Here is a 57671-nt window from a genome sequence, read left to right on the forward strand (position 1 = left end):
TTGTACCGAAGTAGTTTTCATCTAGTAATGCTTTTCTTGCTTGCTCTTCGGTTGCTTTGCCTTTACGTCTTTCTACGAAAGCTTGTACAAGCTCTTCAAAACCTTCATATGTATGAGGATCATACACGTCAACACCATCAAGTGTAAGACCTAATTCTTTTGCTTTTGCTTCAACATCTTGTTTTTTACCTACAACAATTGGCTGCAATACTTTGCCGTCTGCTAGTTTTTGAACGGCTGTTAGAATGCGTTCGTCCATTCCCTCAGGAAAAACGATCTTTACTCCTTTACCTGCAACCTTTTCCTGAACTGTTGAAAAAATATCTGCCACTACAATACCCTCCTTGATTTTACAAAAAAAGCGTTCTCTTTTAAGCATACTCTTCTTCTACCTAAATTCAAACTACCAACTTATATTATAGCGCTTACAAATTAAATTCTTATTTTTCAAACTAATTTAATCAATTTTCATAAAAGCTGTTTTCTTCGTTCAAGTTTTGATCACATCTCCATTTGGACAAACTATGTTATAGTTGGAACAGATGGAAAACTGTTAATAGGAGTGAAAGAAATGAGCGAACAACATACAACAAATGAAGCAGCTCAAACACTAGATGGCTGGTATGCGCTGCATGATTTTAGAACAATCGACTGGACAGCTTGGAAGCTGCTGACAAGTGATGAGCGCCAAGCGATTATTCATGAGTTCACAGGTCTATTGGAAAAATGGAAAACAGCTGAGCAAGATAAAGCTGGAAGCCAAACAATCTATAGTATTGTCGGCCAAAAAGCAGATATTATGCTCATGATTTTACGTCCGACAATGGAAGAACTAGGTGAAATTGAACTTGAATTCAACAAAACACGACTAGCAGAATTTACGATTCCAGCTTATTCGTATGTTTCAGTTGTTGAGCTCAGCAACTACTTAGCAGGAGGCGGCGATGGCGGAGATCCTTACGAGAACCCGCATGTACGTGCGCGCCTATATCCAGAGCTTCCTTCTTCTCAATACGTGTGCTTCTATCCAATGGATAAAAGACGTTCTGGCAATGACAACTGGTACATGCTTTCCATGGATGAGCGTAAATCTCTTATGAGAAGCCATGGCTTAATTGGCCGAAGCTATGCTGGAAAAGTAAAACAGATCATTACAGGTTCTGTTGGTTTTGATGATTATGAGTGGGGCGTTACCCTTTTCTCTGATGATGTGCTTCAATTTAAAAAATTGGTTTATGAAATGCGCTTTGATGAAGTCAGTGCACGCTACGGCGAATTCGGTTCCTTCTTTGTTGGAAACCGTTTAGCAAACGAGCAGCTGGCGTCTTATTTCCATGTATGATAAACTCTTAAGGCTTCGGATCTTTCCGAAGCTTTTTTATGTATTTGTTTAGAAAGGTGATCACATCATGAGAAACTTCCCCATCGCTATTTTTGCATTAACACTCGGTGCGTTTTCGATTGGCATGACTGAATTTGTCATCATGGGCCTTTTGCCAAATGTCGCAAACGATCTTCATGTATCAATTTCTGCTTCAGGACAGCTGATTACTGGATACGCACTTGGTGTCGCAGTTGGCGGACCTATATTAACGTTATCGACTGGGAAAATGTCGAGAAAACGTCTCCTCATTCTGTTAATGATTCTTTTCGTGGCGGGAAATGCTGCTGCCGCTGTCTCGACCTCTTATGGTCTATTAATGGCCGCCCGTATTTTAACGTCATTTGCTCATGGAACGTTCTTTGGCGTCGGAGCCATTATGGCTGCACGGCTTGTGCCTAAAGAGAAAAGTGCAAGTGCGATCAGCTTCATGTTTACAGGACTGACGGTAGCCAATGTACTCGGTGTGCCGTTCGGTACCTTTATAGGAAATCAATTCGGCTGGCGTATGTCTTTTCTAGTCATTGCCGTCATTGGTCTCATTTCCTTAATCGGTATCATCAGCTTAGTTCCGAATCAATCAAAGGAAGAAGTATTGGACATTCGAAATGAAGTATCCGTCTTGAAAAAACCACAGGTACTCGTTTCCTTTGCGATGACCATCTTTGGTTTTGCTGGTGTTTTTACAGCATTTACGTATATCAGCCCAATCCTGCTGCAAGTCACTGGCTTTCAGGAAAATGGGGTAACGCTCATCCTTGTCCTATTTGGACTTGGGGTCACCATCGGGAATTTAGTTGGCGGAAAGCTTGCTGACTGGAAGCTGATGCCGAGTATTATGATGACACTGATCCTACTCATTGCTGTCCTGTTATTGTTTACAGTCACTTCCGAATTCAAAGTGCCTGCCGTGCTGACCATTTTTGTTTGGGGAATCATTTCATTTATTCTTGTTCCTACCTTGCAATACCGCACGATGAACATGGCACATGAAGCACCGACACTCGCATCGACGCTCAGCCATTCTGCCTTTAATATTGGGAATGCCGGCGGTGCAGCGCTTGGCGGTCTTGCTATCGACATCACACATTTACAGCTTGTTCCGTTATTTGCTGCAGCTGTGACATTTATTGGCCTTATCATTACGTTTATGAGTTATCAGTCAGATAAACGAATAAAAAGGACCTGACATAGGTCCTTTTTTATTTCATCACAGTCATTTCTGGCTCTTCTATTTGTTTCAAGCGTTCCTGAATAGGATGAGAAAAAGAGTGCTCTGACAAGACAATATGGGAGACGGTTTTTGTAAATCCAGACACTTCTTGAATAAAGGCTTCAATTTCTTCAAGAGACGAAACTGACAGCTTAATGAAAAAGCAAGACTGTCCTGCCACTCGATAAGCAAAAAAAGCGCGTGGGTGCTCGTTCATAAAAGCCACAAAACGCTGATACTCCCCATTTAACACCGTAACTTCCAGCAGGCAGTCAATCAGAAGCCCTAATTTTTTATAATTGACCTGAACAGAATACCCTTCGATAATCCCTGCGTCCTCTAATTTACGCACTCTTTCTGCTACCGCAGGTGCTGATAAATTCACTCGTTTGGACAATTCCCTCATGGATAAGCGGGCATCTTCTCTCAATTCATTTAAAATATGCACATCTACATCGGTGATTTTCATTCGTACCTCTCCTATCCAAAAATCGTTCCATTTGAAAAGTATTTGATGATAATACTTATGATGCGAAATGTAAAATAAAACTAAATAATGGTAGAATTTATTTTAACGGAATTGAATGAAAAAGCAAGTATGGAGGGATCACTTGATGAAAGAATCTTTAGACAGCCAGGCTTCTAAAACATTTCCCATCACACTTGCCATCGCACTCACACTTGGCGTTTTTGCGGCGGGATCGGAGGAACTGGTGATTTCACCACTGCTGCCTGATTTATCAAACTCCTTTCAGCACTCTCTTGATGTTCTCGCTCTTTCCATCAGCATTTATGGGTTAGCTGTGCTGGTTGGAGCTCCGCTTCTCGTTCCTTTAGGGGACCGATATTCAAGAGAGCTGTGTTTGATAATTGGGCTGTCTTTCTTTTTGATTGGAACAGTGATGTGTGCTGCTGCCCCAAATTTGGCCGTGTTTTTTGCCGGCCGTGCTATTTCTGGGCTGGCGACTGGTGTATTTGTGCCAACAGCCTATGCTCTTGTGGGGGACCGGGTTCCATATGAATATCGCGGCAAAGTGATGGGACTCATTGTATCGAGCTGGTCTCTTTCTCTTGTCCTTGGTGTGCCCATTGGCGCTTTTATCGGTCAAAGTTTGAACTGGCGCTGGACATTTTGGATTTTCGCCATGATGAGTCTCGTTGTCCTGCTGCTCGTCATCCTTGAATCTCGAAAACAAGTCGCCACAGCTCATCCGAAGGCACCTCAAGCTAGGGAGAAATCAGGCTCTTTATGGGGGGCTTTGAAAATCGACCGTGTCCCTGCCTATTTGACCGTGACATTTTGTAACATGCTTGGATTTTATGGCATGTACTCATTTTTAGGAGCTTACCTGCAAAGTTTGTTTTCCGGAGGGCAATCAACAGCTGGACTTCTGATCATGGCTTATGGCGTTGGTTTTTCCATGAGTATATTTACCGGGAAATTAGCAGATTGGTTTGGCAAAACACGGTCTCTTTTCTTTGTGCTGGGCGGCATTACGCTCGTTCTTGCCTTACTTCCTTATGCCCCGTTCTCATGGACATTGCTCATTTTCGCTTTATTTATTTGGGGTGCCATGCAAAGTTTATCCGTCACGCTTTTGAGCACCGTCCTGAGCGACTGCTCCCAAACTCACCGAGGCAAAGTGATGGCTTTTTATAGCCTTGCTTCCAATCTAGCCGTTATGCTTGGGTCCGCTTTAATGGGACCTGTTTATGTCCATTTCGGCTATCACACGGTAGGACTTGTATGTGCACTCATTACGCTTGTTGGTTTTCTCATCAGCTTCATCAGCTATAAACGTGAAAAAACCTTACAGCAGAAACATAAAAACACATTTGAAACGTGAGCTCATTTCACTGCACATCTCGATATGTGCAGTTTTTTAGATCAATTTTTAATATCATCATAAAATACATTTTTTATAATTTTTGTTGACAATTACCAATTTTATTTTTTATAATCTAGTAAAAATTTGAAAAAGATTGGATGGTAAACATGATCTTAAAGAATGATGTTTTTCATTTCAAAGAAGAGCCCATCGTTTCACCTAAGATGTTTACAGTCAATACATTAGGCCCTAAGGGGACAAGCAGTGAATATGCAGCAAAACATTTCATCTCTCATTCCACCACTACACTCGGCACTCATACGAAACTATCCCTTTACGACACATTCGAAACTTGCATTGAACATACTCTCTCTAACGCACTCCAATACACTCTCGTTCCACACGCATACGAAGGAATTAAACACTTCTACATGAGGCCTGACCTGCAGCTTTTACAAATATTCAGATGTGACACGCCCATGTATGGTTTGGCTGTCAGACCAGATTTCCCCTTTCAAGAACAAATGCTTCACCATTTAAAAATTGTTTCTCATCCTGCACCTGTGAATTTGATTCAATATTTTATTCATCAAAATGCTGAATTTGAGCTTGTCAATTCCACAAGTACAGCCGCACAAAAAGTAAGAGACGGCGAATTTGATTTCGCTTTAACCAATGAGGTGGCTAGAGCTACATACGGCCTCACCTTCATTCGAACATTTAAAAGCATTCCTATGAGCTGGTCTATATTCGGAAAAGGAGAGATGTAAACATGACAACTGAACAAAAGGTGCAAGAATTATATTTTCCTCAAGCGAAAAAACGAGAATGGGATAATGGTGTCATCCAATATTCTACTGTCAGAGGCGATACGGAAGTGTTAATTTCATACGTCCCTCCTCACACGATCATCGAACCTCACGAGCATCCGGAAGCACAAATCGGCATCGTATTAAAAGGCGAGCTTCAAATGACGGTCGGCCAATCGACACAAGTGCTCACCCCATTAGAATCAGCCTATATTGCACCACCATTCGTTCCTCACGGCGCATCGAATTTGACAGATGAAGAAGTGATCGCCATTGATATTAAGAGATTAAAAGATGGCGAGGAATATACGGCTCCTCCTACTTATTTCTTAGACATTTTCAAAACGCGTGATTTGCTTCCTGGCATGGAAGTGACTTTTTTTGTTGAGGACTGGATGGAGCTTATGATTGCTAACATTCCGGGAAATGGCGGGGAAATGCCTTTTCATAAGCACCGTAATGAACAAATTGGGATTTGCATTAGCGGTGGATACGATATGACGATTGAAGGCTTTACAGAGAAGATGGAATTTGGCACGACCTACTTCTGTGATCCAAAAGAAGATCACGGCGCCATTAATCCAAAGCCAGAAGCATCAAAGTCTATTAATCTCTTCTTCCCTCCACGCTATAACCGCTTAAAGCCAAAAGCGTCTAAGGTGAAGAAATGAACATTGCCGGAAAAGTCGTCCTGATTACAGGAGGTGCGTCTGGGATTGGGCTTGCTGCCGTCAAGCTTTTCCTTGAACACGGAGCAAAAGTAGCTGTGGCTGATATCAATGAAGATAGCGGTAAACAACTTGTTGAATCATTGCCTCATGAACATGCTGCGTTTTTCAAAACAGATATTACAAATGAGGCTGACTGTCAAAAAACCGTTCAATCCGTGCTGAACCAATTCGGGACAATTGATGTGTTGATTAACAATGCAGGCATCGAAATTGTCTCACCTATTCACGAGATGACATTGGAGGATTGGAACCACATTCTACAGGTCAATCTGACTGGTGTATTTCTTATGAGTAAGCATACATTGCCGCATATGCTTGAGAAGAAAAGCGGAAGTATTATTAATACTGGATCTGTCGGAGGTCTCGTTGGCTGGCCTGACATTCCTGCATACAACGCAACAAAGGGCGGTGTCATCCAGCTCACCAAATCGATGGCGATTGACTATGCCGCTCATCAAATCAGGGTGAATTGTATCGCCCCAGGCATCATTGATACGCCATTAAATGAAAAATCCTTTTTAGACAATCATTCAGAAAGTCTTGAGGTTGTCAAAAAGGAAAAAGCAAAGGTGAATCCCTTGCTTCGTCTCGGAAAACCTGAAGAAATTGCGGGCGTGATGCTGTTTCTCGCCTCTGATCTATCCAGCTATATGACTGGAAGTGTTGTCACAGCAGATGGCGGATACACCGCTAGATAAAAAGGAGTGCTTTCATTGAGTAAAAAAACCGTACTTGTCATTGCTGACTTAGGAGGGTGCCCGCCCCATATGTTTTATGAAAGCGTGGCGGCATCTTATCATATCGTTTCTTATATCCCGAGACCCTTTGCCATTACAAAGGGACACGCTGAGCTAATAGAAAAATACTCCATTGCCGTCATCAAAGATCGCGATTATTTTGAGACACACCCTTCTTTTGAACACCCTGATTCTATTTACTGGGCACATGATGATTATTTGAAATCAGAGGAAGAGGTGGTGGATGACCTAGTCCGTGTGGCTTCCTTTTTCAAAGCTGATGCCATCACCACCAATAATGAATTATTCATTGCACCAATGGCAAAAGCCGCCGAGCGGCTGGGGCTGCGCGGCGCTGGGGTAAAGGCAGCTGAAATGGCGCGTGATAAAAGCCAAATGAGAGCTGCATTCAACGCTGCGGGTGTCAAAGCGGTGAAAACTCAGCCTGTCACTACTTTAGCTGATTTCCAGCAAGCTATTGAACATATCGGAACACCGCTTATTTTAAAGCCTACATATTTAGCAAGCTCGATTGGCGTGACCCTTTTTCATGACAGAGCGGGCAGTGATGATCTCTTTTTAAACGTAAAATCCTATTTGCAAACGATTCCCGTCCCAAACGCTGTGACATATGAAGCACCATTTGTCGCAGAAACGTACTTAGAGGGGGCTTACGAGGATTGGTATCAAGAGGATGGCTATTCTGATTATGTCAGTGTAGAAGGGTTCGTCGTGGAGGGAGAATATATCCCTTTTGTCATACATGACAAGACCCCTCAAATCGGTTTTACAGAAACGGCTCATATTACTCCCTCGATCTTAGACAATGAAGCCCAGCAAATCATCATTGAGGCAGCTAAGAAGGCAAATGAAGGGCTGGGCCTTGAAAACTGTGCGACCCATACAGAGATCAAGCTCATGAAAAATCGAGAAACAGGACTGATCGAATCCGCAGCTAGATTTGCTGGCTGGAATATGATTCCGAATATCAAAAAAGTGTTTGGTGTGGATATGGCCAAGCTGCTGATCGATGTATTAGTCGATGGAAAAAAAGCGGATCTGCCAAAAGAGCTGCTTTCTGGACATACGCATTATATAGCAGACTGCCATTTATACCCTCAGCATTTCAAAGAAAGCGGACAAATACCGGCAGAGGCTACACATATCACCATTGATCATGTCCATATTCCGCAGGATGCTTTAGTTGGAGATACTGTGATCGTCAGTGAATCCGTCCCATCTAAAGGCACCTTTGTGGATCTCTCTTTATTTGAAGCCTTTAACGGCATCGTGTCGCTTGAATTAAAAGGATCATCCTCACAGGATGTTGCCGCATCCATCCGCAACTTACAGAAGCAAGCTGCCATTCAGTTAATGGATGAATTAGTGAAGGGATAGAAAGAGAGGGTAATGTGGTGAAGATCTTACCATCTAACGTGATTGAACGGCTGCCAGAACAGAAATTTGGAACCGTCTTTGAGAAAATTGCACATAAAGCACAAAACGGGGCGAACATCATCAACCTTGGGCAGGGAAATCCTGATCTTCCGACTCCTGCACATATCGTAAGCGCGCTTCAAGAGGCAGCAGGCACTTTAGAGTTTCAGCAATATGCACCTTTTAGAGGCTTCGACTTTTTCAAGCAAGCCATTGCAGATTTCTACAAAAAGGAGTTCGGCACTGAGATAGACCCAAAGAAAGAAGTGGCCCTTTTCAATGGGGGGAAAACAGGCCTTTATGTCATGAGTCAGTGTCTGCTTGACCCAGGGGACATTGCCCTCGTCCCCGATCCAGGATACCCAGAATATCATTCTGGGATCTTGATGGCAGACGCAAAGCCCTACTGCATCAAACTTGAAACGAAAAATGGCTATTTGCCGAATCTCTCTTCAATTGATCCGGAGGTGCTCAAAAAGGCAAAGGTTCTTTTCTTAAATTATCCGAATAACCCAACAGGTGCTGTGGCAAATGATGCATTTTTTGAAGAGGCTGCTGATTTTGCATCGGCTCACGGACTGCATGTCATTCATGATTTTGCCTATGGTTCATTTCATTATGAGCAAAAACCAGTAAGCTTTCTGAATGCTCCTCTTGGAAAAAGTGTAGGAGTAGAATTATATTCTCTATCCAAAACATTTAATATGGCAGGATGGAGAGTCGCTTTTGCTGTAGGTAATGAGGACATCATCCAAGCCATTAACGCCTTCCAAGATCATGTGTTTGTCAGTATGTATGGCGGATTTCAACAAGCCGCAACCGTCGCCTTGCAAAGTGATGACCATCACATTCAATCATTAAAAGAGGTCTACCTTGAACGAATTCACTTCTTCATCCGTCAGGCAGAAAAGCAGCTAGGATGGTCCATCGAACGTCCAGCTGGCGCCTTTTATTTATGGGCTCCAATCCCTGATGATTTTGAACATTCTCATGCATTTGCAGACTATTTACTCGAACATACCGATGTCGTTGTCACGCCTGGGGGTGTGTTTGGAGCACATGGAAAACGTCATGTTCGCATCTCAATGGTTGCTCCAATTGAGCAGCTTGCCCTGTTTATCGACCGGCTTCGCATCCTTCCGATTCGCTTTAATCAAAAAACCCGCATCTAGCGGGATTTTTTGACAAATGGCTAAAATGGGTCTTGATTTTAGCCATTTGTCTTCTTTTCAGCGTGATAGAAAACCTTTGCAGCCCTAGGAAGGACGAGTACCGGAGCGGAGCGAATTTGACATTCGTGAGCACCGGCACGCAGACCTGACACCGAATGCGAGGGTTTGTCTACACGCTGGATCAAAAAAACCGCATATAGCGGGTTTTTTTGATGCTATATACTTTTCATCGCTCCACCATCGACAGATATTTGTTGTCCTGTAAGATAGGAGGCTTCCTCTGATGCGATAAAAGCGGCCAATGAAGCCATTTCACTCGCTGAGCCCACTCGTTGCATTGGAATTCCTGACGCTACAGCCTGTACAGCTTCTTCCCGCGATAATGCCTGTTTACGCATCATGTTTCCGATAAATTGTTCATACCGATCTGTAGCAATAAAGCCTGGGTTTAAACAATTCACTGTGATCCCTGAAGATGCAAGCTGTGTGGCAGCATTTTTACTAGCATTGATAATCGCTGCATTCATCATACTGTTCGTAAACATTTGGTCACCAGGTTCCTTCCATAGGTTCCCGACAATTTGAATGATCCGGCCATATTCATGTCGTTTCATCATCGCTGCTGCACGCTTCATCGTATCAATGTACGCAATGGCTTTTTGAGAAAATGCTGCCATCATCTGCTCGCTCTCACATGAATCAAAGGTATCTGGCTTTCCCCCCGGAATGTTATTAATCAACACATCCAGTCTGCCAAACTCTTTTTCTATTTCCTCAAAAGCCTCAGCCCGCACCCCTTCATCTGACATGTCGCCACAGAAAAGAGCCACCGGCTCCTTTGTTTCTGCCATACGCCCAATGTCCTGCTGCGCTTCTTCTAGTGAGGATTGATTTCTAGAATTGATGATGATCTTTACATTATCTTGAGCGGCAAGCTTAATGGCGATGGCCTTTCCAATCCCTGTACTTGCTCCTGTTACAAATGCAATTCTTTTAGACAAACTCATCCACATCCCTTTTCTTATCAGCTTCGTATATATACATAAAATGACACATATAGAATGTATTTCAACAAAAAAAGACCTTTCTCCTGCGAAAGGCCCCTCGTTCTCTATTTAAATGTCGTTTCCCAATCAAACCCGATCATTTCGTCATTCCAGGCGATTCGCTTTTCATCTGGGTTTTTCGGGTCATACGATTCTGTTGTGAAATACACAATTTGCAGCGGCGTCTCACCTAATACACGGTAGCCATGCGCGACACCCTTTGGGATAAGAAGCAGCATCGGATTGTCTTCCCCCATATAATACACATCGGTTTGCCCCTTTGTGGAAGAGTCCTCACGCAAATCATATAACACGACCTGTGCATGACCTGCGGGGAAGAACCAAACGTCGTCTTGTTTTTCATGATAATGAAAGGCTTTGATCACGCCTGGAAAGCTTTTCGACCATGACGCCTGCCCAAAACGTTTCAGCATCGGTTCATCATCTCGAATGAGCTCTGCAAAAAAGCCGCGGTCATCACAATGTTTCATGAGTTTTTTCGTTTCAACACCATCAATCATGCTGATGCCATCTCCCTTCTTTCTGCAAGTATTCGTGAAGTGCATCCTTCCAATGCCTCGGCTGCCAGCCTGTGGCTTCAATCGCTTGAAGATCTAAGACAGAATAGGCCGGGCGTGGCGTTTGGAAGCCGTACTCTTCCGTGGAAATCGGCTCAATTGTGGCGGACAAGCCGCTTTTCATCACAATTTCTGACGCAAAATCAAACCAGGAACAGCTTTCTCGGTTACTGACATGGTACACGCCTGCCTTCTGATCAAACAAATGAATCAGAGCCTCGGCTACATCCTTTGTATAAGTAGGAGACCCTATCTGATCGTTCACAATGCGTAAATGATCCTTCGTTTCAGTGAGCCGAAGAATGGTATTCACAAAATTATGCCCCTCATGTCCGTAAAGCCACGAGGTACGAATGATTTTCACTTCGTCTGATACAAGCTGAATCAATTCCTCACCAAGCTTTTTACTCTTTCCATAAATGGTTTGAGGATCTGCTTGTGCATCGACTTGGTAAGGGGTGTCCGCCTGCCCGTCAAACACATAATCTGTACTGACATGTAACACATCAGCCCCTGCGCGCTTTGCTTCTAATGCTGTATAGTAGGCGCCAATGCCATTCACAAGATACGCCTTTTCGGTTTCTGTTTCACATTGATCAACAGATGTATAGGCTGCTGCACTGACAACAATATCAGGCTGATAGTGTCTCATCGCATGTCTGACTGCTTGCTGGTCTGCGATATTGAGCATGTTCCTCGTTAAGGCAATGACGGTCATGTCTTTTTCCTTGAGCTGCCTGCTCAATTCTTTCCCCAATTGGCCGCCTGCACCGGTGATTAAAACTTTCATCCGTCACCCTTCTTCGCTCTGATCGTATTTGGCTCGATACCAATTGATCGTTTTTTCGATACCTTCTTCAAATGACGTCTCCTGCGTCCAGCCGAGCTCGCCTTTTAGCTTACTGGCATCAATAGCATACCGTCTGTCATGCCCTTTTCGGTCTTGAATAAACGCAATTTGATCATGACTAATCCCGAGCTGCGATAAAATCGTTTTGGTCAAATCGAGATTTGTTTTCTCATTGCCGCCGCCAATATTGTATACCTGCCCCGCTGTGCCATTTTCGAGCACCTGCTTCACAGCTCTCGCATGGTCCTCTACATACAGCCAATCGCGAATTTGCTGACCGTCTCCATAAATCGGGATGTTCTCTCCATTGACTGCTTTTCTAATAATGGTCGGGATTAATTTTTCCTCATGCTGATACGGTCCGTAATTGTTGCTGCATCGTGTAATCATCGCGGGTAATTGGTGAGTGTGGATATAGGATTTCACAAGCAGGTCTGAACTCGCCTTGCTTGCTGAATAAGGATTATTCGGTGAAAGTGGTGTTTGTTCTGTGAAAGCAGGATCATCTGGCTCCAAATCTCCATATACTTCGTCTGTTGAAATATGAATGAGCTTTTTCGCCTTTCCTTTTAAGACCGCTTCAAGCATACGATACGTTCCGAGGACATTTGTTTGAATAAAAGGCTCTGCTGATTCAATGCTGCGATCAACATGCGATTCTGCCGCAAAATGAATGATGGCATCATAGACTTCGTCAAATGCTTGATCCAGCTCATGCTGAAGGGTGATATCCCCTTGAATAAAACGAAAATGAGATAACTTTAATAATTCATCCATCTCCTCTGGATGGCTGGCATACGTTAATTTATCAAAAACGGTGAGCCGGACATCTGCATCCTGAAGCAGCAGCTTCACAAAATTCAGTCCGATAAAACCCGCTCCGCCTGTAATTAAATAAGACTTCGTCATTCGGATCCCTCTTTTTTCTTCATCGTTTCAAACATTTTCGCAGATGCTTGGTGGAGAGATTCATGTGTTCCTGCATCAATCCACCACCCTTTTAACATATCATAGGTCAGCTGACTATTTGAGATATACAGATTGTTCACGTCTGTAATCTCTAATTCGCCTCGATCTGACGGTGAGATTCTCTCAATATATTGAAAGACTTCCTGGTCATAAAAATAGATGCCCGTGACGCAGTAAGATGAGCGCGGATACTCCGGCTTTTCCTCTATTGATAAAATTCGTTGGCGCGAGGCATCAATTTCTGCAATGCCAAACCGCTTTGGATCTGCCACTTCTTTCAACAAAACCTTGGCTCCTCTTTCTTGCTGTTGAAAGGCTTCAACAAAAGGGTTTAGTGAATCCTCAAATACATTATCACCAAGCATCAGCACAAACTTCTCCCCTTCTACAAAGGGCTTTGCATAGGATAAACCGTCTGATATCCCAGACGCTTCAGGCTGTACCTGATATACGATGTTCATCCCCAGTTCCTGATCGCTTTCAAGCAGCTTTTGAAACAGCGGGATTTGTTCTTCTTGTGATATGACCATCACATCTAAAATCCCTGCTTCCTTCAATTTGAACAATGACCAATAAATCATTGGATATGGACCAACCGGCAATAAATGTTTATTGAAAATCTTCGTTAAAGGCGCCAGTCGTGATCCCTTTCCTCCTGCTAAAATAACTCCCTTCACATCTACACATCCTTATGTTCTTTTTGGTGATGATTCATGAGGTGTATAAGAATGTTTTTCACTCGTTCAGTTCCTTTTCCATCTATGAGTGTCCGTCCATTGAGATGAATGCTTCTGCGGAGAAAATAGCTGCCGGACAGTCTTTCCACAGCACGCCGAATATCTTTTTCATCCACAAGTTCACCTAATCCAAGATGGTGACAGGCTCCCTTTTGCGCAAAACGAGCGGCTGTCACTGCTTGGTGGTCTACTTGTGAAAGGACAATGCTGGGCACTCCGATACAAACTGCCTCGTATAACGTCATCCCGCCAGCCACTATTGCCAGATCGGCTTCCGAGAGACGCGCAAGTAATTGATCTGTATGACGAATGAATTGAATATGCTCAGCCTCTATTTGTTCTTCAATGCGAGAGGCTTTTCCTGTAACCGCTAAAATGTGTAGGTGGTCAGCTTCGAGAAGTGCTGATACAGCCTTTGATAACAATCCGCGCGGGTCACTGCCCCCAAGGCTGATGACCACCTTTTTGCATTCTTTTCGAACCTCGTATGTGTCTTTTAATCGGCTTATCTCTTGATCTAACAATAAATAAGGTGTTCCATCAAAATATGCTGTCCCATCTACTTGCATGTGATTTTCGTCCAAACCGCCATAAATGCCGTTCACGACAGCATCGGCAAGCTGACACGCTTCTGCTCTATTTTCTTCGAATAAAACCAGCCTTGCAGAGCCAGAGGACGCTTTGATCAATCGAAGAAATTGGAGATCGCAATCAAGTACATCAATCAGCAAAAGATCAGGATTCAGCTCTTTTATGTCCTGTTCCATCTGAAGGAATGCCTTCGACTCCTGCACCAAATGAACGTGCCAATTTGGACCTGAGAGCATTTCTACACAGATCTGTTCATTTGTATAGAAATATAAGTCGTTTCCTTCTTGAAGCAGTTCATTTGCCAGCCGTTTCATTCTGACAACATGCCCCATTCCTCTTAAAAACCCGCCATACACAACAATCATGATTTTCTTGTTCATTCAGCATCCTTCTGTTTCACAAATTGATTCAGTCGAACAATATCGGGGTCTTGTTCGCAAATGGTGATGAGTTCAGCCGTAGGCACAGCAATGGAGCCGCCAGCTTTCTCTAGTAAACGGGTCGCAAACTCATAATCTTCTTCTGTATCAATCGTGAATCGATAAGCAGGATATGCAAGTTCTTTGGGCGGTGTGAATAATTGCAGATGAAATTGCTCAGGATGCTTTCTGATATAGAGCGTGACATGCTCACGCTCTGGCTGCGTAAGGGGAAAATTGTCGATTTTACTTAAAATCTGTGCGTCGATCATTTCCCCGGAAATACCGAGTGGTGTGCCAGTCGTATACGTGTAATCAGCCTTCTCTTGTCTATGTTTTTCAAGCATTTTCGACAAAAGGGCCGGATCTATAAATGGGTTATCTCCTGTTAAACGCACAATGATTTGCGGTTCAAAATGACGGACAATCTGCGCAAATCGCTGCAAAACATCTGTCTCACTGCCACGAAATACTTTATATCCCTTTGAGAGACAATAATGAGCCAGCAGATCATCTTCTGCCTCAACTGTTGTGGCAATCATGAGGTTCTGCGTTTTGTGATTGTAATGATCTGATTGCTTTACCCGTTCAACAATCAGGTCGATCAGCGCCATACCGCCGATCGGTTTCATCACCTTTTTGGGCAGCCTTGTTGAGCCCATTCTCGCCTGTATGACAAAGAGCACATCATTGATCATTTGGCGTCTCCTGGGTGAGTACATCTTTCCACGAAACCCCTGTATGGGCTGGGATATCTCTGACAGCCTTTGCGCCAAGTAAAATCGCCATATACCGCGGATGCAGACCTTGGCTTTTTTGTCCTGGACGTAACACAGCTAGATTTTCTGCGGTCAATGTCTCGCCCTTCGCAATGCCTTTTGTCGTAAAAATGCCTCGATACGCAAATTCACGAATCTTGCCTTCAATAGCTGTTGTCGTTTTATAAGAACTGCCAAGGAGCTCTTCTGGCACTGAATGAGTGTCAGCTTCTTTTAGATTCCGCTGATTTTCTGCCGCTCGAATATGCTGAACCATTTCCTTCAATTCATCAGGATCAAGAGCAAAGGAATGATCAGCCCCAGGTAACGTTTTATCTACTGTAAAATGCTTTTCAATGATTGCTGCACCAAGCTTCACAGCGGCCACTGGCGCTTCAGTCGGATGCTCACTATGATCAGAAAAGCCAATGACTGCATCGGGAAATGCCGCAGCTAATGTTTGAAGCACTCGCAGATTCGTGTAAGCTCTAGGTGCTGGATACTTTGCTACGCAATGCATGATAGCGACCTGCTGATTTTGTTCGCTTGTAATCGCCTCATATGCTTCATGGACATCTGAAATGGTTGCCCCGGCTGTTGAGAAAATAATGGGCTTTTGAAAAGATGCCGTATGACGCATAAGCGGCAAATGATTGATTTCATAGGATGCCAGTTTGAAAGCCGGCGGATCAGTCTGATTCAATAGATCCGCAGATTCTTCGTCACACACTGTGCTTAATAAAATCAGCCCTTTTTCCGCGCAGCGTGACAATAACACCGGAAGCCATTCTGGCGGCAGCTCCATTTGTTCTACTAAAGAAAAAATGGACACCTCTTCTCCCTTGGCTGTTTCATACAAACCCGGTTCCTTTTGATACATCCGATCAGCTTGAAACATTTGAAACTTCACCGCATCGGCACCTGCTTCTTTTGCCACATCAATTAAAGCAAGTGCCTGATCCAGCTTTCCATCATGGTTAATGCCTGCCTCTGCAATGATAAAGACAGGCGCACCATCCCCCACTTTGCGATCTCCGATATAGAAATGCGCCATCTTACCTCTCTCCTTTTTTCGGCCACACATGGTAATACAAGAAGGCATTTTTTGTTCTAAAGCCCAGCTTTTCGTACAGCTGAATCGCGGTTGTGTTATGCATCTGAGTTCCGGCAGACATAAACCGGTGCCCTCTCTCATACGAGGCTTTTATCATCGCCGTAACCAGCTTTTTTCCGATCCCTTTTCCTTGTGCATCTGGTCTAATGGACAATAAATCAAGGATCAGTTCATCGCCCTTTGTTACACCTTGAATCAATCCAATGACTTCACCGTTCACCTTTGCCGCGAGATTGATATCTGCACGTCCGAGCAAATTATTTCTCATCCATTCCTGAAAAAAATGCTGGACGACATTCTGATCTAGAAAAGGATCAAGTGCATACCGGCTTTTCCCAAAAGCCTGATGAGCAAGTGACACCGCCTCATCGTATTCCTTTTCATCCGGAAGACTGATGACCACATCTTCACCTGTTGATGGTATTTCCATTTGAACAGGCGGCGCCTCAAGACGAGTGAGCCCGCCTACATAGTACACATGTGACAGCCTTTGGACGATGCGGTTTTTTTCAAGATCAGACGCTTCAAGACGTAAAAAGAAAAAATCGCATTTTTCTGTTCTCATCCAATTGATGAAACGCTCCATCAATTCTTGAAAAGCTGACGCTGACTCCGCTTCTATAAACTTCACATGAAAAATATGCTGATCAAAAATGCTGCTTTCCCATTTTGACCATTCATATAACAGGACCGCTTTGAGCTGGGCACCATTAACAAGAGCAAACTGCTTGAAGGCGTTCATTTGTTCCGCTTGTTGTCCGTATTTCTCCAGCCAAGCCGCCAGCACCTGATCATCGATGGAATGAACGACCTTCATGATGATGCCTTCTGTTCTTTTAAAATAGACAACACCGCTGTGATAACATCCTGCACATCTTCATCTGTCATACTTGGATAGAGCGGCAGTGAGAGCGTCTGCTTGTAGTATGCGAGTGACTTAGGGAAATCCTCTGGTGAATAGTGATACGTTTTTTGATAGTATGGATGCAAGTGAACAGGGATAAAGTGAACACTCGTGCCGATTTTATATTCCTTTTGCAGCTGATCAATCAGTTCATCACGCGTGATGAATGCTTCTTTTGGATTCACTTGCAGTACATACAAATGCCATGCATGTCTTCCTTCTTGATGCACAGGCGGCAGGGTCAGGCCCGCTTCTTTTTGAAAAGCCTGATTGTATTCTTTTGCAATCTGTTCTCTCCGTGCCTGCATGTCATCTAGTCGGCTTAGCTGAACAAGCCCTAACGATGCCTGCACGTCAAACATATTCATTTTATAACCAGGTTCCTCGACCTCGTAATACCACGTTCCTTTTTCTCCATAACGATTCCACGCTCCCTTGCTCATCCCATGGAGCGCTAGTCGTCTAATTCGAGCCGCAAGCGCATCATCATTTGTTGTCAGCATGCCGCCTTCACCAGTCGCTAGGTTTTTCGTTGCATAAAAGCTAAAAGCGGTCGCATCCCCAATCGATCCAACGGGCTGACCGTGGTACGTTGTGTAAAGAGCATGGGCAGCATCTTCAAGTACAAATAGATCATACTTTTTGGCAATCGCTAAAATCCGGTCCATATCGCACGATTGACCAGCAAAGTGAACAGGGACAATTGCTTTTGTATGTGGTGTTATGGCCGCTTCTATTTTCTCTGCATCCAGATTGAGTGTTGCTGGATCAATATCGACAAATACAGGCGCTGCTCCCGTATGGATGATTGTATTTGCTGTTGCGCAGAATGTCAGAGGTGTTGTAATCACCTCATCCCCAGCCCCAATCCCTCTTGCCTTTAACGCTAAAAATAAAGCAGCCGTACATGAATTGACTGCGATCGCATGTTTTGCACCGGTCAGCTGCTGAAATTCTTCTTCAAACTGTCTTACTTTTGGTCCAGTTGACAGCCAGCCGGACTTTAATGTTCCGATGACTTCATCGATTTCTTCCTGTTCAATGAAAGGCAGAGCATAAGGAAGAAATTGTGCTCTCTTTTTTCCCATATCGCTTGCACACCCCTATCTTCATCTCTGAAAATCCACACCAGTTTTTGTTTTGAGCAGAGAAAGCAGAACATCGGTAGATCGCGCATGCGGATAGTGTTGTTTAATGAACTGAGCTCCTTGCTGCTTTGCCAGCTTCATCTCTTGTTCATCCGACAAAATACGAATGGCTTTCTCAGCTAGTTCAACAGGGTTTTCCATATGATAGCTGCCAAGCAACTCGTAATATGGGTATCTTCTGCCTTCTGTCATTTTCCCGATCAGCACACTCTTTTCAAAAAGCATGGCTTCAAGACCAACTGTTGATGTGAGCGTAATCACGATATCCACATATGGCAGCAGGTCATACAGGTCAATTTCTTTTTTAATCAACTTCACATGATTTCCCGCTCGTTCAATAGACACATAGTCGTTTAATCGATTTCGAGCAATTTCCCAAGGATGCGGCTTCATGATCAGCTGAATGTCTTTCCGTTTGGCAATCGTTTTAAGAACATCACCATAGAAGGCTTCAGAAAACGGCTGCGTTGCCACAAGCACGGTCTTTTTAGCCGGACTGAAGTTCAATTTACGAAAAATGAGATCCTGTTGAAGCGGTGTTCGCTCCTTCACCAAATCAAACCTCGGATGACCTGTGATTTCCACCTGTTCCGGCTGACAGCCTTTGTCTACATACCAGTCCTTTTCATACTTTCCAAACACCCCATGGCAAGTCGTGAAAATCGGTAAAAAGGCTTCGTCTCCCATAAGCGCGCCGTGCTGAAGACAGATACTCGTCAGCTGGCGTTTCACTGTTTGCAAAGCGAGTACGCGGCTGTAAGCATCCTCCGTCGTTCCAACAATAACAGCTGCAATCGGCTGCATTTGAAACAGCACTTCTATCTGGTCAATGACATCAATAAATTGCACAATGTCCTTCCGTAGTTTTTCTCTAAAAAAGACATTGCCAAAGACAGGGTGGTGAGCGTAAGGTTTAAGGAGAGCATTTGCTTTTTCAATATATTCAGCGTGGGCTTCTTTATTAACCTCTCCGGTTAATTCCGGCTTACTGATAACAGGTAATCCGAAATAATCTGTCTTCTTCCAGCGAGCAAGCACCACCGTTTGGTTTGGATGGAACCGCTTGTAATTTTGTTCAGTAAAACGCAGGTGTTCAAAGTGAAGCAATACCTTTCCATTCGCCGGACGATAAGCGATACGCTTGATCTGCTGCTTATGCTGATCAAAAAATGGCTGAATCTCTTCCGGTAATGGACAATCGGTTGTCAGTTCTTGACCAAATGCTTCATCTTCCATGCGTTCCCTCACTTCAGGACTGATATATTGATAAAAATTGCTGATCAACCCAAGAGGAATTTCCTTGTAGGACAAATCTTTCATCAGATTCACATACTCAAAGTACACCTGCCAATAATGATGAATATAGTGCGACATTTCAGGTCACCTCCCATATTTTTGTTTTAATATACTGCGGAGATCCCAGCAGGTAGACTGCTCGGGAAGTGCATGAATAAAGGCACTTTTCTCTTCTGCTGCCAGCTGATAATGAATCGACTGTTCTGTGATGTAATTTGTATCTAATATTTCATCAAAGGGATAAAACGGATAAAAATGATTTAATCGAAAAAAGAAGCGGGCATCCCCTATTCGATAAAAATGCGGACTCTCGTCCCAGTAGGACCCAAATTCATCATGAATTTTTGATAAGATGGATGCACGATGCACGACAGAGCAATGATCTATGGCGCAGGGAGCATTCCATTGCACTGTTTGCGCCGGCCGAATCATTTCCTTCACTGGCTCTTTTTTGCTATTTAAATAGATAACTTTAGAACTAGAATAGACAATATCTTTATCTGGATGGGCATCTAGATAATGAGTGAGCTTCTCTAAACGGTCCGGGGCATAGACATTGTCATCAGTGGCATAGGAAATATACTCGCCCTTTGCCAGTTCTAATGCTTGATTAATCAGCACGGCATAGCGAGTTTTCGCTGTTCTCTCTTCCAATGTTTTGACACCGCTTTGGATAAAGTGAACGCGCGGATCTTTGCGAAAGGGTTCAATAGCAGCAAGGGTTTTTTCGTTTGATCCATCATCCATGATAAAAAGTTCAAAGTCTGACAGCGTCTGCTGCAGGACCGCTTCAATCGATCTGCCGACGTAAGCCGCCTTGTTGTAGCTCGTCATAATGACAGTTACTTTTGTCAAAATTATCACCTCGGTCTCTTTCAAACTATGTTTATCATATGTGTCTCCTCTTAAAGAGACTGTAGAGTGACCTATTTTTTATAAAATTGTATTTTTTTATTGATCTTTCTTTGAAAAACGTGAACTTTTTGGTAATATAAGTAATCATTTATGTGTATTAAAGGAGTAAAGAACATTGGAAGCTATGAAGAATGATCACTCCCAAGAAGAGGAAGTAAAAGGATTTTTTCGATTTTTTAAAATTTTCGTCGCGACAAAAACGATTATTCGCTCATATCGACATTCCAATATACCAATTTGGCTGATGATGCTCCTTGCAAGTATCGCCGGTACGGGCTGGATCTACGAAGGGTATTTTAGCGAGTATATGGGCAATCATATTCCATTCCCTTTTATTCTGTTACAAGGAGCGGGTTATGGTATTTTGGCAGGCAATATGATTCTATTTTTCGGTGCCCTCATCATCAAATGGTTAGGGCGTCTCTTTTTCGGCTGTCAAACGGCGTATCGAGATATACTCAAGGCCTGCACACTGACGGTCTTTTTCCCTTCTGCTTTATTTGCACTTACTTGGATTTCCACTGTTGGGATGCTCGGTCCGTATACGTTTGTTAAAATCACACCATATTTAGATCAGCATTATGAAGTATGGTATTATATCGATCTTTTAACTCTTACGGATGTATATGCAAAGACGTGGATATTTGGAATGACTGTTTTAGGCATTGTCGCTGTGATGAAGCTCAGATTATGGCAAGCCTTCATCATTGTGATCACACCGCCCGCCACGTTTTTTCTTATCGTGACACTTTTATTTGATGTTCAGCACGCTGTAAACTGGATCATGTAAAAAGGACGAGTACCGATAGAAGGCGAAGGTTTGTCTAAACACTGAGGAATTGCGCAGCAGTTCCTTTTTTTCGTTCAATGTACATATTCTCCCCTCCTGTCTCATAGTGTGAAAGAGAGAAAGAATGCTATGGAAACAACAGGCGCCTAAACGCCTTCTGTTTAGAACACCATGAGGAAAGAGGAGGAACGTTATGAAATTGAAAAATCAATTTGGGCAAGGTTCGGGTTTCGAAGGTCAAGATTTCCGCCAGCAACAATATGGAGCAAATCCGTATCCTGCGCAGCAGATGGGTTATTCAGTCCCTCCCCAAACGCAGGGTCAAATGCAAGGACAAATGCAGCAGGGGTTTTCACCAATGCCGTCTACCGGCACTTCACAAGGAGGCCAAGGAACGCAAGGCGGCGGTCAGCCATACCAAATTCCTTCTGGACCGATTTATCAGCAAAATGTCACCGGACAGTTGCCTCTTGAGCAGTCCTATATTGAAAATATTTTACGATTGAACCGCGGCAAGGTAGCCACGATTTATATGACGTTTGAGGCGAGTAAAGAATGGAATTCGAAGATTTTTAGAGGCGTCATTGAAGCTGCAGGACGTGACCACATTATCATTAGTGATAACAAAACAGGAACACGATACTTACTATTAACAATCTATCTTGATTACATTACGTTTGATGGAGAAATTCAGTACGACTATCCATATTCAATGTCAACATATTCTCCGAGATAACGACATACATGGCAAAAGCAAGGCTCAGGTGCCCTTGCTTTTTTCTTTTGTCTAGGTTTTTGTCACACCTCTGGGGCGCGGCTCATAAGATGCCTAGTAGTTTTTATCAAAAGCCTAGAGGTGACATCAATGACTGTTGAACTGGATTATACATCACCAAATGTGAAATTTTCATACGATCTGAATCAAAGCCCCCTTGTGAAATACGATCAGCATAACCTGATTAATGTGTTAGGAAAAAAACAATTAAACTCATTGGATCAAGTGTCCCTGCTGGATATATATTTGAGTAAAAGCAAAGTCGTAGAGCCTCATTATCATCAAAATGCCGCAGAGCTTGTTTATTGTATAGCCGGTTCTGCTGCCGTATCGATGCTGAATCCATTTACAAAAAAACTGCACACCTATACTATTACACCTGGACAGGTGGCAAACGTGCCTCAAGGCTGGTGGCACTATGAAGTCGCTCTCCAAGACAGAACTCATTTGTTAGCCATTTTTAACGCATCTACACCTGAAGTGATCCTAGGCTCAGACCTTCTCACCCTCACCCCTTCTCACATCATGGCCCATACTTATTGCATGAACGAAACACAGTGGAAGCAGGCGACAAAGCCTGTGAAACCAAGCGTGTTTATCGGACCATTTTGCCACCGGGAGGAAGAGTCTCAAACGCATCCTGTCCCTCCTTCTCACTACGTCCCTTATTATCAAGCACCACCCAATTATACTCCTTACTGGAGTTAAGAAAAAAACCGATGCCCCTATGAGAGCATCGGTTTTTTACCTTATAAATTTTTTGCTGCTGCAATGACCAGCATGATCCAAGAGGCGATAAATGCTACTCCGCCAATTGGGGTAATGGCACCTAGAATCTTCACCTGAGTCAATGCCAGCACATAAAGGCTTCCTGAGAAGAAAAGAATGCCTGCAAGCATCACCCAGCCAGCGGCAGGAACCAAGGAGACACCTGACAGCTTATCTGCAAGAAAAGCGACAACAAATAAGCCAATGGCATGGAACATCTGATATTGAACACCTTTATTCCATATTTCGATATATTTTTCAGGGATTTTCCCTTCTAGACCGTGCGCACCGAAGGCTCCAAGGCCTACAGCAAGCATGGCGTTAATCGCACCTAAAATGAAAAATAGTTTCATTCGTCATTCTCCTTATCTCATCAATTATGTTTATCATAGCGCGGGTGAAGGGCGACATTCAACTTTCCCTTTACGTTGACACGAGATTGTCGGATTTCTTTTTCTTTCGTAACAAGACCTGATCGACAACAATCGCAATGAGCGTGCCTAGAACAAGACCGTTGCTTAATAATGAAATGAGCACAGGATGCATGCCTTTCAAGGCCCCCTGAGGCACAAACATCGCCCCTACGCCTGCTAAAACGGCAATCCCAAGGACAAAGCGAATCCGCGGAATTTCTTCTTTCTCATATTGATCAAACTCTGACATCGCAATCCCAATCATAGAAGAGAAGACCACAAAGTTTACAGCAAGCCCCACAGGTGATGGCAATGCAGAGAAAAAGCTCATGAGCAGTGGAAACAAACTAATGAGAACAACAAGTAGACTTCCTATGAAAAAAGGCTTTCTCGAAGGAATTTTGGTTGTCTGGATAAATCCTGCTGCCCCCGAAATAGGTACAGGCGCAATCGCACCGATCAGCCCGCTTAGTAAATGACCAAATGCTGCGACAAAACCGGCAGGACGTGCTCTCTTCCGCTCACGCAGTTCACCAAATGCCTTCACTGAGCTTTCCACAATTCGGATACTTGCCAGCATGTTCACAATGAGTAAAATCGTTATAAAAAAGGACGTGACAAGCAATCCACTGTCAAAGACCGGCATACCGAATGGAAACAGCTTCGGAAACTCGATGATTTGCTCTGGAATTCGAACTGGCTTCGCCAATCCGAGTAGAGCGAATAACAGCCATCCGCCTGCAAGTGCGAATAACACAGAAAACTGCCTCAAGTAATGCCATTTTGAGCGGCTGATCATGAAGGTGAGGATAATAATCAAGATCGATAAGCAAAAGACAAGCCCGTCTACTTGATTTCCTCGATACCCGATCCCCATCAGCCCTTTCATGATTGGCTGACTTAGCTGCACAACAAGCAGCAGCAGGTAAATGCCTGTGACGACTGGCGTAAATAAAGACGCGAGCCAATTGATGATTTTAAATAGACTAAAAATAAAAAAGAAAATAGCACTAAAAATTAAAGCCCCTTGTAATGCTTGCAAGGTTTCAGGATACGTCGCAAAGATTGTTCCTGTCATGCCGGCATAAAGGGTATACACACCCCACCAAAGCCCTGCTGGACTTTCATTGATCGGCAGCATATGGCCGCATAAACACTGCACCATCGCCACAAGACCAAGTGAAAAGAAAGTACTTTGAATCAGCTCTGCCGCTTGTACTTGGTTCAATTCAAATGCTTGTGCAATCGCAATTGGTACGGCAATAGAAGCTGCGATAAAAAATGCCATCCACTGAATGGCGCCCAAAAATAGTTTCAAACCGATCACCTTCCCTTTGTCGTGACAAGACCATTAAAAATCAAAAATAGAGTCGCCGTTCCCGTCCTTCTCTTTTTGACCCTCATCATTTTGCTGAAATTTCTTCGCGCCACTTGTGCCCATGAGTTTCTCCAGCATGGCTTGATCTGTAGACACAGATGGCGCTGATGGTGTATGTATCGATGGAGGTGGTGAGATGACTGGCGACTGCGGCATTTGCACCTGTGATGGTGCGTCGAGAATGACATCACATAGTGAAGAAATCGCTGCCACTTGACGTTTCACCTCTTCATCATTTCCACTTTGTTTTGCTTTTTGAACCGCTTCCTCCATTTTTTGAAGCAGGCTTGATATATGAATATTCAAGGGTAGACCCTCCAATCTAAAAAAATCTCTTTTCAACATTATTTTACCAAATGAACAAACCAAATGGGTTCATTTTTTCAAAGCAGTGCGCTCACGACTCTCTTATTTGACCCGTCACTATCATTCACACATAATAAAAGAAACAAAATCGTCTATGAAAGGATTAAATCATGAACAAGCTCACAGCTCTATTTCAGAAACAAAAAGTCTTTCAGAAGCCGGCAGTTAAAGAACGCATCCGCATTCTTCAAGACTTAAAAGCAGCAATCAAACAGCATGAGAAGGATATTTTACAGGCCTTAGCCCATGATTTGCATAAATCCGAACAGGAAGCCTATACAACAGAGATCGGGATGGTGTATGAAGAAATCAATCATACCATCAAGCACCTTCACAAATGGGCGAAGCCAACCCGCGCGAAAACACCGCTAACTCATATCGGATCGAAAAGCATGATCATCAAGGAGCCCTATGGAAGTGTGCTCATCATTGCTCCTTGGAACTATCCTTTCCAATTGGCCCTTTCTCCATTAGTCGGCGCGATTTCTGCGGGAAATGCCGTGATTTTAAAACCATCTGAGCTGACGCCGGCAGTCTCACAAGTGATCAGCACTATCATCAAACGTGTATTTCAAGAAGACCATGCGGCTGTTGTAGAGGGCGGTGTCGATGTCAGTACAGAGCTGCTGAAGCTGCCCTTTGATTATATCTTCTTTACTGGAAGTGTGGCAGTCGGCAAAGTCGTCATGGAAGCCGCCGCAAAGCATTTGACCCCTGTCACACTTGAGCTTGGCGGAAAAAGCCCCTGCATCGTCATGCCTGATGCCGACATCAAGCTGGCAGCGAAGCGGATCACCTTTGGAAAATTCACCAATGCAGGGCAAACCTGCATTGCACCAGATTATTTGCTCGTTCATGAATCCATCAAAGAGAAACTTTTGCTAGAAATGACGGCCTGTATCCGTGACTTTTATGGTGAACATCCCGAAACGCATCCGCACTTCGGAAAAAATGTCAGTCAGCGTCATTTTGACAGGCTTACACAATTTCTCTCAAATGGAACGATCGTCACAGGTGGACAGCGCAATGAACAAGAGCTCAAAATCGCTCCGACCATTTTAGACGACATCACTTGGGAAGACCCCGTCATGCAGGAGGAAATTTTCGGACCGATCCTGCCTGTCATGACCTTTGATTCTCTGCTTGAGGCAGCGCATATGATCAAAGCAAGGCCAAAGCCGCTGGCGCTTTACTTATTTACGACAAGTAAAGAAACAGAATCGTATATTCTAGACAACCTCTCATTTGGCGGAGGTTGTATCAATGACACGCTTATGCATGTCGCTACTCCTTACCTGCCATTCGGAGGCGTCGGCGAAAGCGGCATGGGACGATATCACGGGAAGGAAAGCTTCTTTACTTTTACGCATGAAAAAAGCGTCCTGCGCCAAACGAACCGCTTCGATTTTTCCTTCCGTTACCCAAATGCGAAAAACGGACTCGACTTGGTCCGCAAATTTTTAAAATAAACAGGACGAAGGGGCTCTCCCCTCGTCCTATTTTCATTCAATATCCTTGATACACCAATTGATTTCTTCGAATCCCATTTGCTTTAAATACGTGTTTACCTTTGAAAACGGCCGGCTGCCAAAAAAGCCGTTTCTTGCAGAAAAAGGACTTGGATGAGGTGACTCAATAATGTAATGCTTGTTTTGATCAATGCGTTCTTTCTTGTTTTGAGCATGTCTTCCCCATAACACAAAAACGACGGGCTGATCACGTTCATTCAGCACATCAATCACGCGGTCTGTCACACGTTCCCAGCCCTTGCCTTTATGCGAATTCGCCTCGCCCTTTCTCACAGTCAGCACAGTGTTTAAGAGCAGCACACCCTGCTCTGCCCAGCTGACAAGTGAGCCGTGGTTTGGAACAGGGCAGCCAAGATCATCCTTTAGCTCTTGAAAAATATTTCTCAAAGATGGCGGGTGTTTGACGCCTGGCTGAACAGAAAAGCTTAATCCATGTGCCTGCCCTGGGCCATGATAAGGGTCTTGTCCTAAAATCACCACTTTGACCTTTTCATATGACGTCAAATGAAGGGCACGATACACGTCATCTGGTTTTGGAAAAACGGTCTGCGTGCGATATTCTTCCTTCATCCATTCTCGTAATTCCTGATAATATGGCTGTTCAAATTCACTTTTCATCACAGCCCACCAGCTATCATTTAAAAATGGCTTCATTGTGGTTTTCCTCCTTCTACTTGCTGCGCTAGTCTGGAGATCATCGGTTTTCCATCCCACACAATCTCACTCTCTGATTCTCGTTTTTTCATCGCTGGTTCTTCTAATAATATAGCAAAGTTCGCTGTTGGCAGGTCGCCTAAATCATGCTTTTCACTTAAATCATCTAGGTAGTTCTTCCTTGTTTCACCAAGATCACTAGACTGATTTCCACCGCCGTCAAAAAACGCATAGATCACGCTGGCAGCCGGTACTCGTTTGACTCGGGCATGCTGTGATACACGCAAAAAGAAGTCCCAGTCCCAATAATGATGCATCGCTGGATCAAAATAGCCAATCTCATCATGTATAGAGCGTTTGTACATACTGCCGGAAGGAACATATGTAGAAAAGACACGCATATCCTCAATGTCCGCTGTATAAGCAAACAAACGTCTCGACAGTGGAAAACGGGTCGCGCCTTTTTCTTCAAACGACACAATTTCTGCATCAGAAAAGACAAAATCGGCATCTTCCAACGCCTTGCTCATGCGTTCGATATGACAAGGTGTGAAGTAATCATCGTCGTCACTCAGCATGATGACGTCGCCTGTCAGCTCCCGCACCCCCACATTTCTGGCATTCACATGCTGAACATTCTCATCTAAATGAATCAAGCGGATCGGAAGCTCAGGGTAAAGTTCCTGAATGCTGTCGACTCGCTCTCCTGCATCATTGACGACCACAATTTCAAAAGGCTGTACGGTTTGTCTTGAAATGGATTCAAGCAGCTCACACAATGCGCTGAGCCGGTTATGTGTCACAATTAATAAGGAAATCTTCATATGCAGCTTACTCCTTTAATAGATTCGTCTTTTTCCATTAAAACATAAATTGACTTTCTTCTCATGATATAAAAGGCGGTTTGATTTGATGAGAAAATGGGAATTTTTGATGAAAAGGAGTGATGATCATGGAATATATCACGGCTGAGAATAGTAAAGAAGCGAAAGAGGCCATCGACCACTTTCATTCACCGGGTCCAACAAAGGACGCTGTTTTTGTTTTTGCATACGACCCAGAACGCTCTGATACCGTAACGGAGTATACAGACGCCAAAAGCATGACTGCGGTCGATCAAGGGATTTTGGATCAAGTTGCCAATGTCATTCGCACCCGGGATGATGAACTGATGGCCAAAATGATGTCAGCTGGCGCCGATCAAAAGTTAGCTTTAACCCTTTTAGACGAACTGAAAAAAGGGAAATTGGTGATTTGTAAAAGGTAAGAAAGAAAGGCGTTCCGAAGAGAGGAACGCTTTTTTATGCCGTTTCATTGTGATAAATGGAAAAGCTGATTATAATAAGGGATAGAACAATAACTGTTACACATCACATTGGAGGTTCAGCAACTATGTCTATGAATAAAGCACTCACCATCGCAGGTTCGGATTCAAGCGGCGGTGCAGGTATCCAAGCAGATTTAAAAACGTTTCAAGAAAAAAACGTCTACGGGATGACAGCTTTAACCGTTGTCGTTGCAATGGACCCTCATAATCATTGGGATCATCAGGTGTTTCCAATTGATACGGCGACGATTCGCGCGCAGCTCTCTACCATTGTTGAAGGCATTGGTGTAGATGCTCTGAAAACAGGTATGCTCCCAACCGTCGACGTGATCGAGCTTGCAGCTGACACCATCAAAACATACGACCTAAAAAATGTCGTCATTGATCCTGTTATGGTTTGTAAGGGTGCGAACGAAGTCCTTTACCCAGAGCACGCGGAAGCATTGCGCGAAAAGCTCACGCCACTGGCAACCGTTATTACACCTAACCTTTTCGAAGCAGGTCAATTAAGCGGAATTGGCGAGATCAAAACGATTGAACAAATGGAAGAAGCAGCAAAACGCATTCACGAACTTGGTGCTAAATATGTGGTCATCACTGGAGGCGGTAAGCTAAGCGAGGACAAAGCCCTCGATTTGCTTTATGATGGACAAACCTTCGAACGCCTTGAAACAGATAAAATCGACACAGAATACACACACGGCGCAGGCTGCACATTCTCAGCAGCAGTCACAGCTGAACTAGCGAATGGATCAGACGTGAAAGAAGCCATTTATGCAGCAAAAGAATTCATCACTGCTGCCATCAAAGGCTCTTTCCAGCTAAACGAATACATCGGACCAACAAAGCATTCTGCTCATCGTTTTGACAAATAAAACAGAAAAAAACCGATTCGCCTTGTTAGTAGGTGAATCGGTTTTTTGTTTATCGAAAGCTGCGTCTCTGTGCAAACAGCCAATCGGTTAAGCCTGGCGTCTCATAAGCAGGCGTCCATGATGCATGGTCATATTCATACTTGCTTGCGTACTCCGTATAAAGCGGCTGGCCGCCTGCTTTTTGAATAGCTTGAATTGTATTTCTCGCATAGCTGATAGGGATAATGGAATCATCTTCTGCATGAAATGCCCATATCGGCTTGTGTGCTAAAATTCCTGCCTTGCTTGGATCTGCACCCCCCGCAATAGGAATCATCGCTGCAAACAAACGAGGATATGTGATGTTCAACTGGTACGTGCCAAATCCACCTTGTGATAAACCCGTCGCATAAATCCTTTTCTGATCAATCTGATAAGAAGTTAACACATGCTGAAGGACATCATAAGCTTTGTGTAAATCCGGTGAAAATTGAAACACGTTTGTCAGATCGATTTCATTTTGCAAATTTCTTGTTAATGCAAAGCCTCCATCCACAGCATTTCGCGCCTGAGGGGCTAATACGTACGAAGGATGTTTCTTTTGGACTTCAGGGGAAGCCCATAAAACTGCACCATCATTCGCAAGTAACTGCTTTTGATTGTCTGTTCCCCTCTCACCGCCTCCATGTAAGAACAGGACGAGAGGATAGGCTTTACCCCTCTTACGATTTTTTGGAATATACAGCCGATAAGGCATTCCTTTGTATTCGAAAGATAAAAAAGATGATGCAATGTCCTCTCGTGTGACAAACCGATAATTGTATGTAGACGTGGAAAGGCGGTGGTTTTTCTTGTAAACGCTTACTTTTAAAGTCGTATCTTTTTCGATATGTATGGGCTTTTTGTACAACTGACTTTGAGTTGTCGGCTGGCTGCCATCTGTTGTGTAATAAAGAGAAGCTTTTTGAACGTGAGAATGCAGAGCTACCTCTTGTGAACGATAATATTGACCAGACGGGACTGAAGCAGTTGATGCAGCATACGACGTATGATTTCGGGCAGAAGAAATGGAAGGAAAAAGAAAACTCATAGAAAATAGGATAATCATAAAGGTGATCAGGCATTTCTTGGTTGTATGGTTCATATCGTTCCTCCTGTACATGCTCAGATGAATTTTTATTTATTATTTATCATGACAATAAAAATGTCAACGCTTTCATTTAAATTTCTGAATAATCTGACCGGAACAAAAAAGCATACCCGCAACCGAGTACACTCTTTTATCAATACATGAATGCCTATTTTTGCTGATCGGACTCTTTCGCCATTTTTCGAATAAAGGCTTCGATGGATTCAACAAATAAAGCATATTCTTTCATTTGTTTATACGTATCTGTCAGCTTCTCTTTCACTTCTTCCTGCTCTAAAGAAGGTTCACCGAGAATAGATTGAACTTGAATGAGCAATTCTTTATATTCTTCACGTTTATCTTCAACATGATCTGCCATTGTCTCCAAGCGTTTTCTAGTCGTCGGCTGCTGTTTTGAATTCAAGTAAACAACCCCTTTTTTGTCCTACCGCATTTGGATAAACGTCAGCCTCAGCTGTATATATTTTAAAATGATACCATAATTCCACCTGTTATCATATATGTAAAACGTCATCAAACCGCTTTAGGCCAACCTTGTATATACACGATATAGACCTTAAGATACAGGCTGATTTCACTAGAAAAAAGCAGATCATTGATCTGCTCAGATTGTAGACAAATTATTTTTCAAGCCGGATTTCCCCTATTTCCTTCTGACTCTTGAAGGCAGTTCTTTTTTGCTCAAATTTCATCGCTAATACTAATATGAAAGCTATTATTAAAATAATACTTAAGAAAATCAAACCGGCTTGCATTTTTCCTGTAGCATCTTTTAGCCATCCAACTGCATAAGGGCCAACAAAACCTCCTAGACTTCCAATTGAATTAATGACTGCAATTCCAACAGCTACTGTGGCTGGACTCAATATCATAGTGGGCAATGACCAAAAAGGACCTTTAAAACAATACATGGCTGCCAATGATATGGTGATGAAAACCATTGCAATAAATGGATTGGATACCATTCCTACACTGAGTAACGTTAAACCAGCTACGAGTAATGGTAAAGCTGTGTGCATACGTCTTTCACCAGTGCGATCTGAGCGTCTTGACCAGTAATTCATGACGATTGAAGCAATAATGTAAGGGATTGTAGCAATGAAGCCGATCTGGGTGTTTGATAAATAACTAGATAAGCCTTTAATAATTTGGGGCATCCAATATCCAACACCCAGTGTACCTGCAGTATATACAAAGTAAATTAAGGCGAGGTACCACAGTTTAGGATCAGTCAAGGCCGTCTTATGACTAGAGGTTTGTTGGCCTTTCTTTTCTCGTAGCTCCTCGTCCTTTCTTAATTCTGAAATCAACCAATTTTTTTCTTCGGCTGTTAGCCACTTTGCTTGTTCTGGCCGGTCTGTTAAGTAGAAATATGTAACAAATCCTAAAATAACAGCAGGGGCGCCTTCGATAATAAACATCCAACGCCATCCAGGCACATTCATCCAATGAATATGATCAATAATTAAAGTAGAAACGGGAGCTCCTATAATATAAGAAACGGCGATTGCTGTCATAAACATCGCAATTGTACTTGCTCTTTCTTTAGCTCGGAACCAATAAGTAAGGTATAGAATAATACCTGGAAATAGACCTGCCTCTGCTATTCCAAGAAGGAATCTAATGATATAGAGCTGGGTAGCATTCTGAGCAAACCCAGTTGCCATAGAAATAATTCCCCAAGTAAAGAGTATCCTAGTAATCCAAACTCTTGCCCCAAATTTTTGCATTAAAATATTACTTGGTACTTCAAAGAGAAAATAACCAATAAAAAAAACACCTGTCACAAGACCAAACATTTTACTTGTTAGTCCTAGTGCTTCATTCATTTCCAATGCAGCATATCCCACATTTGCCCTGTCTAGATAAGAAATAATATAGAGTAAAAATAGTAACGGGATAATTCTTTGTGTCACCTTTCGAATCGTCTTCTTTTCGAAATTCAATTGAGAATTTTCCAATCAAATTCCTCCTTTTAAAAAGAAATTTTGATAACGCTTACATTTATCTAAAAAATAATGAGATACTCTTACGGTTCTGTAAGATGTGTAAGAGTATCTCCATTTACCCTTCTGTTGTTTCCTCAAGACAGCGAACAAAATGAAATATATCTGTCAAAAAACGTTTATTTCCAACTAGAAACGCTCTCAATATCTGGTATACCGTTAAATATTAAGTGTTTCGGTTGATAATTAATGTTACCTAACACAGTTTCTCCATCTACATCGGGAAAAGCAGTCTCGGTAGAAGTAGAATCCAGAACCACAAGGTTATTTGGAGTAAAAGTAAAATCGTCAATTCCTAACAATTTAGGAGCTGTTACCAGAACGGTTCTAAAAGCTTCATCTAGAGACAGTCCACCTACAATCATTTTAGAAATGATGTAGCTCATGTTATAAACAGGGTATTTTCTCCATGACGCGCTTGTTAAATCTGAACTGATCGTATCTGGTTTAATTCCTTCAGCTAAGCATTTATAAAAAACATTCCAATTAAAGTGTTTTCTACCGTGACCGATATCTAATACTATCCCTCTTTCTACTGCATCTAGAAATTCTTTTTTTACCTTCCCGGCAGTATTTAACACGTTTCCATCCCTTCCTTGAAATGGATGAGTGAGAATGTCCCCTTTATTAAAATATTGTGTTACCTCTTCAATATCTAGTTTAGTTTCAGTTAAATGAACCATCATTCGTAAATCAGTTCGATCGGCTGCTTCTCTTGCTAAGCGTAATAAAGACCGGTCAGTCGTTACGTCCACCTGACCTAAGCGAATCTTAATTCCTAATAAACGATCATCAGCTAAAGATGCAACTTCAACAATTCGATCCAACGAAATACTTTCTGGCTTGGTTGGGTTAGGGTTGGGATGATTGGTTAGCCCTTCTGGTAAGGCTGATAACCAAGAACGAACTGTTAATGGGCTCTTTTCCCAATAACGATTTGCTTCCTCCCATCCGTCATAGCCAAAAGTACCTGCGTCCCCAACTGTCGTTACTCCTGAGGAGAGATATTGTTTATCTTTCACACCAATCTCCGCTCCAGGTGCCCATAAATGACAATGAAAATCGACTAGTCCTGGTACAATTACGCTAGATTCAGATAAATGAATATCCCTATCATCCTCATGAGTAACTGTTATTCTTGTAGACTTATTTGGAATGAATCCCTTTTCTGACCAAATAGAACCGCCTTTAAAATTCCATACTCCCATGCAAATACACCCCTTAACTTCATATTGATATAATAGATTCGTTTATTTAATTGTTAACAATAGCATTCTCTTTACATGCCTTGATAACATCCAACCACTGTGCTAAATCACTGACCAACATACACTCCTCTTCTTTTTGGATAGTGGAAACAATCAACTAAGTAGTTCATTTCCATACACAAACCAATAAGATAGCGCTTTCAAAAAATAAAATGAATGACGCAATCCTTATCCCCAAAGGATTATCACGCACCTCAAAAAATTTTTATGATTTATCTCATGTAATAAAAATTACTATTTTTTATATAAAAGTAATGTTTATTACCAACAATTTAAATGTATGTTATCACTCATACTTAATAAAGTAAACCTTTTTTATAAAGAACAGCAGATAAAGTAAAACGAACAGTGAAGCAAATGGGAAACGATCGTTTTCCGGAAAATATAATGGAATTGATGGCGAGGGATATGTAGACGTTGTGATTACCATTGGTCCAAAGGCAAAAAAACAATGAAAATAAAAATTCCACTTATGACAGTGGAATAAAATGAGGATGCGGTATTGGGGTACCCAATTTCCCGCACCTCGCTTATCTGATAGAGAAATGTATTCTACATCAAGCCTTCCTATCAATCGTGCAGACGGCTCTGAATCTCCTTTTTTTATATGACGTGCTGTTTTTGGTTACTTTTAATTTCACATCATATTAATCATCACATGTAGGGTTCGGATCAACGACCTGCTTCTTTTTGTAAATGCCATGTCTTCAATGTCAGCTTTGTTTCATTTCTTCCACTGATGGAGATCGATTTATTTCCCGGGGAAGGAAAGTAACGTGCAGTAAAAACTTCTCGGCCTCCGTTTACAAAAATCTCAATCGACGATGCATCAATAAAGATATGCAGGTCGTGTAATTCCTCTATGACCGCTTCACGAACTTCTTTTGATCGATCTTCAAATCGATCCCGTTCTAATGTCAGCTTCCCTTCCTCTTTATCATAGATGATCCGTGCAGCTGCACGGATACAGCATTCAAACCCTTTCTGTGTGTCAATTTGATCAATGAATACCTCTGCGCTCGTAATATCATCTACAGGGATAGAATGAACAGAACGTTTAATATGAAAAACATGCTCTTGTTCATTGGTCCGCATGGATTGAAGTTCACTTACTGGTTTTTGAATGAGATGTCCGTCATCATCTAAACGGAGCTCTCTCGGGATCGTGAGGCAGTGTATCCATTGATAAGAAATCGTCGGATGATGCTCTTCTCCTTGATCAGGCACCCCCATCCACCCGATTAAAAGACGTCTGCCTGATTCGTCTAAAAAGGTTTGCTGCGCGTAGAAGTCAAAGCCGCGATCCAGCTCCTCAAACGCTCCATGTGTATATTGATAGGTATGATCATCCAATCTCCCAACAAAATAGCCTGATTGATGTGTATTGTGATATTTTAAACCATCCGGCTTGAGCCCTTGCGGTGACACAATCAATACATCCCGGCCGTCTAATTCAAACAGGTCTGGACATTCCCACATATAGCCGAAATTGTCTAAACCATTCTTTCCACTGCCTGCAATCGTGCCTTGAAACGTCCACTTCTCTAACGTATCAGAGGTAAACAAAACAAGGTGTCCTCTCAGGTCTAAGCTTTGTGCACCAAGAACCATGTACCACTGACCATTTCTCTTCCATACCTTTGGATCTCTAAAATGGGCAGTGAAACCTTCCGGCAGCGTTGCCACGACACCTTTTTTCTCAAAGTGAATGCCATCCTCTGAAACAGCTAAACATTGATACGTCTCACGGTTCCCTTGTTCATCCCGAACGTTTCCAGTGTACATCACGTACATCTGCCCATCGTCTATAAATGCACTGCCAGAATAACAGCCGTTTTGATCAAACCAATCACTTGGGGCAAGAGCGGCTTCTTCGTGATGCCAATTCACTAGATCTGTCGACGTATAATGACCCCAGAATTTTGCACCATGTCCCGTTTTGAATGGCTGCCACTGATAAAAAACATGATAAATTCCTTTCCACTGAATCAGCCCATTCGGATCATTTAAAAGACCGACTGGCGGCATTAAATGAAATTGCTGCCGGTACACATCCTTTTTAACCAAATGCTCATAGTTTCGAATACGTTCTGCTATCTTTTGACGAAGTGCTGCGTCAGTTGTTGTCATGACTGTGACCACCCCTTGATTATTTTTCGACTTCTTTTACTTTAAAAATGATGGTGAGAATAAATGAAACAGCAACAGCGATTAACATACCAATCACATAATTGACCACATTTTGAACACCGAATGGTGCTGCAATCGCAATCATTGGAATGCCTGTTAAACCATAAGCATTGGCGGCTACCTTCGTGAAAACGACGAATGCCCCGCCCAATGCGCCTCCGATCATCGCCGCAATAAATGGTTTACGGTAGCGAAGGTTTACACCGAATATAACAGGCTCGGTAATTCCTAAAAAAGCAGAGAAGGCAGCAGGAAGGGCAATTTCTTTTGTTTTTGCACGCTTGGCTAAGAAAAAGACAGCCAATCCTGCCCCGCCTTGCGCGACATTGGACATTGCCCAAATTGGCAGCAAATAGTTACGTCCAATATCATTCAGCAATCCTGCCTCAATCGCATGGAAGCTATGGTGAACCCCTGTGAGCACAATTAAAGAGTAAGCACCGCCGAAAATGAGTCCTGCTAAGAACCCTGCATGGTCATAAATAAGCGTCAGCGCATTCGAAATTCCTGTACCAAGCATTCTTCCAAGCGGTCCAACTGCAATAAACGTCACAAATCCAGTTACAATCACCGTCACAAATGGGGTCACAAGTAAATCAATACTGTTCGGAACCACTTTTCTTAAATTCTTCTCAACAAGACACATGATATATACGGTCAATAACACTGGAATAACCGTCCCTTGGTAACCAAGAAGAGCAATATCAACATTGAATAAATGCATATATTCTGGTTTTGCTTCCGTCAATCCCCACGGATTAAGCAGATTCGGGTGAATCATAATTCCCCCAATGACGGCTCCTAAATATGGATTTCCGCCAAACTCTTTCGCTGCACTGACCCCAATTAAAATCGGCAAAATGATAAAGGCTGCACTTGAGAACATATCAAGCATTTGGAAGACCGCAGAGCTTGGGTCAGCCCATTTGAAGGCTTTCATCATACCTAAGAGACCCATTAATAAACCGCTTGCCACAATTGCTGGAATGATCGGTACAAAAATATTCGATAACGTCTTTGCAAAACGCGCAAGTGGATTCATTTTTTGTTTCACTGCTTCATCATGGCTGACAGGCTTTTGTTTCTCGTCGCCTGTCTCGAGACCAGTCTCACGAGCAAATGGTTCATACACTTTGTTGACAGATCCAGTTCCAAAAATCACCTGAAATTGCCCTGAACTCGAGAAAGCCCCCTTCACTCCTTCAAGTTCTTCAATGGCCTCTTTGTCAATCAAATCCTCATTTTTCACCACCAATCTGAGTCTTGTTGCACAATGCGTGGCACTGATGACATTTTCTTTGCCGCCTAACAGACTTGTTAATTCTTTGGCTGTTTTTTGATAATCCATGATGTCTCCTCCTTTTTTAAAGCAAAAAAGACCTAAAATTCACCAACGAGCAAAGGACATACACGTCCCCTCGTTACGCAAATTTTAGGTCTTGCCTGCCTAACAGTCACAATCCCGCGATATCAAATTTTGATGACGCTTTCATCATAGTATAAGACTGTGACATGCGTCAACCTCTTTTTTCAAATCCAATGACCCATATACACTAATAAGAGTAGTGTGCATAAAAAAAAGCCTGCATGCAGGCATCACAATTAAACCAATTCGGCTTCCTGCAGACGCTGGACATGCAGCGTGATGTAGCCGATCTCCGATTCAGGGAGATGAAGTCCATATTCATCTTTTAACAAATCAGCGAGTCCAAGTGCACACCGGTAAGCCGTATCATACTTTGTTTGGATAAAAATCAGCATGTCATCGTCCATGATTTGAAATGCCTCATTCGATTCCAACCTGCCTAATGCATACCTCAAATGTGTCACAAGCCGCTGATAGGAAATACTATCCTCATCAATTGAATGCTGAAAATAGCTTTCAATATGCTCGATCATTTCTTTAATCATCGTTGTATATTTCACAGTCTTTTTCATGGACTCCGTATTCATTTTGGCCGTATGAATATGAAGTGCCACATATCCTGCCTCATCGTCCGGCAGTTCGACCCCAAGCCGCTCCTTTACATAACGAATGGCATACTTTCCAATCTCATATTCCTGCTTATATAAGACTTTGATCTCACCAAGCAATTTATTATATAACACAATGCCTTTTTGAAGACGTTCAATGGCGAAGGACAAATGATCAGTCAGTGATATGTGGATGTGATCACTGAGCGGCATCATGAGTTTACCTTCTGCATAACTGATGATATGCTCTGCCACCTCAATATGCGCTTCTGGCAATGTGGCAAGAATTTGTTTGAATTTCTCATTTTCTTCACGCACAACAAAGATTTTCTCTATTTTTTGAAGAGGAACGACGTCATTTTTCCCCTTCTGAAAAGCAATTCCGGGTCCCATCACAATTTTCTCCTGATCGCCCTCCTTTATAACCACTGCGTTGTTATTCAATATTTTATATATCTTCAAGGGGTATCCTCTCCCAGCAGATAACATTTCTTATGTGGGATTTTACCCTGTTTCACTTTTTCTGTAAAGGTAAAAGCGGACCAGCACGCGCCTCTCGCATCGTCTTCTCTTCAAGCATCATCAGACTTTGAGTCAACCGCTTCTCTGCCCTGCGTTTCTTCTTATGTTCTTCTGCCAGCTTTTCCAGCTCTCTCTCTTTCACTACTTGAAAAAATCCGGCATCCGCCGCGGCCGCCTGAAACCCTTGCTGCTTCATCATCACACCAGGGTTCACAAGCACATTCATCATGAAACCAAACCATACGCTCAACCAGCTTTTTAATTTCTCCACTGAACATCCCTCCGCTTTTCTTAGAATCTAGCAGCTCTATCAAAACAACTGCTCCTATCATATCCCGAGAAAAAAGAGAGGTTTGTCACAATCTGGGTGAAAAAACAAACTAGTTTTCAGAAGTTTTGTTGAAAAGTGCAGAAGATCATCATGTGCCTAGATGTTTCATTGAAAATTTTATGCACACGCTATCCCAAAGATAAGCACACCTTATCAACAGGGTTTATCCACATATCAACACCCTCTCACTAGATTTTGTGTATGTAAATTTTTTATTTTCCATATATGTATCTTAATAATCGAGTTATCAACAGACATTTGTGAATAAGTGCGACTTTATAAACAAAATAGTTCTTTGTAACTATGTAAAATAAGACCATTTTAGTAAAGGAATTGTTTTCAACATATTGAATACTTAATAACGGGCAGTGAATCTTTCCTATTTATCCACAAAAAGAAAGGCTATCTCCCTAAAAACACAGCTAGAAAGGGGAAAATTAATGAAAAAGGTCATATCTCGTTCTTCTGTTCTATTGTTCTCCACTATTTTTATTTTATCCACATTCTTTACCGGTCAACAGGCTGCTGCTGCTCCATCTAACAAAAAGGTGGAACTAGAAAAAGCAGAAATCTTCGGTGAAATCAATGTCAACTCGAAAAAACAAACCACTGTCATTGTTGAATTAAAGGAAAAATCCTTAGTTGAAGCTAAGCAAGACGGCGAAGCACAAACAAAAGCCTCCCTCAAAAAATCTCGAACAAAAGTAAAGAACGCAGCACTCAAAGAGGTAGATAAAGCGAGTGTTCGTCAAGAATATGAAAAAGTCTTCTCTGGTTTCTCTATGAAACTTCCTGCAAACGAAATCCCGAAGCTGCTCGCAGTTGATGGAGTAAAAGCTGTTTATCCGGATGTTACATATAAAACCGATGAAGTGAAAAAGGAAAGCATCCAGCTTCCAAACGAAGATGTCTCCCCGCTTATGGATAAGAGCGCTCCATTTATCGGTGCACCAAAAGCATGGGATGCCGGCTATTCTGGAAAAGGGGTCAAAGTCGCAGTCATTGATACTGGAGTAGACTATACCCACCCTGATTTAAAAGGAAACTTCGGTTTATACAAAGGCTATGATTTTGTTGATAATGATTATTCTCCGCAAGAGACACCTAAAGGAGATCCTAGAGGTGAATCCACAGATCACGGCACACACGTCGCAGGAACGATCGCGGCAAATGGACAAATTAAAGGTGTCGCAAAGGATGCCACACTTCTTGCATACCGTGTACTTGGACCAGGTGGATCTGGAACAACTGAGAACGTTCTTGCAGGCATCGACCGGGCGGTTACTGACGGAGCAGATGTCATGAACCTCTCTCTTGGAAACAGTGTCAATAACCCTGATTATGCAACGAGCATCGCTCTCGATTGGGCCATGTCTGAAGACGTTGTCGCTGTTACATCCAATGGAAACAGCGGTCCGAACAACTGGACAGTCGGTTCACCTGGCACATCAAGAGATGCCATTTCTGTCGGAGCAACTCAGCTTCCGTACAGCCTTTACAATGTGAAATTCCCGAACTATTCCACTGCAAAAGTCATGGGCTACTACCAAGAGAGTGATTTAAAAGCGCTTGACCAAAAACAAGTCACACTCGTCCAAGCTGGAATCGGTGACGAAAAGGCCTTTGAAGACATCGATGTTAAAGGAAAGGTGGCCGTGATTGAACGTGGTGCCATTGCTTTTGTGGATAAAGTCGACAATGCAAAAGCAGCTGGTGCAATCGGCGTTGTGATGTATAACAATGCCGATGGAGAAATCCCAGTCGATGTACCAGGTCTCGCACTTCCTACAATTAAGCTGTCAAAAGCTGAAGGAACAGCGCTTATCAAAGCCATTGAGGCTGGAAACAATACAACGGCTTTCTCCATTCAATTTGTCAAAGAACTTAGTGAGCAAGTCGCTGAATTCTCGTCCCGCGGACCTGTTGTGGATACGTGGATGATTAAGCCTGATCTATCAGCACCCGGCGTCAGCATTGTGAGTACGATCCCAACGCATGATCCATCTCAGCCTTACGGATATGGTTCTAAGCAAGGAACAAGTATGGCATCTCCACATGTGGCAGGAGTTGCAGCGATCATCAAACAAGCAAAACCATCGTACTCAACTGGACAAATCAAAGCATTACTGATGAATACAGCAGAAAAACTGTTTGACGCAAACGGCAGCCCATTCCCTCATAACACACAAGGAACAGGCAGCGTTCGAATCATGGAATCACTTCAAGCGTCTTCTATCGTTTCTGATGCGAGCTATTCTTACGGCACTTTCTTAAAGGAAAAAGGCGTTCAAATCAAAACGAAGAAATTCAAGGTAGAAAACCTTTCAAAAGCACCGAAAACGTATACCATTGATTACAAATTCAATGGCAGCGGCATTAGTACAAACGGAACGAAAAAAATCAGCGTCAAAGGGAATTCCACTGGATCCTTTACTTCCGCAGTACAGGTGAATTACGGAAAAACCAAAAAAGGGACGTACCAAGGCAGCATAACCATTCGCGAAAATGGCAGAAAGGTCACGGAAATCCCTACTTTATTGATTGTGAAAGAGCCAGATTATCCGCGCGTCACTTCTGTTTCCGTAGAGCCTGACAACCGTGCTGGAAGCTATGTCATCAGCAGCTACCTGCCTGGCGGTGCTGAGAACCTTGCATTCCTTGTCTACTCAACAGATGGAGAGTATTTAGGTGAAGCTGGTGTTTATCAACATGTTGATAAAGGAGAGCACCGCGTAAAATGGAATGGCTCGATCAATCAAGGCCAGAAGCTTGAAGCTGGTGAGTATACAATGCTTGCGTATGCAAGTTTGAAAGGAAAATCAGATACCGTACAAACGAAGGAACCTTTCGAAATTTACCCTGAATAAATGTGTATCACAAGAAAAGCCTTGTATGAGCGGATAAGCTCATCAAGGCTTTTCGATCATATATGGAGGAAAGAGAAACTCATGTTGATATGGCTATGGATCGTTTCTTTTTTTACTGCTTTTTTTCTGACGATCACCTTGGTTTATTTACTAACTTTTTTACATACGAAGCAGCCTCGTCCTTTTCATCAAGCATGCGAGCTGACTGTTTATGCTTCCTGTATCTACCCGCTCAGCCTGCTGGTGTCAGCCGCCTTCTTCCTCACTCTGATGCTGCTTTTCCCCTTTTACTGGCTGCGTGGACGATAAATATACATACGTTATGCATCAAAGGCTTCTTTTAATAAACGATACGATGTGAGCCGGTCTTGCATGTGATGTGTGATGGTCACAGCAATCAATTCATCTGTCCGATAAGCCTTGGCGAGAGTGGTCAGCTGCTTTTTCACAGATGCTGGTGTTCCAACAACCATCCTTTGACGATTGGCAGCCACTCGTTTTTGTTCATATGGACTGTAAGAATACGCCTGTGCCTCTTTAAATGAAGGAAAACCCTCAAGCTTCAGCCCCTGTTCATTGGCAAGTAAAGATAAATCTAAGCTGACAGCCAGTTTTTCTGCCTGCTCCTCTGTTTCAGCACATAAAACAAAGACTGCCAGACTGACACGCGGCTTATCACCGAATACTGAAGGTTCAAACCGATTGATATATTGCTCTACAGAATCTTCTCCGCCTTCACCATTAATAAAAAGAGCAAACGTGTAGCCTGCACCTGCTTTCGCCGCAAGCCTTGCACTCCCTCCAGAGGAACCGAGCATCCAAACTTCTGGCGCGGTCTCTACCTTCGGAGAAGCAGTCAAATGAGGCAGCGGGTAAAATTCATCCGCTAAATCGTGTAAATACACCTTCAATTCTTCTACTTGCTCAGGATATTGATCACCTAAACGCTTTCGCTCCCCATGATGAAGGGCAATAGATGAAATGGGCATACCACCAGGGGCACGTCCAATCCCAAGATCAATTCTGCCAGGAGCCAGCGCTTCGAGAACCCTGAAGTTCTCTGCTACTTTATAGGCGCTATAGTGGGGAAGCATGACGCCGCCCGAGCCAATGCGTATATGCGACGTAACGGCTGATAAATGGCCTAGAAGCACCTCTGGACTTGATCCTGCAAGCCGATTTGAAAAATGATGCTCTGATACCCAAAAACGGTGATAACCCCACTTTTCCGCCTGCTTCGCCAGTTCAACCGTCTGCTTCAAAGCCTCAGCAGGCGTAGCACCTCCTATCAAAGGAGATTGATCCAGTATACTTAATTTCATCATGCTGCACCTCTTACAGAAATCCCCCTCTCTTAATAGAAAGGGGGGATTCTTATTTATTTTCGATTAAAGCCCTTCTCTTTCACAAATTCTCCAAGGAAGGCACGCTTTGGCTGGCTAAAGCCTCGCAGCATCTGCTCAGACCAAGTATCTTTTCTCTCGCCGTTTGTTCGTGCTTCATAATATGCGGAAATACGATCGTCATATTCTTTTAAATAACGATCCACATACGCTTCATCTTGCTGATATGAATTTTCATGATATATGAGTTCAACTGGCAGCCGTTCCTTTTGAGACGACTGATTAGCTGGATGGCCAACAGCCAGACCGAATAATGGCAGCACATAAGATGGCGTTTCAAGCACTTCAGAGACTTCTCTCAGCTGGTTACGCAGTCCGCCAATATAGCAGATTCCAAGTCCCATTGATTCTGCGGCAACACTGACATTTTGTGCAGCCAATGCCGCATCGATGACGCTAATGAGAAAGGCTTCTGTATTCTCAAGCGCCTCCTGATGATTCTTCCCTGCTTTTTTTGCAATATGATCATGGCGTTTCAAGTCTGCACAGAAGACAAAGAAATGCCCATTCTTCTCAACGTAAGGCTGATTCCCAGCCAGTTCAGCAAGCTTGGCCTTCTTCTCCTGATCTGTTACACCAATAATACTATACGCCTGTACGTAGCTTGATGTTGAAGCAGCCTGTGCACTTTTGATCAGTGTCAGCACCTCTTCTTCTGTCAAACGCTCGTCTGTAAACGAACGAATGGATCGATGATTTAATATGGTTTCTATCGTTTTGTTCAACTCGAAGACCTCCTTGACTTCTTCTATCATAAAACAAAGACATAGGGCTTTTCAAAAATTAAAACTCGCAATAAAAAAAGACAGCCTATAATTAGACTGCCCTTACCCGTTTTATTTAAATAAATAACTTTGATATTTGGTTAATTGAACGCTTGCGTTATAGGCGATCCCGAATCCAATCAGAACGGACAAGACAGAGCTTCCTCCAAAGCTGATAAATAAGAGCGGAATCCCTGTTACAGGCATCACGCCTATGTTCATTCCAATGTTCTGGAACGTATGGATCACAATCAAGGCTGTATATCCGACGCAGAAGAATGACGCAAATCGGCTATAAGGATGTATTCGGTCAATCAGTACGACCAGCCGGTAGATCAAGAAGAAGAACATGATCACAACAAACGCACAGCCGATAAAGCCAAAGGCTTCACCTATAATGGAGAAAATCATATCCGTTTGTGCTTCAGGAACATAGACCTTTAAGTTTTTAATGCCATTCCCAAAAATCTGCCCTGCCCCAATGGCCATAATCGCCTGCTCTACTTGATATTTATCAGATCCAGATGCATCCTGCGTCTGTGCTTGGTTGGCTGCCGAAGAACTATCAGGCAGCCAAGCGGTAATACGGTTGATCTGGTACTGCTGAATGCCTATTGTTTTCGCAAAATCAGGGAATAAGATGATCACGGCTAAAATAGAGGCAACTAAAAGCACAACCACTGAGCCGATGAGTGAGATCAGTTTCCAATTGACCCCTGATAAAAACACCATCACCACAACAATAAACATACAAACAGCCGCAGTCCCTGCATCCTGCAAGAAGATCAGTCCAACTGGTACAGCCGCCACTCCAGCAATTTTTAATAGAAGGAAAATATCATCCTCTAATGTCCGCTTTCCTCTAGGTGTAGACTTTCCAATGACAGATGCGAGCATCATAATCAAACCAATTTTCATGAACTCTGAAGGCTGAAATGTCCCTATTCCAGGTAACACAAACCAGCTTTTTGCACCATTTTTGATTGGAGCAAAATCATGACCCCCGATTTGTGCAGGAGCGACTTTAAGAAGAATTAACAGCATAATGCCGCCTATAAATATATATAAGCTCAGTTTCTCTAATTGCTCTAAGTCAAAATAATTAATAGCAACAATACATATAACTCCGACCATATAGTATATGATCTGCCTCGTCCATGCATTAGATCCATACTGCCCAAATTGACCCGCAGCATAAATCGCAATGACACTGATGGCAAAGAAGGCTAAAAATATAAAAATCAAATCTCCTTGATAGTAAGGAGATGTATTCTGCTTGTTCATGAACTAACCACCCTTATTACAAAACATAAAAGCCCTTGTTTATATTAGATTGAAATTTTCACAAAATCAACTCACCTTAAATATGACGGAAGATACATCCGAAAGGTTCCATTCAATTTTCAAAAAATGAAATACTTTTCATCCTAACAATAGGAAAAAATTCCTCTATACACTTTTCATTCAACCGATCTCAAGTCCTTTAAAAAGTTTATTTTACAGATTTTAAGGGGAAAATTCAATGACCTATGTGGCGATATGACAAGTAAACATCAGATGAGATAGCTGCACTGAGGAATGAGGAATAAAACCATTTTGTATGGAATAAGGCCCATTTTCCAATTATTACGTTTACTTCAAAGTCAATTGTGGTATAATACCTGTAACAAAATGTTCACAATATCTCCTAAAAACAGACACAATTGCATCCTGACCTCTCATTTGATTTGAACATCAACTTACAAAGGAGTTGGATACGATGGATATGTTCTTTGCGTACCTATGTATTGCAACGGCTACACCCCTGTTTTTATGGCTGGAAAACAGAAAGATTGCATTAGCATCTATTCCACCCATTATGATTATGTGGATTTTCTTCGGTCTTTACATGACAAGCAGTTTATCTCCAGCAGGACATACCTTCATGATCGCATTCTTTGCCATTAACGTGATTTTGGCTCACATTGCAGCGTTCCTCATCTACGGACTTCCATTCATTCGTAAAAGATTCAGCAGCAGATAGATATCGCCCAACTATTGGAAGCGTTATCACTATCATGATAAAAACCACTCACCTTCAAGAGATGAGTGGTTTTTTTATTATTTCTCTGAATGCTCAGACTGCTTTGGTGCAGACGGTGAATAACCGTCTTTACTGTTCTCTCCGTGGCTGTAGTGAGCCGCAAAGATCCAAACAGATCCGATGACGAAGATAATCGCACAGAACAGACCAAACAAAGTATTTCCGACTTGAACAGTTCCGTTCTCGCTCTCTGTCATGTGCATAAACATGAACAGCTGCAAGAATGCTTGAATGAACGCAAAACCAAAGATAATCCATAGTTTTGCGGAACTGCCAATTTCAGCTCCAATGGCAATCCAGAATGCTAAGATTGTCAGCACAATGGATAGAATGAAGCCAACTACGTGTTTCCAAGGGAAGTGTTCGTGCTCTGCTGAGGAATGTGTTTTTCCAGCCATATCACAAAAGCCCCCCTAATCCGATCAAGTAAACAGCTGTGAAGATGAAAATCCATACAACATCAAGGAAATGCCAGTATAGACTTGAGATGAAAATCTTCGCTGCTGTTTGTGGAGTTAATCCACGTTTTTTAATTTGGAACAAGATTCCGGTAATCCAGAAGATACCGATCGATACGTGTAGTCCGTGAGTTCCTAAGAGTACAAAGAATGCAGACCAGTACGCACTTGTATGGATGCTCGCACCCTCATGTACATAATGGAAGAACTCAAAAATCTCAAATCCAACGAAGCCTGCACCTAGAAGCAGTGTGAGAATCGTCCAGATGACAACCCCTTTTGTACTTCCACGGCGCATTTCATGAACGGCAATCCCGCATGTAAATGAACTAACCAATAGCAGGAATGTCATGATCAATACAAGTTTCATATCAAACAGCTCAGCTGGTAAAACGCCACCAGCTGTTCTGCCATGTAGAACAAAGTAGGTCGCAAAAAGTGTTGAGAATAACACGATTTCCGCGCCAAGGAATATCCAGAAACCAAGAATGTTTAAACGTCCGGTTTCAGAACGATATTCAAGCGGTGCATTTGCATAGCTGCTATCATTATGTCCCATTACTTCTGCGCCTCCTTATTCTTTTTCTCTGTTTCGATTACTTCTTCAACAGGAATATAGTAGCCATCGTCATATTCGAATGAACGTAAAATCATCGTTGCGAATACACCGATTAAGCCAATAACGCCAATCCAGTACCATTCAAATACAAGACCGAATGCACCAAGTCCAAAGAATGCAGACATGATCAGCGGTCTGCCTGAATTGTGCGGCATGTGAATTTTCTTGAATTCTTTTTCAGGATGAACGTCTACATTGTTTTGCTTCCAATGATGGAATGCATCTGGTGTTGTCACTTCTGGAAGTGCTGCAAAGTTATAATGCGGCGGAATTGCAGAAGATGTCGCCCAGTCAAGTGTACGCCCTTCTCCCCAGCTGTCTCCAGACACTTCACGTTTTGCGTGTCTCCAGCTGTAGTAAATGTTGTAGCAAAGGATGATGAATCCGATACCCATCATAAATGCACCAATTGTTGAAATAAAGTTTAGTGCAGTCCAGCCATCTTCTGGTCCATACGTATAAATACGTCTTGGCATTCCTTGCAGTCCTAAGAAGTACTGCGGGAAGAAACAGATGTTAAATCCGATCATGAATACCCAGAAGAACCATTTGCCGATTCTTTCGTTTAACTTGTAACCAAACATTTTTGGATACCAGAAAACAAGACCAGCAAAACAAGCAAATACAGTACCTGCGATTAATACATAGTGGAAGTGGGATACAAGGAAGTACGTGTTATGGTACTGGTAATCCGCAGCTGCCATCGCAAGCATAACCCCAGTTACACCACCGATTACGAAGTTCGGGATGAAACCAAGTGCCCAAAGCATTGGTGATGTAAAGCTGATACGGCCTCGATACATCGTAAAGAGCCAGTTAAAGATTTTCACACCTGTTGGTACAGAAATCGCCATTGTTGTAATCGAGAAGAATGAGTTAACCGCTGCACTGTTCCCCATTGTAAAGAAGTGGTGAACCCACACAAGGAAACTAAGAACAGAGATTGCCACAATCGAGACAACCATCGCTTTGTAACCAAACAACTGCTTTCTTGAGAACGTCGCAAAAATTTCTGAGAAAATACCGAAAGCCGGCAGGATAACAATATATACCTCAGGATGTCCCCAAATCCAGAATAGGTTCGCCCAAAGCATCGGCATACCGCCTGCTTCGAGTGTAAAGAATGCAGAACCGAATAAACGATCAAATGTCATAAGTGCTAAAGCAACTGTTAGTACAGGGAATGCAAAAACGATGATGACAGACGTAATCAATGTTGTCCATGTAAACATTGGCATACGCATAAGTGTCATACCTTTTGTACGCATTTTTAAGATGGTCACCATGAAGTTAATACCTGTCATAAGTGTACCAATACCTGCAATTTGGAGCCCGAGCAAGTAGTAGTTCTGTCCAGGTCCTGGTGAGAAATCATTTCCGGCGAGCGGCATGTAACTCGTCCAGCCTGCACTTGGTGATCCTCCAATAACGAAGGAAATGTTGAACAGCATTGCTCCGACCATGAATGTCCAGAAGCTAAGGTTGTTCAAATAAGGGAATGCAACGTCACGTGCACCAATTTGAAGAGGAACAACGACGTTGATTAAACCAATTAAAAATGGCATCGCCATGAATAGAATCATGATCGTACCATGCGTTGTAAAGATTTCATTATAGTGGTTTGAATCTAAAAACGTATTATTAGGAAGCGCCAGCTGCGCGCGCATCATCAGTCCGTCTACCCCACCGCGGAAGAACATAATCACAGCAGCAAGGATATACATGATACCAAGCTTTTTATGATCAACTGATGTCAGCCATTCTTTCCAGAGCCATTTCCACTTTTTAAAGTAGGTTAAAACAAACACGATGGCAATGGAGGTAAGAGCGATAGAAATTTGCGCACCAAGAATTAATGGGTCTCCAGTTACAAAAAACTCATCCCATTTTAAATGCATAACGGCCTCCTCCTTTCCTTAGTCAGTTTATTCTGTTTCTAATTTTCTTTTATAGTTCTTCACATTCTCGAAAGGATCTGTCTTTGAATGCGGAGAAACTGCTTGGTAACCTAAACGTTTGCGTGCTTGGAGTGCATATTCAGAATCCTCTCCGTGCTTCGCAAAGGATAAATGTGTTGATGAGAATGTCTGCACATCTGCAGCATCAGGAAGCATCAAGTAGTCATACGTTTTCTTCGTTAACTTTGGTGCTTCTTTCTTTGTTTTATTTACCCATTTATCATAGTCAGACTGCGTCATCGCATTGACTTTGAATTTTTGCTGAGCAAAGCCCTCGCCTGTGAAGTTGGCGTTTCTTCCTTGATATGTGCCAACTTGATCAGCTTGAAGGTATTGTTCCATCTCCATTCCAGCCATCGCATACTTCTCCCCGCCTAGCTGAGGAATCCATAGTGATGCCATTGTATCAGCGGAAGTGATTTTGAATAAGACCGGCTGATCTTTTGGAATGTTTAAGTAGTTCACTGTCTCAATATTTTCCTCTGGATAGCTAAAGATCCATTTCCAATCAACAGCTGTCGCATAAACGACAAGAGGATCTTTATGGCTTGTTGCTTGAGGTGCCTCTTCCAAAGAGTAAATTGTTTTTACAGTTGGAACTGAAAGGGCAGCAACGATTAATATTGGGATCACTGTCCAGACAACTTCTAGAAGCGTGTTCCCGTGTAGTTCTGGGTTATAAGAGGCGTTTCCAACGTCCTTACGCTCACGGTATTTAACCAAAATGATGGTAAACATTACAAATACCGCACCAACGATAAAGAGCATAAATCCGATCGATAAAAGGATTAAGTCTTTTTGTTGTGCTGCGACTGGTCCTTTAGGATCTAAAACAGCGATATTGCTGCAACCTCCTAATACAAAAACACTCACGAGCATCGCTAATAAAAGCATAGGTTTAATGGCTCTGAACAAGAAGATCACCATCCTTCCTTAGATAATGTATAAATTGCTGAATAATTGTGAAAAGCCATCTGCCTTCGAAAACTTTTCTTCCCTTTGTAATGCTATCAAAATCTGTTAGAGTTAGCTTCCCTTTTTTCAAAAGTTCATTTATTTTTCAACAGATTTCTTTTAAAATGTCATAAATTCGACATAAATTTATATTATTGCACACACAATAAATTTCTAGGATTTTGAAAAGTTGAGAGTTGAAGGCAAAGGACAAACAATCAAGAACTTTGTCAAATTTAGGTTTACCACAATAAAAAAGTTTGGTCAAATTTCAATTTAACTTAATGAAATTTTATCTAGGTAAACAATTTCGAAATAGGTATCCCCACATTTAACAAAAACCTTACTTATTTTAACGCAAGTTGATAAGAAAAGAAAGTATCGATCCTCTGACTATACGCTGTAAGAATTGGTAATCATGTTGAATATGTGGAATCCCACTTAATGACTTCCAGCAAAAAACCGGCTCAGCGCCGGCATTCTGCAATTATTCATCTCTTACTAAAATATCAGGGCGCCTATAGATGTCCCCTTCATGTTCAACGTCAATGTATGTCCACTTGCCTGTATAGGTTAAAAAGCGGTTCCCCTCTTTCTCTACGACCATCGTATCCTCTGATTTCAATCCAGGCAATGAAGGGTTCCATGTAAACACTTGCTGCAGCTGAATTTCTTCCTTCGATGAAGGCACTGCAATCATTTCTCTAGATACAAAGCCCGTTTTCCCTCCTTGATGAAGCTTTTTCCAGCTTTCAGGGAAGCCCTCTTTTTCATACTGAGCAATACCTGCTTTCAACACGTCTCCCAAAGTCTTACCGGGGCGCGTAGCGGCATTCATGACCGTGTCAATTCGTGCAAGCCGCTCTTTGTTCTCTTCAAGCTCCTGTGGAAGCTGACCGAAGTAAACAGACCTTGTGACATTCGCCACGAGTCCATGCCGTTCAGCGCAAAGGACAACAAGCGCATGCTTTTGAAGTTTTTTATCTGTTGGAATTGGATGACGGTATTGATGAATCCGGTCATCTGTTGCTACAAGCAACACTTCAATCGTCATTCCCTGCGCGATCGCTTTTTGAGCCGCAAGCGAAGCGATTTGGTGCTCCGTCTGTCCTGGAACGATTTCTTTACAGACACTCTCTACAATGACCGCTGTTTCATGACAAAGCGTTTCATACTGGCGGAGCTGTGATGCAGAAAGAATGGATCGAACTTGCGACAAATCCGGCTCAACCGATTCGAATCCATCCATTTGAATGTCTGACCCGATTCGTTTGTCTTTTGTGAGTGTTTGAATGTGTGCCGTATCATCCTCAAACCAATCCATCGTCACCACTTGAAATGGGTGATCGATATACGCCATCTCTTCTTCAATGATCCGCTTTTCTTCCATTTGATTCACAATGAGGACGATGTCGTCTTTTAACACAAGCAGCTTGCACACGCCCTCTGGTGTATTTAACACGATATGATTTCTTCTTCCTCCTGTCAGCCAGGAGAAGTTATTTCGCTTGTGAATTAAGACACCGTCGAGCTGTTTTTCTTCCATTATTGTTCTTACTTGTTCAATCATCTAATCACCTGCCTATATGAGTGTATGAATGAAACGTTTAAAAGCTGTTTTCCCTTGCTCGGTTCTTTTAAACACACCCGCCTGTGAGAGAATTCGAGAAAAAATCATGCCGACTTCTTTTTGTAAAATGGCTTCTGTATTCTCCTCTGTAAAGGTGTTCTCTTCAAGCAGACGCTTTGCCCATGCTTCGTGTTTCGTGATAGCAGAACGGGCTTTGATTTCTTCAAGGGGGTTTTGGGATAACAGCGCTTCTTTTAATTGGTTTAATTCCTCTGCTAATCTACCAGGAAGAACTGCAAGACCCATCACTTCAATTAATCCGATATTCTCTTTTTTAATATGATGGACTTCTTCATGCGGATGGAAAATTCCGTCCGGGTGCTGCTTGTTTGTACGATTATTACGCAGCACTAGATCTAATTCATAGTCATCTCCATGTCGGCGTGCAATTGGTGTAATGGTATTATGCGGCGTCTCTCCTGTATGAGCTAGCAGCTCCACTTCTTCATCTGAATACATTTTCCACTCGTTTAAGATAAAGTCAGCGGCGTCTGCAAGCATCTGCCTATCGCTGCTTCGAAGGCGGATCACAGACATCGGCCATTTCACAATCCCGGCCCTCACATTCGGAAAGGCACTCAGAGAAAAAGCATCTTCAAGCTTCGCCTTCGCCATCGGAAATTCATGCGCACCGCCCTGAAAATGGTCATGACTTAATATACTGCCCCCGACAATCGGAAGGTCGGCGTTCGATCCGATGAAATAATGCGGGTATATATATATGAAAGAAAGCAATCGTTCAAAGGTCTTTTTGGTGATACTCATCGGCTCATGTTCGCCTTTGAACACAATGCAGTGCTCGTTGTAGTACACATAAGGTGAAAATTGTAGAAACCAAGATTCATCTGTGAGTGTCACAGGAATAATCCGGTGATTCTGTCTCGCTGGATGGTTGATCCGTCCCCCAAACCCAACGTTTTCTTTACAAAGCAGACAAAGAGGATATTGCTTTTGACTAAGTTTTTTGGCTTCAGCGATTGCTTTTGGGTCCTTTTCCGGCTTCGATAGATTAATTGTGATCTCCAGCTCGCCATCATCTGTTGGTGTAAACCACTGCACATTTTTGGCGATTCTGCCAGTATGAATATAGTGTGCGTGCTGCTGCATTTCATAGAACCAGCTTGTAGCCGCCTCTGGCCCTTCATGCTGGCGTTTCTCTTCAAACTTCGCGTAGATGACACTTGGAGGCGCCACCAAGCATCCCATGATTTTCGCATCTAGTAAATCGCGATACGTATCCGTCCCCTCAGGGATATTGCCAGTCTCTACTGCCCAATCCAGTATTGGCATTAAGATGTCTTCAAGTTCCGCATCCCCTGAGACTGTTCTTGCCTCAGCTTCATCCAGCCCAAGCACCTCAAGCAGCCGATTTCTCGTATAATCGATATCTAGTGGTGTAATCAGCTCTTGATTAACTCCGTATTGAATCAGCTGTTCCAGTTTTTCAAAAATATCAACCGCCATTCTCTCTGTCCCCTCTCTTGCCTGCCTGTTACGCGTTATTTACTCTGGTAACCGTCTGGATGCTTCTGAAACCAATCCCACGCACTTTGAATAATGGTGTGAAGGTCAGCATATTGAGGTGTCCACCCTAATTCCTGCAGCGCTTTTTCAGAAGAAGCAATCAGCTTTGCTGGATCTCCCGCGCGTCTGTCAGCCACCTGTGCTGGAATCGCATGCCCCGTGACGTTTCTTACAGCATCTACTACCTGCTTCACGGAGAAACCTGTGCCATTCCCTAAGTTATATGTTGCACTTCCTTTTCCAGCACGCAGACGATCAACTGCTAAGATGTGCGCCTCTACTAAATCCATGACATGAATGTAATCTCTAATACACGTGCCGTCCTCTGTCTCATAATCATCACCGTAAATCATAATCTGATCTCGTTTTCCTAAAGCCACTTGCAGAATGATCGGAATGAGGTGTGTCTCAGGCTGATGATCCTCTCCGACAAGTCCATCTGTATGAGCGCCAGCTACATTAAAGTAGCGAAGCACGACGTGTTTCATTCCATATGCCTGCTCAGACCACTTCAGCATTTTTTCAATCGCAAGTTTTGTTTCTCCATAAGGATTGGTTGGGTTCGTCTCATCCGTTTCAACGATCGGCACACGCTTTGGTTCACCATACGCAGCTGCGGTTGAAGAGAAAACGATGTGTTTCACATCAAATTCATTCATCACCTGAAGTAAAGCTGTTGCTCCCCCAACGTTGTTGTCATAGTACTTTAGCGGGTTTGTTACACTCTCACCTACAAGTGAATCTGCGGCAAAGTGCATAACCGCTTCTATTTGATGCGTTTTGAAAACCTGTCTTAAAAAATCTTGATCTCGTAAATCTCCCTCTTCTAAAACAGCTCCCTCCAAAACAGCTTCTTTGTGGCCTGTCTGCAAATTATCCACTACTACTACTTGTTCACCTTTCGCTAAAAGAGCCGCTACAGCATGACTGCCAATGTACCCTGCTCCCCCGCACACTAAAATCGTCATTACACTTCCTCCTTCGTGAGTTCTCTTGCGCCGCCTCCAATTCCAGCTGTGTAAAAAGAGGCTTGAATACCTGTCTTCTCTTGATAAATCGCACCCGTTTCTTCTATAAACGATGCCAGCTGCTTTTCTTTCACAATACTGATCGTGCAGCCGCCAAAACCCGCGCCCGTCATACGGGAGCCAATTGTTCCAGGATGAATCCAAGCGGCTTCTGCCAGAGTATCCAGTTCAAATCCAGTCACTTCATAATCATTCTTTAAAGAGAGATGAGATGCCTTCATAAGCGCACCTATTTCTTCCATTTTATCATCTTTCAGAAATTTGACTGCTTTTATGGTTCGGTCGTTTTCTGTCACCACGTGCCTTGCACGTTTGCGGCATGTTTCATCCTGAATCAAGTGGGCATGCTCGGCAAATTCATCAGCCGTGAGCTCACATAAGTGGACAAGGTCGATTTCTTTTCTCAAATCGTTTAAGGCTGATTGACACTCTGACCGGCGTTCATTGTATTTGGAGTCTGCCAGTGTCCGCTTTTTGTTTGTATTGGCAATGACAAGCGCCAGCCCCTCTTGCCGAAACGGACTGTATTCAAAATCAAGGGTATCGCAATTAAGCAAGATGGCGTGATCTTCTTTTCCAAGAGCGATTGAAAACTGATCCATAATGCCGCAATTGACACCAATAAATTCATTTTCTGCACGCTGCGAAAGGAGGGCAAGACGGGCACTTGAAACGCCGAATGAATGCCATTCATTGATAAAGACAGCGGTGACAAGTTCGATGGAGGCAGAGGAAGACAGCCCTGCGCCATTGGGAATATTGCCGCCGTATACAATGTCAAAGCCTTCTTCTATCTTCATCCCTGCTTCGATAAACTGATGGAACACGCCCTTCGGATAATTCGCCCAGCCGTCCGACTCCAAGTAAGCGATTTCAAAAAGGTCGAATTCTTTCACACCATCGCCATCAAAGTTCAAAGAATACATTCTCACGCGGCCATCTGACCGCTTGGCACATGCTGCATATGTACCGAGAGTGAGCGCACAAGGGAATACATGACCTCCATTGTAATCTGTATGTTCACCAATCAAGTTCACTCTTCCTGGGGCAAAAAAATAGCGAAGTTCTTCTTCTCTATCCCCAAATTGCTGGTGAAATGCCGTGCGTAACATATCGATCATATCCATTCCCCTTTTCTCTTCTGATACTCTTATTTTAGTTGCCTGAACTGCGTAAGTTCAATGGTAAAAAAATCGTTAAAAAATACCCTTTTTTTGCTGTGAATGGTACGATGTGATATGAGGTGTACCATGATTCAAAATAGAAAAAGGTTGTTTTTTGCTGTGAAGGAGGTTTTCCAATTTGAAGAAGGAAGCATTTGCATTTCGTTTTCACCATTCTGATGTTACATTGCCGGCACAAATATGGTCTGTTGGCTGGGAAGTTCAATCATCTTCGTTATACAGCTGGAATGGCGTGGAGCGGAAGGATCAGGGCAAGTGCATCTTTCAGCTCACACTGTCTGGACACGGCATGATTGAAATCGGACAGAAGCGGTTCAAAGTCTTGCCAGGGCAGGCCTTTCTTGTGAAAAGCCCAAGTGCCTATCAATATTATTTTCCAGAAGACAGTGAGCATTGGGAATTTCTCTATTTGACGCTTTATGGGGACGCCTGCGATCTTTGCTTTGACCAATTTATAGATCAAGGAAAGCAGGTCATGCGTTTTCATCCTAATTCCAAACCGATCCGCCTGCTGAAGAAAATTTATGATGAAGCCAGTGAAAGACGGATTACCAATCCATTTGAGGGGTCTAGCCTTGCTTATCAATTTGTCATGGAACTGTATTCATATTTGCCAAAGCTTGAGGGACAAATGGAGAAATGGCCTGAGCCCATCGTTCAAGCGGCCTTGTTTGCCAGCCATCATTTTCACGAGGAAATTGGCCCAGACGATATGGCAGCTGCGGCACGTTTATCCAAAAGTCATTTTACAAGGGAATTCAAAAAGGCCACTGGCTTCACACCTATTCACTACTTAACCAATATCCGGTTAGAGAAGGCGGAAACATTACTAAAAACAACGAAATACTCGATTGAAGAAATTGCCATACAGTGCGGCTACCGAAATGCGAATTACTTGAATAAAGTCTTTCGAAAGAAAATCGGCATGTCTCCAAAGCAAATGCGGGAAACAAGCGATGCATAATAAAAAGCAGCCGCTTTATCATTGGCTGCTTCTTTTACGCTTTTGACAGGTCAACATGAATTCTCCCTTGTCTTAAAACAATGGTCATTTGCGTATCAGGGGTCATTAAGTTTTCTAAAATGTCAGTTGCCGTTTGAAGCGCAATGTCCATTCGGTTGATCTTTTCCTTTTCTTGTTCCGAAAACGCTTCTGGATGTGCGGTCATTTCTTTGACTAGCCTCAGCACTTGTTCATGCTGCTTTTCTGTTTGTTGATATATGGCATCATATAAGTCGTCTGACCTGCTGCTCATTTCACATCACCTATCTTTTTTTATGTGTTAAATCGCATCTTCTTTTGTTTTCTTGAAGACGAACCATTTACTGGCGACATAATTGACCACCACAATCACAAAGTTGACGAGAATTTTTGCGACGGTTTCATTGAGCGCCATTTGGCTCACAAATAAAATCATCAGCCCCAGATCTACACCTAGAGACATGAGACGGACACTAAAAAATGAAGAAAGCTCACGCATGAGGCTTTTTGTGTCACGAGCCTTTTGCTTGAAGACATACTTCTTATTGGTGATATAAGCAAAGAGAACAGCAAATACCCATGAAACAACCGTAGCTGTTTTGTAATCCATGGAAAACATCTCAACGAATAAATAGAAGCTGACGATATTGACAATGGTTGTACACACACCCATCACAAGATACATGACAACTTCTCGATACTTTTGAAAAAGGCTATACATGTCTTTCTTCATTCCTTCTTGGTGGTTTCTGTTTCTTTTAGAATACCATCTTAAGAAGAACTTCCCAAACGAACAATATGTACGTCCTGCAAAGATGAAATTTGTTCTACTCGATGGCAAATGTCAACACAATTGGTTTATATGAGTCAAATGTTTTAGGTCTTTTTCATTATTTTAATTTATAATCTTTCAACTGACATAACAATTGTTTATTATTAGAAGTAAGATTTCAATATTTATGGGTTTTTTAGTCATTTTTTTAGGGACGTGGTAGGTGATAGGTTTTACAAAATAGGTTAAATGTCATCATTTTTCGACAAAAATTTATTTTGTGCTGTTTTCAACCACACGTACAGTTACTAGACGGTTTGTTCAAGTCATTGGTTGCAGTGAATATGTCTTATTGAACTGGAGGATATTATGGATACGCAAGTGAAAAGAAGAGTTGACGAAGAGTGGGTTTATTTGATTCAGGAAGCGAAAAAAATTGGACTAGGCATCGAAGAAATACAAGCTTTTTTAACATCCAACGGTGATCAGAAGATGATAAACAAACCGTAAATCAAC

At 42.7% G+C, this 57671-nt stretch carries 59 protein-coding genes (1 of these 59 only partly in view); 19 read left to right on the forward strand and 40 right to left on the reverse strand.

Features of this window, described 5'->3' with window-relative positions; genetic code table 11:
- On the reverse strand, positions 1 to 331 hold the start of the coding sequence (gene pta, locus AC3WTB_RS08630; protein ID WP_059377910.1) for a phosphate acetyltransferase. 641 nt of this gene lie to the left of the window's left edge; 331 of the gene's 972 nt are visible here — the first part of the coding sequence; the start codon lies at positions 329 to 331; the stop codon falls past the left edge of the window.
- 240 nt (positions 332 to 571) lie between these two features.
- Here pta and hemQ point away from each other — a divergent pair, with 240 nt between their 5' ends.
- Both hemQ and AC3WTB_RS08640 read left to right on the forward strand, forming a co-directional pair.
- Positions 572 to 1342: a hydrogen peroxide-dependent heme synthase gene (gene hemQ / locus AC3WTB_RS08635; RefSeq protein WP_024423793.1), complete on the forward strand. Its 771-nt coding sequence runs from the start codon at positions 572 to 574 to the stop codon at positions 1340 to 1342.
- 67 nt (positions 1343 to 1409) lie between these two features.
- Positions 1410 to 2570 carry an MFS transporter gene (locus AC3WTB_RS08640; RefSeq protein WP_260774978.1) on the forward strand — a complete coding sequence of 387 codons (1161 nt, stop codon included), beginning with the start codon at positions 1410 to 1412 and terminating at the stop codon, positions 2568 to 2570.
- A gap of 13 nt (positions 2571 to 2583) precedes the next feature.
- On the opposite strand, the gene AC3WTB_RS08645 is transcribed toward AC3WTB_RS08640, so the two are convergent.
- Positions 2584 to 3063: an Lrp/AsnC family transcriptional regulator gene (locus AC3WTB_RS08645; RefSeq protein WP_047202792.1), complete on the reverse strand. Its 480-nt coding sequence runs from the start codon at positions 3061 to 3063 to the stop codon at positions 2584 to 2586.
- Positions 3064 to 3208: 145 nt separating this feature from the next.
- Between AC3WTB_RS08645 and AC3WTB_RS08650 the strand changes: the two genes are divergently transcribed.
- The 6 genes from AC3WTB_RS08650 (at position 3209) to AC3WTB_RS08675 (ending at position 9309) form a co-directional block, all read left to right on the forward strand.
- Positions 3209 to 4441 carry an MFS transporter gene (locus AC3WTB_RS08650; RefSeq protein ID WP_107162906.1) on the forward strand — a complete coding sequence of 411 codons (1233 nt, stop codon included), beginning with the start codon at positions 3209 to 3211 and terminating at the stop codon, positions 4439 to 4441.
- A 149-nt stretch (positions 4442 to 4590) separates the two neighbouring features.
- Positions 4591 to 5193 (forward strand): type 2 periplasmic-binding domain-containing protein, encoded by a 603-nt coding sequence (locus AC3WTB_RS08655; protein WP_024423797.1) that lies wholly within the window; start codon positions 4591 to 4593, stop codon positions 5191 to 5193.
- A gap of 2 nt (positions 5194 to 5195) precedes the next feature.
- The gene (gene bacB / locus AC3WTB_RS08660; RefSeq protein ID WP_039182276.1) at positions 5196 to 5903 is read left to right on the forward strand and encodes a 3-((4R)-4-hydroxycyclohexa-1,5-dien-1-yl)-2-oxopropanoate isomerase; all 708 of its coding nucleotides are present in this window, start codon (positions 5196 to 5198) and stop codon (positions 5901 to 5903) included.
- Positions 5900 to 6661: a glucose 1-dehydrogenase gene (locus AC3WTB_RS08665; protein ID WP_058838507.1), complete on the forward strand. Its 762-nt coding sequence runs from the start codon at positions 5900 to 5902 to the stop codon at positions 6659 to 6661. Before bacB ends, AC3WTB_RS08665 begins: the two co-directional genes overlap by 4 nt.
- A gap of 15 nt (positions 6662 to 6676) precedes the next feature.
- Complete coding sequence (gene bacD / locus AC3WTB_RS08670) at positions 6677 to 8098, forward strand: alanine--anticapsin ligase (protein WP_410558965.1); 1422 nt, start codon at positions 6677 to 6679, stop codon at positions 8096 to 8098.
- 17 nt (positions 8099 to 8115) lie between these two features.
- Positions 8116 to 9309: a pyridoxal phosphate-dependent aminotransferase gene (locus AC3WTB_RS08675; protein ID WP_492333588.1), complete on the forward strand. Its 1194-nt coding sequence runs from the start codon at positions 8116 to 8118 to the stop codon at positions 9307 to 9309.
- A gap of 215 nt (positions 9310 to 9524) precedes the next feature.
- Here the strand turns inward: AC3WTB_RS08675 and AC3WTB_RS08680 are convergent, their stop codons facing one another.
- The 12 genes from AC3WTB_RS08680 to AC3WTB_RS08735 form a co-directional block, all read right to left on the reverse strand.
- A complete protein-coding gene (locus tag AC3WTB_RS08680; protein WP_326996190.1) occupies positions 9525 to 10316 on the reverse strand; it encodes an SDR family oxidoreductase in 792 nt (263 codons plus the stop codon).
- Positions 10317 to 10420: 104 nt separating this feature from the next.
- Positions 10421 to 10876 (reverse strand): dTDP-4-dehydrorhamnose 3,5-epimerase family protein, encoded by a 456-nt coding sequence (locus AC3WTB_RS08685; RefSeq protein ID WP_327842059.1) that lies wholly within the window; start codon positions 10874 to 10876, stop codon positions 10421 to 10423.
- Entirely contained in the window at positions 10869 to 11723 is an 855-nt protein-coding gene (rfbD, locus tag AC3WTB_RS08690) for a dTDP-4-dehydrorhamnose reductase (RefSeq protein ID WP_327842058.1), read from the reverse strand. The genes AC3WTB_RS08685 and rfbD overlap by 8 nt, the downstream gene beginning before the upstream one ends.
- A 3-nt stretch (positions 11724 to 11726) precedes the next feature.
- A complete protein-coding gene (gene rfbB, locus AC3WTB_RS08695) occupies positions 11727 to 12692 on the reverse strand; it encodes a dTDP-glucose 4,6-dehydratase (protein WP_047203633.1) in 966 nt (321 codons plus the stop codon).
- Positions 12689 to 13429, reverse strand: coding sequence for a sugar phosphate nucleotidyltransferase (locus tag AC3WTB_RS08700; RefSeq protein ID WP_099663781.1), 741 nt, complete (start codon positions 13427 to 13429; stop codon positions 12689 to 12691). Before AC3WTB_RS08700 ends, rfbB begins: the two co-directional genes overlap by 4 nt.
- Before the next feature lie 2 nt (positions 13430 to 13431).
- Complete coding sequence (locus tag AC3WTB_RS08705) at positions 13432 to 14460, reverse strand: PseG/SpsG family protein (RefSeq protein ID WP_492333589.1); 1029 nt, start codon at positions 14458 to 14460, stop codon at positions 13432 to 13434.
- Positions 14457 to 15197: a cytidylyltransferase domain-containing protein gene (locus AC3WTB_RS08710; RefSeq protein WP_151284903.1), complete on the reverse strand. Its 741-nt coding sequence runs from the start codon at positions 15195 to 15197 to the stop codon at positions 14457 to 14459. The genes AC3WTB_RS08705 and AC3WTB_RS08710 overlap by 4 nt, the downstream gene beginning before the upstream one ends.
- The gene (locus AC3WTB_RS08715; RefSeq protein ID WP_492333590.1) at positions 15187 to 16311 is read right to left on the reverse strand and encodes an N-acetylneuraminate synthase family protein; all 1125 of its coding nucleotides are present in this window, start codon (positions 16309 to 16311) and stop codon (positions 15187 to 15189) included. The genes AC3WTB_RS08710 and AC3WTB_RS08715 overlap by 11 nt, the downstream gene beginning before the upstream one ends.
- Before the next feature lies 1 nt (position 16312).
- The gene (locus tag AC3WTB_RS08720) at positions 16313 to 17188 is read right to left on the reverse strand and encodes a GNAT family N-acetyltransferase (protein ID WP_144491604.1); all 876 of its coding nucleotides are present in this window, start codon (positions 17186 to 17188) and stop codon (positions 16313 to 16315) included.
- Positions 17185 to 18363 (reverse strand): DegT/DnrJ/EryC1/StrS family aminotransferase, encoded by a 1179-nt coding sequence (locus AC3WTB_RS08725; protein ID WP_144468048.1) that lies wholly within the window; start codon positions 18361 to 18363, stop codon positions 17185 to 17187. Before AC3WTB_RS08725 ends, AC3WTB_RS08720 begins: the two co-directional genes overlap by 4 nt.
- A gap of 21 nt (positions 18364 to 18384) precedes the next feature.
- Complete coding sequence (locus AC3WTB_RS08730) at positions 18385 to 19797, reverse strand: capsular polysaccharide export protein, LipB/KpsS family (protein ID WP_492333591.1); 1413 nt, start codon at positions 19795 to 19797, stop codon at positions 18385 to 18387.
- A 6-nt stretch (positions 19798 to 19803) separates the two neighbouring features.
- The gene (locus tag AC3WTB_RS08735) at positions 19804 to 20574 is read right to left on the reverse strand and encodes a glycosyltransferase family 2 protein (RefSeq protein WP_064498861.1); all 771 of its coding nucleotides are present in this window, start codon (positions 20572 to 20574) and stop codon (positions 19804 to 19806) included.
- A gap of 184 nt (positions 20575 to 20758) precedes the next feature.
- Between AC3WTB_RS08735 and AC3WTB_RS08740 the strand changes: the two genes are divergently transcribed.
- The 3 genes from AC3WTB_RS08740 to AC3WTB_RS08750 all read left to right on the forward strand — a co-directional run bounded on the left by AC3WTB_RS08740 (position 20759) and on the right by AC3WTB_RS08750 (position 22907).
- Complete coding sequence (locus AC3WTB_RS08740) at positions 20759 to 21424, forward strand: YIP1 family protein (protein WP_492333687.1); 666 nt, start codon at positions 20759 to 20761, stop codon at positions 21422 to 21424.
- Positions 21425 to 21617: 193 nt separating this feature from the next.
- Entirely contained in the window at positions 21618 to 22160 is a 543-nt protein-coding gene (gene gerQ, locus AC3WTB_RS08745) for a spore coat protein GerQ (RefSeq protein ID WP_041087716.1), read from the forward strand.
- A gap of 129 nt (positions 22161 to 22289) precedes the next feature.
- Positions 22290 to 22907, forward strand: a complete 618-nt coding sequence (locus tag AC3WTB_RS08750) for a cupin domain-containing protein (RefSeq protein ID WP_039182316.1) — start codon at positions 22290 to 22292, stop codon at positions 22905 to 22907.
- A 41-nt stretch (positions 22908 to 22948) separates the two neighbouring features.
- On the opposite strand, the gene AC3WTB_RS08755 is transcribed toward AC3WTB_RS08750, so the two are convergent.
- The 3 genes from AC3WTB_RS08755 to AC3WTB_RS08765 all read right to left on the reverse strand — a co-directional run bounded on the left by AC3WTB_RS08755 (position 22949) and on the right by AC3WTB_RS08765 (position 25064).
- Positions 22949 to 23320, reverse strand: a complete 372-nt coding sequence (locus AC3WTB_RS08755; protein WP_025093833.1) for a DUF423 domain-containing protein — start codon at positions 23318 to 23320, stop codon at positions 22949 to 22951.
- A gap of 70 nt (positions 23321 to 23390) precedes the next feature.
- Complete coding sequence (locus AC3WTB_RS08760; RefSeq protein ID WP_106025478.1) at positions 23391 to 24698, reverse strand: purine/pyrimidine permease; 1308 nt, start codon at positions 24696 to 24698, stop codon at positions 23391 to 23393.
- Positions 24699 to 24731: 33 nt separating this feature from the next.
- On the reverse strand, positions 24732 to 25064 hold the full coding sequence (locus AC3WTB_RS08765) for a YwdI family protein (RefSeq protein ID WP_039182322.1): 333 nt from the start codon (positions 25062 to 25064) through the stop codon (positions 24732 to 24734).
- A gap of 170 nt (positions 25065 to 25234) precedes the next feature.
- On the opposite strand from AC3WTB_RS08765, the gene AC3WTB_RS08770 reads away from it, so the two are divergent.
- The gene (locus AC3WTB_RS08770; protein WP_492333592.1) at positions 25235 to 26593 is read left to right on the forward strand and encodes an aldehyde dehydrogenase; all 1359 of its coding nucleotides are present in this window, start codon (positions 25235 to 25237) and stop codon (positions 26591 to 26593) included.
- A gap of 33 nt (positions 26594 to 26626) precedes the next feature.
- Here the strand turns inward: AC3WTB_RS08770 and AC3WTB_RS08775 are convergent, their stop codons facing one another.
- Both AC3WTB_RS08775 and AC3WTB_RS08780 read right to left on the reverse strand, forming a co-directional pair.
- Entirely contained in the window at positions 26627 to 27307 is a 681-nt protein-coding gene (locus AC3WTB_RS08775) for a uracil-DNA glycosylase (protein ID WP_039182328.1), read from the reverse strand.
- Positions 27304 to 28131 carry a glycosyltransferase family 2 protein gene (locus AC3WTB_RS08780; RefSeq protein ID WP_492333593.1) on the reverse strand — a complete coding sequence of 276 codons (828 nt, stop codon included), beginning with the start codon at positions 28129 to 28131 and terminating at the stop codon, positions 27304 to 27306. Before AC3WTB_RS08780 ends, AC3WTB_RS08775 begins: the two co-directional genes overlap by 4 nt.
- Before the next feature lie 128 nt (positions 28132 to 28259).
- Here AC3WTB_RS08780 and AC3WTB_RS08785 point away from each other — a divergent pair, with 128 nt between their 5' ends.
- Both AC3WTB_RS08785 and AC3WTB_RS08790 read left to right on the forward strand, forming a co-directional pair.
- Complete coding sequence (locus tag AC3WTB_RS08785) at positions 28260 to 28574, forward strand: general stress protein (RefSeq protein ID WP_492333594.1); 315 nt, start codon at positions 28260 to 28262, stop codon at positions 28572 to 28574.
- A gap of 125 nt (positions 28575 to 28699) precedes the next feature.
- Positions 28700 to 29509, forward strand: coding sequence for a bifunctional hydroxymethylpyrimidine kinase/phosphomethylpyrimidine kinase (locus AC3WTB_RS08790; protein WP_341084847.1), 810 nt, complete (start codon positions 28700 to 28702; stop codon positions 29507 to 29509).
- 49 nt (positions 29510 to 29558) lie between these two features.
- Here the strand turns inward: AC3WTB_RS08790 and AC3WTB_RS08795 are convergent, their stop codons facing one another.
- From AC3WTB_RS08795 to AC3WTB_RS08830, 8 genes are all read right to left on the reverse strand, one after another.
- Complete coding sequence (locus tag AC3WTB_RS08795; RefSeq protein ID WP_144468062.1) at positions 29559 to 30632, reverse strand: chitobiase/beta-hexosaminidase C-terminal domain-containing protein; 1074 nt, start codon at positions 30630 to 30632, stop codon at positions 29559 to 29561.
- 154 nt (positions 30633 to 30786) lie between these two features.
- The gene (locus AC3WTB_RS08800; protein WP_041087697.1) at positions 30787 to 31041 is read right to left on the reverse strand and encodes a hypothetical protein; all 255 of its coding nucleotides are present in this window, start codon (positions 31039 to 31041) and stop codon (positions 30787 to 30789) included.
- A 217-nt stretch (positions 31042 to 31258) separates the two neighbouring features.
- The gene (locus AC3WTB_RS08805) at positions 31259 to 32599 is read right to left on the reverse strand and encodes an MFS transporter (protein WP_492333595.1); all 1341 of its coding nucleotides are present in this window, start codon (positions 32597 to 32599) and stop codon (positions 31259 to 31261) included.
- Between the two features lie 164 nt (positions 32600 to 32763).
- Positions 32764 to 33852, reverse strand: a complete 1089-nt coding sequence (locus AC3WTB_RS08810; protein ID WP_492333596.1) for an amidohydrolase family protein — start codon at positions 33850 to 33852, stop codon at positions 32764 to 32766.
- Positions 33853 to 34584: 732 nt separating this feature from the next.
- A complete protein-coding gene (locus AC3WTB_RS08815; protein ID WP_492333597.1) occupies positions 34585 to 36042 on the reverse strand; it encodes a sucrose-6-phosphate hydrolase in 1458 nt (485 codons plus the stop codon).
- Positions 36043 to 36061: 19 nt separating this feature from the next.
- Complete coding sequence (locus tag AC3WTB_RS08820; protein WP_492333598.1) at positions 36062 to 37450, reverse strand: sucrose-specific PTS transporter subunit IIBC; 1389 nt, start codon at positions 37448 to 37450, stop codon at positions 36062 to 36064.
- A 254-nt stretch (positions 37451 to 37704) separates the two neighbouring features.
- The gene (locus AC3WTB_RS08825; protein ID WP_492333599.1) at positions 37705 to 38538 is read right to left on the reverse strand and encodes a PRD domain-containing protein; all 834 of its coding nucleotides are present in this window, start codon (positions 38536 to 38538) and stop codon (positions 37705 to 37707) included.
- A 52-nt stretch (positions 38539 to 38590) separates the two neighbouring features.
- Positions 38591 to 38869, reverse strand: coding sequence for a hypothetical protein (locus tag AC3WTB_RS08830; protein WP_492333600.1), 279 nt, complete (start codon positions 38867 to 38869; stop codon positions 38591 to 38593).
- Positions 38870 to 39369: 500 nt separating this feature from the next.
- On the opposite strand from AC3WTB_RS08830, the gene AC3WTB_RS08835 reads away from it, so the two are divergent.
- Positions 39370 to 41796, forward strand: a complete 2427-nt coding sequence (locus AC3WTB_RS08835; RefSeq protein ID WP_492333601.1) for a S8 family peptidase — start codon at positions 39370 to 39372, stop codon at positions 41794 to 41796.
- Between the two features lie 81 nt (positions 41797 to 41877).
- Positions 41878 to 42105, forward strand: coding sequence for a hypothetical protein (locus AC3WTB_RS08840; protein WP_268501924.1), 228 nt, complete (start codon positions 41878 to 41880; stop codon positions 42103 to 42105).
- 11 nt (positions 42106 to 42116) lie between these two features.
- Here the strand turns inward: AC3WTB_RS08840 and AC3WTB_RS08845 are convergent, their stop codons facing one another.
- The 3 genes from AC3WTB_RS08845 to AC3WTB_RS08855 all read right to left on the reverse strand — a co-directional run bounded on the left by AC3WTB_RS08845 (position 42117) and on the right by AC3WTB_RS08855 (position 45247).
- Positions 42117 to 43121: an LLM class flavin-dependent oxidoreductase gene (locus AC3WTB_RS08845; RefSeq protein WP_492333602.1), complete on the reverse strand. Its 1005-nt coding sequence runs from the start codon at positions 43119 to 43121 to the stop codon at positions 42117 to 42119.
- Positions 43122 to 43174: 53 nt separating this feature from the next.
- Positions 43175 to 43924, reverse strand: a complete 750-nt coding sequence (gene nfsA / locus AC3WTB_RS08850) for an oxygen-insensitive NADPH nitroreductase (RefSeq protein WP_151284907.1) — start codon at positions 43922 to 43924, stop codon at positions 43175 to 43177.
- Between the two features lie 111 nt (positions 43925 to 44035).
- A complete protein-coding gene (locus AC3WTB_RS08855) occupies positions 44036 to 45247 on the reverse strand; it encodes an FtsW/RodA/SpoVE family cell cycle protein (RefSeq protein WP_144516247.1) in 1212 nt (403 codons plus the stop codon).
- Positions 45248 to 45722: 475 nt separating this feature from the next.
- Between AC3WTB_RS08855 and AC3WTB_RS08860 the strand changes: the two genes are divergently transcribed.
- The gene (locus tag AC3WTB_RS08860; RefSeq protein WP_008345491.1) at positions 45723 to 45986 is read left to right on the forward strand and encodes a spore morphogenesis/germination protein YwcE; all 264 of its coding nucleotides are present in this window, start codon (positions 45723 to 45725) and stop codon (positions 45984 to 45986) included.
- 77 nt (positions 45987 to 46063) lie between these two features.
- Here the strand turns inward: AC3WTB_RS08860 and qoxD are convergent, their stop codons facing one another.
- From qoxD to AC3WTB_RS08900, 8 genes are all read right to left on the reverse strand, one after another.
- A complete protein-coding gene (qoxD, locus tag AC3WTB_RS08865) occupies positions 46064 to 46444 on the reverse strand; it encodes a cytochrome aa3 quinol oxidase subunit IV (protein WP_007497818.1) in 381 nt (126 codons plus the stop codon).
- A 1-nt stretch (position 46445) separates the two neighbouring features.
- Positions 46446 to 47063 (reverse strand): cytochrome aa3 quinol oxidase subunit III, encoded by a 618-nt coding sequence (gene qoxC, locus AC3WTB_RS08870; protein WP_039182371.1) that lies wholly within the window; start codon positions 47061 to 47063, stop codon positions 46446 to 46448.
- A complete protein-coding gene (gene qoxB / locus AC3WTB_RS08875) occupies positions 47063 to 49021 on the reverse strand; it encodes a cytochrome aa3 quinol oxidase subunit I (RefSeq protein ID WP_007497822.1) in 1959 nt (652 codons plus the stop codon). Before qoxB ends, qoxC begins: the two co-directional genes overlap by 1 nt.
- Before the next feature lie 27 nt (positions 49022 to 49048).
- On the reverse strand, positions 49049 to 50005 hold the full coding sequence (qoxA, locus tag AC3WTB_RS08880) for a cytochrome aa3 quinol oxidase subunit II (protein ID WP_099663814.1): 957 nt from the start codon (positions 50003 to 50005) through the stop codon (positions 49049 to 49051).
- Positions 50006 to 50522: 517 nt separating this feature from the next.
- Entirely contained in the window at positions 50523 to 51605 is a 1083-nt protein-coding gene (locus AC3WTB_RS08885) for a M24 family metallopeptidase (RefSeq protein ID WP_492333603.1), read from the reverse strand.
- Positions 51606 to 51617: 12 nt separating this feature from the next.
- Positions 51618 to 53129: a UDP-glucose--hexose-1-phosphate uridylyltransferase gene (galT, locus tag AC3WTB_RS08890; protein WP_059377214.1), complete on the reverse strand. Its 1512-nt coding sequence runs from the start codon at positions 53127 to 53129 to the stop codon at positions 51618 to 51620.
- Positions 53130 to 53164: 35 nt separating this feature from the next.
- Positions 53165 to 54157: a UDP-glucose 4-epimerase GalE gene (gene galE, locus AC3WTB_RS08895; protein WP_126682474.1), complete on the reverse strand. Its 993-nt coding sequence runs from the start codon at positions 54155 to 54157 to the stop codon at positions 53165 to 53167.
- Positions 54157 to 55338, reverse strand: coding sequence for a galactokinase (locus tag AC3WTB_RS08900; RefSeq protein ID WP_492333604.1), 1182 nt, complete (start codon positions 55336 to 55338; stop codon positions 54157 to 54159). Before AC3WTB_RS08900 ends, galE begins: the two co-directional genes overlap by 1 nt.
- Positions 55339 to 55519: 181 nt before the next feature.
- On the opposite strand from AC3WTB_RS08900, the gene AC3WTB_RS08905 reads away from it, so the two are divergent.
- A complete protein-coding gene (locus AC3WTB_RS08905; protein WP_039182386.1) occupies positions 55520 to 56365 on the forward strand; it encodes an AraC family transcriptional regulator in 846 nt (281 codons plus the stop codon).
- Between the two features lie 34 nt (positions 56366 to 56399).
- Here the strand turns inward: AC3WTB_RS08905 and AC3WTB_RS08910 are convergent, their stop codons facing one another.
- The gene (locus AC3WTB_RS08910) at positions 56400 to 56657 is read right to left on the reverse strand and encodes a hypothetical protein (protein WP_039182389.1); all 258 of its coding nucleotides are present in this window, start codon (positions 56655 to 56657) and stop codon (positions 56400 to 56402) included.
- A gap of 27 nt (positions 56658 to 56684) precedes the next feature.
- Positions 56685 to 57116: a GtrA family protein gene (locus AC3WTB_RS08915; protein ID WP_039182392.1), complete on the reverse strand. Its 432-nt coding sequence runs from the start codon at positions 57114 to 57116 to the stop codon at positions 56685 to 56687.
- A gap of 408 nt (positions 57117 to 57524) precedes the next feature.
- On the opposite strand from AC3WTB_RS08915, the gene AC3WTB_RS08920 reads away from it, so the two are divergent.
- On the forward strand, positions 57525 to 57665 hold the full coding sequence (locus AC3WTB_RS08920; RefSeq protein ID WP_008345506.1) for an anti-repressor SinI family protein: 141 nt from the start codon (positions 57525 to 57527) through the stop codon (positions 57663 to 57665).
- Positions 57666 to 57671 lie beyond the last annotated feature (6 nt).

It is taken from the genome of Bacillus sp. EB106-04-04-XG123 (assembly GCF_058791855.1).

Excerpts from the sequence above, each read along its gene's own strand:
- hemQ (WP_024423793.1), top strand. The coding sequence starts at position 572 with ATGAGCGAACAACATACAACAAATGAAGCAGCTCAAACACTAGATGGC.
- AC3WTB_RS08640 (WP_260774978.1), top strand. The coding sequence starts at position 1,410 with ATGAGAAACTTCCCCATCGCTATTTTTGCATTAACACTCGGTGCGTTT.
- AC3WTB_RS08645 (WP_047202792.1), bottom strand. The coding sequence starts at position 3,063 with ATGAAAATCACCGATGTAGATGTGCATATTTTAAATGAATTGAGAGAA.
- AC3WTB_RS08650 (WP_107162906.1), top strand. The coding sequence starts at position 3,209 with ATGAAAGAATCTTTAGACAGCCAGGCTTCTAAAACATTTCCCATCACA.
- AC3WTB_RS08655 (WP_024423797.1), top strand. The coding sequence starts at position 4,591 with ATGATCTTAAAGAATGATGTTTTTCATTTCAAAGAAGAGCCCATCGTT.
- bacB (WP_039182276.1), top strand. The coding sequence starts at position 5,196 with ATGACAACTGAACAAAAGGTGCAAGAATTATATTTTCCTCAAGCGAAA.
- AC3WTB_RS08665 (WP_058838507.1), top strand. The coding sequence starts at position 5,900 with ATGAACATTGCCGGAAAAGTCGTCCTGATTACAGGAGGTGCGTCTGGG.
- AC3WTB_RS08680 (WP_326996190.1), bottom strand. The coding sequence starts at position 10,316 with ATGAGTTTGTCTAAAAGAATTGCATTTGTAACAGGAGCAAGTACAGGG.
- AC3WTB_RS08685 (WP_327842059.1), bottom strand. The coding sequence starts at position 10,876 with ATGATTGATGGTGTTGAAACGAAAAAACTCATGAAACATTGTGATGAC.
- rfbD (WP_327842058.1), bottom strand. The coding sequence starts at position 11,723 with ATGAAAGTTTTAATCACCGGTGCAGGCGGCCAATTGGGGAAAGAATTG.
- rfbB (WP_047203633.1), bottom strand. The coding sequence starts at position 12,692 with ATGACGAAGTCTTATTTAATTACAGGCGGAGCGGGTTTTATCGGACTG.
- AC3WTB_RS08705 (WP_492333589.1), bottom strand. The coding sequence starts at position 14,460 with ATGAACAAGAAAATCATGATTGTTGTGTATGGCGGGTTTTTAAGAGGA.
- AC3WTB_RS08710 (WP_151284903.1), bottom strand. The coding sequence starts at position 15,197 with ATGATCAATGATGTGCTCTTTGTCATACAGGCGAGAATGGGCTCAACA.
- AC3WTB_RS08715 (WP_492333590.1), bottom strand. The coding sequence starts at position 16,311 with ATGGCGCATTTCTATATCGGAGATCGCAAAGTGGGGGATGGTGCGCCT.
- AC3WTB_RS08720 (WP_144491604.1), bottom strand. The coding sequence starts at position 17,188 with ATGAAGGTCGTTCATTCCATCGATGATCAGGTGCTGGCGGCTTGGCTG.
- AC3WTB_RS08725 (WP_144468048.1), bottom strand. The coding sequence starts at position 18,363 with ATGGGAAAAAAGAGAGCACAATTTCTTCCTTATGCTCTGCCTTTCATT.
- AC3WTB_RS08730 (WP_492333591.1), bottom strand. The coding sequence starts at position 19,797 with ATGTCGCACTATATTCATCATTATTGGCAGGTGTACTTTGAGTATGTG.
- AC3WTB_RS08740 (WP_492333687.1), top strand. The coding sequence starts at position 20,759 with ATGAAGAATGATCACTCCCAAGAAGAGGAAGTAAAAGGATTTTTTCGA.
- gerQ (WP_041087716.1), top strand. The coding sequence starts at position 21,618 with ATGAAATTGAAAAATCAATTTGGGCAAGGTTCGGGTTTCGAAGGTCAA.
- AC3WTB_RS08750 (WP_039182316.1), top strand. The coding sequence starts at position 22,290 with ATGACTGTTGAACTGGATTATACATCACCAAATGTGAAATTTTCATAC.
- AC3WTB_RS08755 (WP_025093833.1), bottom strand. The coding sequence starts at position 23,320 with ATGAAACTATTTTTCATTTTAGGTGCGATTAACGCCATGCTTGCTGTA.
- AC3WTB_RS08770 (WP_492333592.1), top strand. The coding sequence starts at position 25,235 with ATGAACAAGCTCACAGCTCTATTTCAGAAACAAAAAGTCTTTCAGAAG.
- AC3WTB_RS08775 (WP_039182328.1), bottom strand. The coding sequence starts at position 27,307 with ATGAAGCCATTTTTAAATGATAGCTGGTGGGCTGTGATGAAAAGTGAA.
- AC3WTB_RS08780 (WP_492333593.1), bottom strand. The coding sequence starts at position 28,131 with ATGAAGATTTCCTTATTAATTGTGACACATAACCGGCTCAGCGCATTG.
- AC3WTB_RS08785 (WP_492333594.1), top strand. The coding sequence starts at position 28,260 with ATGGAATATATCACGGCTGAGAATAGTAAAGAAGCGAAAGAGGCCATC.
- AC3WTB_RS08790 (WP_341084847.1), top strand. The coding sequence starts at position 28,700 with ATGTCTATGAATAAAGCACTCACCATCGCAGGTTCGGATTCAAGCGGC.
- AC3WTB_RS08795 (WP_144468062.1), bottom strand. The coding sequence starts at position 30,632 with ATGAACCATACAACCAAGAAATGCCTGATCACCTTTATGATTATCCTA.
- AC3WTB_RS08810 (WP_492333596.1), bottom strand. The coding sequence starts at position 33,852 with ATGGGAGTATGGAATTTTAAAGGCGGTTCTATTTGGTCAGAAAAGGGA.
- AC3WTB_RS08815 (WP_492333597.1), bottom strand. The coding sequence starts at position 36,042 with ATGACAACAACTGACGCAGCACTTCGTCAAAAGATAGCAGAACGTATT.
- AC3WTB_RS08820 (WP_492333598.1), bottom strand. The coding sequence starts at position 37,450 with ATGGATTATCAAAAAACAGCCAAAGAATTAACAAGTCTGTTAGGCGGC.
- AC3WTB_RS08835 (WP_492333601.1), top strand. The coding sequence starts at position 39,370 with ATGAAAAAGGTCATATCTCGTTCTTCTGTTCTATTGTTCTCCACTATT.
- AC3WTB_RS08840 (WP_268501924.1), top strand. The coding sequence starts at position 41,878 with ATGTTGATATGGCTATGGATCGTTTCTTTTTTTACTGCTTTTTTTCTG.
- AC3WTB_RS08845 (WP_492333602.1), bottom strand. The coding sequence starts at position 43,121 with ATGATGAAATTAAGTATACTGGATCAATCTCCTTTGATAGGAGGTGCT.
- AC3WTB_RS08855 (WP_144516247.1), bottom strand. The coding sequence starts at position 45,247 with ATGAACAAGCAGAATACATCTCCTTACTATCAAGGAGATTTGATTTTT.
- AC3WTB_RS08860 (WP_008345491.1), top strand. The coding sequence starts at position 45,723 with ATGGATATGTTCTTTGCGTACCTATGTATTGCAACGGCTACACCCCTG.
- qoxD (WP_007497818.1), bottom strand. The coding sequence starts at position 46,444 with ATGGCTGGAAAAACACATTCCTCAGCAGAGCACGAACACTTCCCTTGG.
- qoxC (WP_039182371.1), bottom strand. The coding sequence starts at position 47,063 with ATGGGACATAATGATAGCAGCTATGCAAATGCACCGCTTGAATATCGT.
- qoxB (WP_007497822.1), bottom strand. The coding sequence starts at position 49,021 with ATGCATTTAAAATGGGATGAGTTTTTTGTAACTGGAGACCCATTAATT.
- AC3WTB_RS08885 (WP_492333603.1), bottom strand. The coding sequence starts at position 51,605 with ATGATTGAACAAGTAAGAACAATAATGGAAGAAAAACAGCTCGACGGT.
- galT (WP_059377214.1), bottom strand. The coding sequence starts at position 53,129 with ATGGCGGTTGATATTTTTGAAAAACTGGAACAGCTGATTCAATACGGA.
- galE (WP_126682474.1), bottom strand. The coding sequence starts at position 54,157 with ATGACGATTTTAGTGTGCGGGGGAGCAGGGTACATTGGCAGTCATGCT.
- AC3WTB_RS08900 (WP_492333604.1), bottom strand. The coding sequence starts at position 55,338 with ATGATCGATATGTTACGCACGGCATTTCACCAGCAATTTGGGGATAGA.
- AC3WTB_RS08910 (WP_039182389.1), bottom strand. The coding sequence starts at position 56,657 with ATGAGCAGCAGGTCAGACGACTTATATGATGCCATATATCAACAAACA.
- AC3WTB_RS08915 (WP_039182392.1), bottom strand. The coding sequence starts at position 57,116 with ATGAAGAAAGACATGTATAGCCTTTTTCAAAAGTATCGAGAAGTTGTC.
- AC3WTB_RS08920 (WP_008345506.1), top strand. The coding sequence starts at position 57,525 with ATGGATACGCAAGTGAAAAGAAGAGTTGACGAAGAGTGGGTTTATTTG.